Here is a 55727-nt window from a genome sequence, read left to right as displayed (position 1 = left end):
GTTGGTGGAGCGGGCGGTCGCCGCGGTCATCGCCGCCGTCCGGGCCGCGGCCGGTTCGGCCGCCGAGGACATTCCGGTGTCCCGGTTGCGCGCGGGGGACGCCAGTGCGCCCGAGTTGGCGGAGCTGCTCAGCCCGTCGCTGTTCGCGGAGGACCGGGTGATCGTGCTCGAGGCGGCAGCCGAGGCCGGCAAGGACGCGGTGGCCCTCGTGCAGGACGCCGCCGCGGACCTCCCCGAGGGGGTGGTGCTGATCGTGCTCCACTCCGGCGCCGGCCGGGCGAAGGCCATGGCCGGGGTGCTCCAGAAGTCGGGTGCCACCGTGCACCAGTGCGCCAAACTCAAGCAGGGGGAGCGGGCCGGCTTCGTGCGCGGCGAGTTCCAGGCGCTGGGTGTCCGCGTCTCGCCCGAGGTGATCGAGCTGGTCGTGGAATCGGTCGGCTCCGATCTGCGGGAACTGGCCGCCGCCTGTTCGCAGTTGGTGGCCGACACCGGCGGCAAGATCGACGCCGGCGCCGTCCAGCGGTACTACTCCGGTAAGGCCGAGGTGTCCGGCTTCGACGTCGCCGACAAGGCCGTGGCCGGCGACCGGCGTGGCGCGATGGAGGCCCTGCGGTGGGCGATGCATCGCGGTGTCCCGCACGTCCTGCTCGCCGATGCCCTCGCCGATGCCGTGCACACCATCGCGCGGGTCGGTTCGGCCGGCCGCGGCGATCCGTTCCGGATGGCGTCGGAGCTGGGCATGCCGCCGTGGAAGATCAAGAAGGCGCAGGGGCAGGCGCGGGGGTGGGACCCGGCGTCGATCGGCGAGGCGTTGCGGGTGGTCGCCCAGCTCAATGCGGACGTCAAGGGCCAGGCCGCGGACGCCGACTTCGCCGTCGAGTGGGCGGTGCAGCGGGTCGTGGCGCTCCACGGCGGCCACTGAACGTGGACTGACAGGCACCGAAGGCGCCCAGCTAGCGGGACTCGGCGGCACCGGCGTGGCGTCGACCGCCGTCCGCACACGAAGAAAAGCCCCCGATCGATGATCGGGGGCTTTTCTCTACAGAGCTTGCGACGGCGGAACCGTCAGAAACTTGTCAGAGAGAGTTGGCGACCTGCGCGAGCGCCGACTTCTTGTTGGCTGCCTGGTTGGCGTGGATGACGCCGTTGCTGGCTGCCTTGTCGAGCTTGCGGCTGGTGGCGACGAGGAGCTCGTTGGCCTTGTCCTTGTCACCGGCTGCCGCGGCCTCGCGGAAGGAACGGATCGCCGTGCGCAGCGAGGACTTGACCGACTGGTTGCGGAGTCGGTTGCGCTCGTTGGTGCGGATCCGCTTCACCTGGGACTTGATGTTGGCCACGCGTAAAATCCTGTCGTCTTTGCTGGTTACTGTCGAAAAGCTCTGGGCACTTGAATGTACCGACGCACGACACTACCAGCATCCGCGCCGCGATCTCAACCCGGCGGCCGTCCGCCCCGGCGGATCGACGGCGCCGACGGCCGGGTGGGCGGTCCTCGGGCGCTCGGGCATCACTCGGACATATCGATTCGGACGGCGACACGCTCCAGATCGCGCAAACAGACCAACTTGTACGTAAAGTCCCGCCCGACAGCGAAATTCAACATCGGGTTCGAGAGGTGGGTGGGTATGTCGACAGCACAGGAAATTGCGGAAAAGGAAGAGATTTCCGATCTAAAGAAGTACTTGGCGGAAGGTATCGGCACTTTCGTTCTGGTCTTCTCGGCGATCGGCACGGCGGTCTTCGCCGGGGCCAGGGTCGGCCAGCTCGGGATCGCGCTCGCGTTCGGTCTCACACTGATGTTCCTGGTCTACTCGATCGGCCCGATCTCGGGCTGCCATGTGAACCCGGCGGTGACGCTGGGCCATTTCATTCTCGGGCGCATCTCGGGTGCCAAGGCCGGCATCTACGTGTGTGCGCAGGTGGTCGGCGGTCTTGCCGCGGGCCTGGCGGTCTACACGATCGCCCAGAGCCTGCCCACCTACAGCCGTGCCGAGGACGGCCTCGCCGCCAACGGCTGGGGTGTGCACAGTCCTTCGGCGGAGTCCGGCCCGCTGGGCCAGCTGGTGGTGTCGGGCTACGGCATCGGCGCCGCCATGACGGTGGAGATCCTGCTGACCGCGCTGCTGGTCTTCGTGGTGCTGGCGTCGACCGACCAGCTGTCCGACGTTCCGCTGGCGGGTGTCTCGATCGGCTTCACGTTGGCGGTGATCCACCTGATCTCGATTCCGATCGACAACACGTCGGTCAATCCGGCCCGCAGCTTCGCCGTCGCGCCCTTCCAGGACGGGGCGATGGGGCAGGTGTGGTTGTTCATCGTCTTCCCGCTGATCGGTGGTGCGCTCGGTGCGGTCATCTACCGCGCCCTGTTCGGTCGTTTCGACCGGCTCAACGACTGACAGACTGACACGGACAGGCGCGGGGCCCGGTGCACGTTTCGTGCGCCGGGCCCCGCGTCGTGTCGAGGGTGGATCAGCTCCAGCTGTATTCCGCGCGCAGTCGCGCGGCGACGGTCTCGAACCGGGTCCGGTCGAGGACGGCGCCCTCGCGCCGGATGCCCGCTTCCGGGACGTCGAGGACGCGATCGAGCCGCACCCAGCTGGGGCGGTGCTCCGAATCCCAGGTGCCGGCGCCGAGCGCCAGCCAGTTGCGGTCGTCGTCGCGCCCGCTGTTCGACGACAGCATCAGACCCAGCAGGGTGTGGTGGTCGCGCCCCACGACGAGGACCGGACGGTCCTTGCCCTGGCTCGGGTCGTCCTCGTACGCGACCCACGTCCAGACGACCTCGCCCGGATCGGCCCGGCCGTCGAGGTCCGGGGCGTACTCGACCCGGCGGGCCCGGTGCGCGGTGGGCGCCGAGGTGCGTGCGGCGGGGCGGCCGGGTTCGGCCGCCCGGTGCGGGGATCCGCTGATCGCGTCGGTCGCACGTTTGACAGGCGCACTGTTCTGTAGCTGCTTCAGCAGCTTCGGACCCTCGCGTCGTGCGATGCCGCCGAGTTGTCGACCGATCTCTGCCCATCTCGAAGCCATGTCATCAAACTAACGGCGGCGTTCGCGGCGCACCGATCGTCGTGAATAATCCGTGCGCACGGTCCGGCGGACGGCGTCGGCCCGAACACTGGGGGAGGGCGTTTCTGTGGGCGCAGCACTACGCGGGGCCGTGTGGCTGACGACGGCGGTTCTGGCGGTTTCGCTGGCCGGTGGAGGCGCCGCCCACGCGGGCACGCCGGTCGTGCCGGCACCGGCGGCGGAATCGGCACCGGCCCCCGGTGAGGACCTGGTGTTCGTCGCGCTCGGCGACTCGCGCGCGTCCGGGCCGCGGCTGCAGCCCTCGTACCCGGACGACTGCTCGCGGTCGTACGTCAACTACGCCGGCAAGATCGCCGCGGCGCTCGAGGTGGCCGAGTTCACCGACGTCTCCTGCAGTGCGGCCCGGGTCGAGAACATTCTCGACACCCCGCAGATCCTCCCGGGCCGGAATCCGGTGCAGGTCGACTCGGTCCGCCCCGACACCGACCTCGTCACGCTGTCGGTGGGCGGCAACGATTCGAACAACCTGCCGCTCGGGATCCTGTGCGTGGCGCCGGCGCCGGGCATCGACCGCGGTTGCCGCAACGATCCGCTCACCCGGTACGTCGCCGGCTCGGGCATCGAGCGGGCGGCCGTCGGGCTGGACCGGGTGCTGGTGGCCCTGACCGCGCGCGCCCCGCAGGCCCGGATCTACGTGATCGGGCAGGGCGGCACCATCGGCCCGCGAGGCTGCTGGCCCAACATCCCGTTCTCGGACGCCGACGCGGCCTGGTACGCGAGCTACTTCGCCGACTACAACCGGGCGTTCGCGGAGGTGGCCGCCCGGCACGGGGCCCGCGTCGTCGACATCGCGACCCCGGCGCTCGCCGGCGGGCACGACGCGTGCGCCGCCCCCGCGGACCGCTGGTTCGAGGGCATGTTCTCCGAATCTGACGCGCAGCGACTGCACTTCACCCACGCCGGGATGTCCGCGGTGGCCGATCGGGTGGTCGCGGACATCGTCGCGGACCCGATCGGCGCCCGATAGAGCGGCCCCGGCGACCCTGGATGTGTACGCACACCGGTGTTCAAGGGATGATGGGAGGGCGCGGGAGGCAGTCGATGCCGGACCGGGCCGGTACAGGTGCGCGAGTGAGACGAGGGAATAGGGCTTGACCAGGAACTTCGCAGAAAAGACATTCACGGATCCGTCGAAGATCCGGAACTTCTGCATCATCGCGCACATCGACCACGGCAAGTCGACGCTCGCCGACCGGATGCTGCAGCTCACCGGTGTCGTCGAGGAGCGCGCGATGCGCGCCCAGTACCTGGACCGCATGGACATCGAGCGCGAGCGCGGCATCACGATCAAGGCGCAGAACGTGCGGCTGCCGTGGACCGTCGAGCACGAGGACGGCAGCACCGAGGAGATCGTGCTGCACCTGATCGACACGCCCGGTCACGTCGACTTCACGTACGAGGTGTCCCGCGCGCTCGAGGCCTGCGAGGGTGCCGTCCTGCTCGTGGATGCCGCGCAGGGCATCGAGGCGCAGACCCTTGCCAACCTGTACCTGGCGATGGAGAAGGAACTCACCATCATCCCGGTGCTCAACAAGATCGACCTGCCCGCGGCCGACCCGGACCGGTACGCCGCGGAGATCGCGCACATCGTCGGCTGTGAGCCGGGGGACGTGCTGCGGGTCTCCGGTAAGACCGGCATCGGTGTGAAGGAACTGCTCGACGAGGTCGTCAAGCAGGTGCCCGCCCCCGTGGGTGACGCCGACGGCCCGGCCCGCGCGATGATCTTCGACTCGGTGTACGACACCTACCGCGGCGTCGTCACGTATGTGCGTGTGGTGGACGGCAAGATCCGTCCCCGCGAGAAGATCACCATGATGTCGACGGGCACCACCCACGAACTGCTCGAGGTCGGCATCATCTCGCCCGAACCCAAGGCCACCGAGGGACTCGGTGTCGGCGAGGTCGGCTACCTGATCACCGGCGTGAAGGACGTCCGCCAGTCGCGGGTCGGCGATACCGTCACCACCTTCCGCAACGGTGCCACCGAGCCGCTGGTCGGCTACCGGGACCCGAAGCCGATGGTGTACTCCGGCCTGTACCCGATGGACGGCTCGGACTATCCGGTGCTGCGCGACGCCCTCGACAAGCTGCGGCTCAACGACGCGGCCCTGGCCTACGAGCCGGAGACGTCGGTGGCGCTGGGCTTCGGTTTCCGCTGCGGCTTCCTCGGCCTGCTGCACATGGAGATCACCCGCGACCGGCTCGAGCGCGAGTTCGGTCTGGATCTCATCTCCACCGCACCGAACGTGGTGTACCGCGTGACGATGGAGGACGGCACCGAGCACGAGGTGACCAACCCGTCGTACTGGCCCGAGGGCAAGGTGCGGGAGGTGTACGAGCCGATGACCAAGTGCACCGTCATCGCGCCGAGTGAGTACACCGGCGCGATCATGGAACTGTGCCAGTCCCGCCGCGGTGAGCTCGGCGGCATGGACTACCTGTCCGAGACCCGCGTCGAGTTGCGTTACGCGATGCCGATGGGCGAGATCATGTTCGATTTCTTCGACGCCCTCAAGTCGCGGACCAAGGGCTACGCGAGCCTCGACTACGAGGAGTCCGGCGAGCAGCAGGCCGCGCTGGTGAAGGTGGACATCCTGCTGCAGGGTGAGGCCGTCGACGCGTTCAGCGCGATCGTGCACAAGGATGCGGCCTTCGCGTACGGCAACAAGATGACCACCAAGCTGCGTGAGCTGATTCCACGCCAGCAGTTCGAGGTGCCGATCCAGGCCGCGATCGGCTCGAAGATCATTGCGCGCGAGAACATTCGGGCGATCCGCAAGGACGTCCTCGCCAAGTGCTACGGCGGTGACATCTCCCGTAAGCGCAAGCTGCTCGAGAAGCAGAAGGAAGGCAAGAAGCGCATGAAGACCATCGGCCGCGTCGAGGTGCCGCAGGAGGCCTTCGTGGCGGCGCTGTCGAACGAGGCTGTGGCCGACAAGCCGAAGGGCAAGTAGGAGGTTCACACGATGATCGGCACCTGGTTGACCCGCGAACTCGGGTTGGAGGTGCCGATCTTCGGCGCCCCGATGGGTGGCCGCGCCGGCGGCGAACTGGCCGGTGAGGTCACTCGGGCGGGCGGACTCGGTCTGCTCGGCGCGGCGCGCTACGCGACACCGGAATGGATCGCGGCGGAGTCGGCGATCGCCCGCGAGATCGGCGGTGGGCTGCTCGGCATCGGCCTGATGACGTGGTCGCTCGACGTCGACGACTCGTTGCTCGACGCGGCGCTCGCCGAGAGGCCCCGGGTGGTGTCGCTGTCGTTCGGCGATCCGGCGCCGTACGTCGAACGGGTGCACGCGGCCGGCGCGCTGGCCGTCTCACAGGTCAACACCGTCGAGGATCTTCGCGTCGTCGAGCGGGCGGGTGTCGACTTCGTGATTGCGCAGGGCGGCGAGGCCGGCGGGCACACCGGACGGATCGGCACGCTGCCGCTGCTGCAGGAGGTGCTCGACGCGACGAGCCTGCCGGTGCTGGCAGCGGGTGGCATCGGCACCGGTCGCGGACTGGCGGCCGTCATCGCCGCGGGAGCGGAGGGTGCCATGATCGGGACCGCCCTGCTCGCGAGCCCCGAGACGATCGGCCCGGAGTACGCGCGGCAGAAGCTGATCGAGGCCGGCAGCGCCGACACCGTCTACACGTCGATCTTCGATCAGGCCCGCGATCAGCCGTGGCCGGCCCGCTGGGGCGGTCGCGCCCTCGCCAACGACTACACCGCGAAGTGGCACGGACGCGGCGCGGACAACGAAACCCTCTCGGCTGCATACGATCCCGCGGACACCGGCGTCGGCGTGGTGTATGCCGGCGAGGCCGCGGGTCTCGTCACGTCGGAGCGTCCGGCCGGCGACGTCGTGCGCACCATCGCGGCCGACGCGGAGCGGTTGCTCCGCCGGACCTACTGACGACCGAACTACTCGGGGTGGTGACAGACCGCCTCGACGTTGTTGCCGTCGGGGTCGCGGACGAATGCGCCGTAGTAGCCGGGGTGGTACTCCGGCCACTCGCGCGGCGCGTGCAGCACCTCGGCGCCGGCCTCGACTGCGGCGGCGAAGAACGCGTCGACCGCGGCTCGGGTGTCGGCGACGAACGCGATGTGATTCTCCCGGAAGCCGGCGTCGGCGGGCACCAGCGGGCTGATCCAGAAGTCGGGGTGCGGTGGCACACCGTAACCGATGACCTGCCCGTACTCCATGATCCGGACCCCGCCGAGCGGGGCGAGCGCTCTGTCGTAGAACGCCGCGCTCGCCGCGGGGTCGGCACATTGAATTCCCAAGTGATCCAACATGTGTCGATCGTGGCACAGGCCACGTGAGTTCGCGGCGATTCGCGGCGGTCCGCGCGACCGTCAGGAGTGCCCGTGTGCCGGCTGGAACGTTCCGGTGTGGCCGGACTCCTCGGCGCGGATGACGTGCACGACGGCGTTGATCAGTGCCAGGTGGGTGAAGGCCTGGGGGAAGTTGCCCAGGTGCCGGCCCGTCCGAGGGTCGATCTCCTCGCCGTAGAGCTTGAGGGGGCTCGCGAACGCGAGGAGTCGTTCGCACAGGTCCTGGGCGCGCTTCACCTCCCCGATCTCGACGAGCGCGGACACCAGCCAGAACGAGCAGATCGTGAACGTACCCTCCTTCCCGGACAGCCCGTCGTCGGTGGATTCGACCCGATAGCGGAGCACGAGTCCGTCCTCGGTGAGTTCGTCGGCGATCGCCAGCACGGTCGCCTTGACCCGGTGGTCGTCGGCGGGCAGGAACCGCAACAGCGGCGCCAGCAGCAGGGAGGCGTCCAGGGACGGATGACCGTAGCGCTGGGTGAACACCCCGCGGTCGTCGACACCGTGCTCGAGGATGTCGGCCTTGACCTCGTCGGCGATCTCGGTCCACTGCGCCGCGAAGGCCTTCTCGCCGTGCAGGGTGGCGAGTTTGGCGCCGCGGTCGAGCGCCACCCAGCACATGATCTTCGACGACGTGAAGTGCTGCGGTTCGCCGCGCACCTCCCAGATCCCGCGGTCCGGTTCGCGCCAGTGCTCGACGACCTCCTCGATCTGCCGTAGGAGCAGCGGCCACAACGTCTCGGGGACCTGGTCGCGGGACCGGACGTGCAGGTACACCGAGTCGAGCAGGGTGCCCCAGATGTCGTGCTGGTTCTGGTTGTAGGCGCCGTTGCCGATCCGCACGGGCAGGGCCCCGTCGTAGCCCTTCAGGTGCCCCAGTTCCTCCTCGACGAGGGTGTGCTCGCCGCCGACGCCGTACATCACCTGCAGCGGCGCCGGGTCGCCGTTGTCGGACTGGGCCGAGTCGAAGATGAACGAGAAGAAGTCGTTGGCCTCGCGGTCGAGGCCGAGGGTGTACAGACCCCAGAGCGCGAAGGTCGAGTCCCGCACCCAGGCGTACCGGTAGTCCCAGTTACGTTCGCCGCCAGGTGTTTCCGGAAGTGACGTGGTGGGTGCGGCGAGCAGCGCGCCGGTCGGTGCGTAGGTCAGCCCCTTGAGGGTCAGTGCACTGCTCTGCAGGTGGCTCCGCCACGGATGGTCGGGGAAGCGTCCGATCGTCACCCACTGCCGCCAGCACTCAGTGGTCTGCCACATCTTGTCGGCCGCTTCGGCGAAGCTCTTGGGGGCCTGCATCTCCGACCAGGACAGTGCGACGAAAGCGTTGTCGCCCTCCACCATGCGGGAGCGGGCCCGGGCCTCGCGGCCCTCGACCCCGAGACGCAGGTTCGACGTCAGCCGGAGTGTCGGATGCTCGCCGTGGGAGGCGCCGCGGCACGTCGCGGTGGCCTCCTCGTAGACCTTGCCGGTGTACTCCCAGTGCGCCGGGGCGCGGTGGTAGTCGAACGCCGGCTCGCAACTCATCTCCACCTCGACGGTGCCGCTGACGCACTTGACGGTCCGCAGCAGGATGTGTTCGGCGTCCCAGTCGGACGGTGTCCGCCGGCGCGTGGGTGAGCGTTGTTCGTTGGCGTGCCACGGGCCCATCACGAGTGCGTCGCGCACGATCAGCCACCCGGTCTGGGTCTGCCACGTGGTCTCCAGGATCAGCCCGCCCGGAAGGTAGCGGCGCGCGGACGGCACGTTCTGGCCGTACGGTCCGATCCGGAAGTGGCCGGCGCTGCGGTCGAGTATCGCGCCGAACACGCTGGGGGAATCGGGGCGCGGGACGCACATCCACTCGACGGCGCCGTTGCGTGCGACCAGGCAGTTCGTCTCGCAATCGGACAGGAAGGCGTAGTCGTCGATCGGGGGGAAGGCGCTGCGGCGCCTCGGTGCCACCTCGTCGGAATCCGCGATGGGCGTGGTGACGGGCTGTTCGGCCTGAGACGTCATCACCTCATCATCGACCCGGCCGTCCGTCCGCGTCCACCGTTCGCGAGAGCTGCCCTGATTTCATCCCTCGGCATCCGCGCCGACGTCTGCTACGTTCTGCGACGTGCCTGTTGCCACCCCTCATCGCGTCCGCCACGAACTGGCGTTGATTGCCGTCGGCGGGCTTGCAGTTGCGGACGTTCACTGTCGCTGACGCGATCCTCCGCCCGGCCTGCGCCGGGCCGGTTTCGTCCGTCATCCGCAGCACCCGTGAGCCCGATAGGAAGTCATCCCATGAAGCATCGTTCCCGTTCGTTCCTGACCGCCTTCGCCGTGATCGGCGCCGTCGCGCTGACCGCGTGCAGCGGCGGCTCGAGTGACGTCGTCGGCGGCGCCGACGCCGGCGCCGACGGCAGCGGCGGCACGATCAATCTGTTCGCCTACGCGGTCCCCAAGCCGGGATTCGACAAGGTCACCGCCGCCTTCTCCGAGACCGAGGAGGGCAAGGGTGTGAGATTCAACGCGTCCTACGGGGCCTCGGGGGACCAGTCGCGGAAGGTCAAGGACGGCGCGCAGGCCGACTTCGTGAACTTCTCGGTCGAGCCGGACATCACCCGGCTCGTCGATGCCGGCCTGGTCGACGAGAACTGGAACAACGACGCCTACAACGGGATTCCGTTCGGTTCGGTGGTCACGCTCGTGGTCCGGGAGGGCAATCCGGAGAACATCCGGGACTGGGACGACCTGCTCCGGCCTGGTGTCGAGGTGGTGACCCCCAACCCGTTCAGTTCCGGCTCGGCGAAGTGGAACCTGTTGGCCCCCTATGCCGCCAAGAGTGACGGCGGCAAGAATCCACAGGCCGGTCTCGACTACCTCGGCAGGCTGATCGGTGAGCACGTGAAGGTGCAGCCGAAGTCGGGCCGCGAGGCCACCGAGATGTTCCTGCAGGGCACCGGCGACGTGTTGCTGAGCTACGAGAACGAGGCACTGTTCACCGAACGGAACGGCGATCCGGTGGAGCACGTGACGCCGCCGACCACCTTCAAGATCGAGAATCCGGTGGCGGTGATCTCGAACAGCCCGAACGCCCCCCAGGCCATCGCATTCCGCGACTACCTGTACACCTCCGAGGCGCAGAGACTGTGGGCGGAGGCCGGCTTCCGGCCCGTCGATCCGGCTGTCGCAGCGGAGTTCGCGGCAGACTTCCCGCAGCCGCAGCAGTTGTGGACCGTCGCCGATCTCGGTGGCTGGCCGGCCGTCGACGCGGAACTGTTCAAGCAGGGGACGGGCAGCATCGCCGTCATCTACGAGAACGCGACGCAGTAGGGGTCGCGCGGACACCGCGCGGCCACGGGGACCGGACATGGCGACGGCTGCGCCGTGTTCGGTCCCCGTTTCGTCAGCGGCTAGGGTGGTCGCGTGGATCAACTCGCGAGCTGGTGGGACGGTGCAGAACTGTGGGTCGCCGGCCTGCCGTTCATTCCCCAGGTCGTCCTGGTGATCGTGGTGATGATTCCTGCCTGTTTCGGGATCGCCTGGGTGCTCGACCGCGTGTTGTCCGCGCTGTTCGCCGCGTTCGGTCGGGCCGAGCCGGCTGATTCCGACGTCCGCGTGGACGCACACACGAAGGTGGAGGGTTCCTGATGCCGCGCTCACGCGTGACCCTGGCGCTGATCGCGCTGCTCGTCCTGGTCGTCATCGCCTGGTACTTCACCCGCTGACCCCCGCTGACGTTCGTGCGCGAATCGCGTCATTCGGACGTCGGTTCCGTGCTCTGCTAAAGTCTGCCGCGTGTCTGTAGTCGCCGCGCACCAGGTCCGCCATGAACTGGCGTTGATCGCTGTCGGCCGCCTCGCAGTCGCCGACATCGACTGTTGTTGATCTCAGTCTCGGTGTTCGCTCTGTCGTGACACGCGCGTTCGGTCCGAACGCGCTCTTTCCTTCCGCCCCGCTCGGGGGCGACGTGCGCCGCGAACACCCCTCCCCGCATTCAGGTCCCATTTGAACCGACCGACCGTCCGGTCGGGGTTTTTCCGGCGCGCGGGCTCTTCTGCATCCGCCGCCGCTGTAGGAAGGTAGATCCGTATGAAGCATCGGTCCCGCCCGGTCCTGGCTGCGCTCGTCGCGGTCGGAGCTGTCGTTCTCGCCGGGTGCGCCGGCGGCTCGAGCGATGTGATGGGCGGAGGCGACATCGGTGCGGACGGCAGTGGCGGCACGATCAATCTGTTCGCGTACGGGGTCCCGAAGCCCGGCTACGACAAGGTGACTGCGGCGTTCGCCCTGACCGGCGAGGGCGAAGGTGTGAGATTCAACCCGTCGTACGGGGCCTCGGGTGACCAGTCGCGGAAGGTCAAAGACGGGGCCCAGGCGGACCTGGTCAGCTTCTCCGTCGAGCCGGAGATCACCCGGCTCGTCGACGCCGGTCTGGTCGACAGTAGCTGGAACAGCAACGCCTACAACGGTATTCCGTTCGGTTCGGTGGTCACGCTCGTGGTCCGGGAGGGCAATCCGAAGGACATTCGCGACTGGGACGACCTGCTCCGGCCCGGCGTCGAGGTGGTGACCCCCAACCCGTTCAGTTCCGGTTCGGCCAAGTGGAACCTGTTGGCGCCCTACGCGGCCGCGAGTGACGGCGGGGAGAATCCGCAGGCCGGTCTCGATTACCTCGGCAAGCTGATCGGTGAGCATGTGACGGTGCAACCGAAGTCGGGCCGCGAGGCCACCGAGATGTTCCTGCAGGGCACCGGTGACGTGTTGCTGAGCTACGAGAACGAGGCTCTGTTCATCGAACGCAAGGGGGATCCGGTGGAGCACGTGACCCCGCCGGAGACTCTCAAGGTCGAGAATCCGGTGGCGGTGGTCTCGACCGGACCGAACGCGTCCACCGCGGTCACGTTCCGTGAATTCCTCTACACCCTCGAAGCGCAGCGGCAGTGGGCGGAGGCAGGCTTCCGGCCCGTCGACCCGACCGTCCTGGCCGAGTACGCCGCCGATTTCCCGGAGCCGCAGAAGCTGTGGACCGTCGCCGACCTCGGGGGCTGGGACACCGTCGACAAGGATCTGTTCGAGCAGGACTCGGGCCGGATCGCCGCCATCTACGAGAACGCGACCAAGTGATGACCACAGAGACGACTCAGGCGCCGCAACCGACCGCGCAGACGCCGCCACCACGGAAACCGAAGGGGCGCTTCCGGCGCCGGTTCGCCGTCACCGGCGCCGTCGGCCCGTTGGGGATCGGTATCGCGGCGTTGTGGCTCAGCGTCATCGTGTTGCTGCCGCTGGCGGCGCTGACGGTGACGTCGTTCGAGGACGGATGGTCCGGGTTCTGGGACGCGGTCACCGCGCCCGGCGCGCTGGCAGCGTTGCGCGTGACGATCGGGGTGTCGGTGATCGTCGCCCTGATCAACGTGGTGATGGGCACGATGATCGCGTGGGTGCTGGTGCGGGACGAGTTCCCGGGCAAGCGGATCGTCGGCTCCCTCATCGACCTTCCGTTCGCGTTGCCGACGATCGTCGCCAGCATCGTGTTGCTGTCGCTGTACGGGCCGCAGAGTCCGATCGACGTGCACCTCAACGCGACTCAGCCGGGGCTGATCATGGCGCTCGCGTTCGTCACGTTGCCGTTCGTGGTCCGGTCGGTGCAGCCGGTGCTGATGGAGGCCGACCGTGAGGTGGAGCAGGCCGCGGCGTCACTGGGTGCGAGCAACTGGACGATCTTCCGTCGGGTGGTGCTGCCGATACTCACGCCGGCGATCATCAGCGGTGCCGGACTCGCGTTCGCCCGGGCGATCGGTGAGTACGGCTCGGTGGTGCTGATCGGTGGCAACATCCCGCGCGAGACCCAGGTGGCCTCGCAGTACATCCAGCAGCAGATCGAGATCGACCGTCCCGTCAGCGCGGCCGCGGTGTCGGTGGCGTTGCTGGCGATCGCGTTCGCGACGTTGTTCGTGCTGCGCATCTTCGCCGCGCGCAATCTGCGCCGAGAGGAGCAGGCACAGTGAAGATCTCCCCCTGGGCGCGGATCAGTCTCCGCACCATCGTCCTCGGCTACCTGTTCGTGCTCCTGATCGTGCCGATCGGCGTGATCCTCTACCGCACCTTCGAACACGGGTTCGTCGCGTTCTACCACGCGATCAGCACCCCGGCCGCGATCTCGGCGCTGAACTTGTCGCTACTGATCGTCGCGATCGTCGTGCCGATCAACGTCGCCTTCGGCATCATCACCGCACTCGCCTTGGTGCGGGGTCGTTTTCCCGGCCGCGGGCTGCTGCAGTCCGTCGTGGATCTCCCGTTCGCGGTGTCACCCATCGTCGTCGGCGTCTCGCTGATCCTGCTGTGGGGTGCGGGCGGGTGGTTCGGCGGCGTCGAATCTCTCGGCTTCAAGGTGATCTTCGGGTTGCCGGGCATGGTGATCGCCACGATCTTCGTGACGCTGCCGTTCGTGGTGCGCGAGGTGGAACCGGTGCTGCACGAGATCGGGGACGAGCAGGAGCAGGCCGCGGCCACGCTCGGGGCGTCCAAGTGGCAGACGTTCACCCGGATCACGCTTCCGGCGATCCGCTGGGGCCTGACGTACGGCATCGTCCTCACCGTCGCCCGCGCTCTCGGCGAGTTCGGTGCCGTCATCATGGTCTCGTCGGGCATTCCCGGCCAGTCGCAGACGCTGACCCTGCTCGTGCACTCCCGCTACATCGACGACCACAACACCTTCGGGGCCTACGCCGCGGCGACACTGCTGATGTCGATCGCCGTGGTGACACTCCTGCTGATGACCCTGCTCGACCGTAAGAGGAGCACGACATGATCACTGTGACCGGGGCACGCAAGAACTACGGCGACTTCGTCGCGCTCGACGACGTCACCCTCGACATCCCGTCGGGCTCGCTCACCGCACTGCTCGGGCCCAGTGGCTCGGGCAAGTCGACGCTGCTGCGGTCGATCGCCGGTCTCGAGCAGCCGGACTCGGGCACCATCACGATCGCGGGGAAGGACGTCACCGGGGTCCCGCCGCAGAAGCGCGACATCGGTTTCGTGTTCCAGCACTACGCGGCGTTCAAGCACATGACGGTGCGCGACAACGTCGCGTTCGGCCTCACGATCCGCAAGCGCCCCAAGGCCGAGATCGCCAGGAAGGTCGACGACCTGCTCGCGATCGTCGGACTCGACGGCTTCCAGCACCGCTACCCGGCCCAGCTGTCGGGTGGGCAGCGACAGCGCATGGCCCTGGCCCGCGCCCTGGCCGTGGATCCACAGGTACTGCTGCTGGACGAGCCGTTCGGTGCGCTCGACGCGAAGGTGCGCGACGATCTGCGGACGTGGTTGCGGCGGTTGCACGACGAGGTGCACGTGACCACGGTGCTGGTCACCCACGACCAGGAGGAGGCGCTCGACGTCGCCGACCGGATCGCGGTGCTCAACAAGGGGCGGATCGAGCAGGTCGGGACGCCGCAGGAGTTGTACGACACCCCGGCCAACGACTTCGTGATGTCGTTCCTCGGGCCGGTTGCGCGGCTCAACGGACAGTTGGTGCGCCCGCACGATCTGCGGCTCGAGCGCACCCAGATCCCGCAGTCGTTCGCAGCGACGGTCTCGCGCGTGGTGCACCTCGGTTTCGAGGTCCGTGTGGAGTTGCAGCCCAAGACCGGCGCACAGGAACTGTCGGCGCAGATCACCCGCCGCGACGCCGAGACCCTGGGTCTGCGCGAGGGCGAGACGGTGTACGTGCGACCGAGTCACATCATCGCCTGACACCGCGCACGAGGCGGGCCCGGTTCCTCTCGGGGCCGGGCCCTCCTCGTCCGCTGCGGTTCAGGACCCGACGGAACCGAACGGGGACGAACCGCTGCCCGTTTCGGGGGTCGGGAACAGCGGAGCGAGTTCCCGCATCAGGGCGAAAGCTGCCTGATCGGTCGTCGGATCGGCCTGGCCGTCGTCGCGGGTGTGCAGGCCGTTGGCCAGGACGGTGACTCCCCAGCCTTCCGACGGCAGGAGGTAGGTGGCGCTGGTGCTGCCGTTCGAGGCGCCGTTCTTGAAGGCGTAGGGGCGGGTGATCCCGTTCTGTGCGGGATACAGCTGCCATGCCATGCCCATCGTCATGTCGGGCTGATTCGTCGGCGCCACGCCCGCGATGGGTTCGAGCATCGACTGCAGCACGGGTACCAGCGGGCTGTCGCCGTAGCCGAGGGTGCCGGCGACCCATCTCGCCATGTCGGACACTGTGCTGATCAGTCCACCCCCTCCCGCGAGGGCTCCGGTGTTGTTCCAGAGATCGGCTTCGGCTCCGTTCCTGTACGGCTGAGCCAACTCCGGTGTTCGCGTCTCGAGGACGGTCGATGTCATGCCGAGGGGCCCGGTCAGTTCCGCCTCGACGACGTCGGCGAACTGCGGTTCGGGACTACCCGGTGCGAAGGCGTCCGCCATGAGGGTGCCGACCGTGCCGAAACCGAAATCCGAGTAGAGCCAGGTCGATCCCGGGGCGTTCGCGAGTGCGCCCGGTGCCTCGATCCCCTCCCTCAGGAGTGTCCGGTTGTACCGAGCCATTGCGTCCGGGCAGCCGGGGTCGCTGCCCGGGCAGCCCGCATGCAGGTTGCCGGGATCGTCGGTCAATCCGGACCGGTGAGTGACGAGGTCTCCGAGCGTGATGGCTGCTCCGCCCATCGTGGGGAACGTGACGTCCTGCTCGTAGTCCTGCGCGAGATCGGCCAAGTCGGACTGCCCGGCACGGATCCTCTTCGCGAGCAGTGCCGCGGTGAACGTCTTGGTCTCCGAGGCGATCTCGAACTGCGTCTGCGGGCCGACCTTGCGTTGGTTCTCCTTGTCCGCCAGACCGAAATGGTAGGTCGTGGTGATCGACTCGCCGGGCTCGTCTGGGTCGGGCTTGACTATCGCGATGGACATACCCGGTGCGCTGTGGCCGACGACCGTCGCCGCGGTGCGCATGACGGTCTGGAGTTCCCAGCCATCGCCGATCGCGGATCCCGGATTCGGCAGCTGCAGAATCGCGGCGGGTGCCGGCGTGGTGGCAGCCGTGAGTGCGAGCGATGCCGTAGTGGCGAGGGTGAGCGCCGTGGCACCGACCCGCCGACGGGTTCGGCGGGTTCGGCGGACAGTTGGCTGCATGCCCACGAGAATAAATCTGCGGTAGAGGTTGTCGGGCGACAATCGTCGGGCCGACCGAACGAACGACCGATCAGGTGAGGACCGTCCACGGGCTCACGCAGTGGTATTTCCGGTCCTGGTAGACGAGCGGCGCCCCGAGGTTCTCGGGTTCGAGGACGTCCTCGACCGCGGCGGTCAGGACGGTCGCCGGCCCGGCCTGGACCCCCGACAGGGGCGTGCAGCGCAGCACGTGCCCGGTTCCGTGGATCAGGGGTTCGCCGGTCGCCAGAGTCGACCAGGCCATGTCCGGTCCGAAGCGTCGGGTACCGGGCGTGGCGAACAGTCTTGCCAGGGATGCGTTCTCGGCGGTGAGCAGGTGCACGAGGAAGCTGGTGGCGGATCCGATGACGGCGGCCGAGCCCCGATCGGATTGCAGCGAGAACCCGAGGATCGGCGGGTCCGCCGCGATCGACACCACCGACGACGACGTGAGGCCGACGGGGCCCTCGCTGCCCCGGGCGGTGATGATGGCGACACCGGCGGGATGACCGCGAAATGCTCGACGAAAGTCGCCGCTGAGCTGGGATATCGGGGTGGCGGTCGTCAACGGGGATCCTCCGTCAGGTGCATCGGGGTGTCGGCTACAACGCTAGAACCTGAAGTTCACTCGAGGTAAAGCGACTGTGCCGAACGCCACGGCGATCGGCAGGCCCGCCACCCGGGTGCTGCAGCAGGCCGGGAACGCCACACTCGACGCCGTCACTCGGGGTCGAGTGGCATTGTGTCCACAGTCTCGGCGGTCTCCACAGTCTCGGCGGTCTCCGCCAACACCGCGCGCGCGTAGCGGTCGAGATAGTCGCGTTCGAGCTCCTCGGCGTCGGCCTGTCCCGGCCAGCTGTCGGGCAGGGGAGTGCCGTCATGGGTGCAGCGGATGCGGCGTGCGGATCCGAACTCGGGCAGGGTGCCCCTGAAGTCGCACCTGTCGAACGTCGTGAGCGCGGAGAACGTGGTGTCGGCGAATGTGCACTCGGCGAAACGGCCGCCCACGAGCTTCGCGTCGGCCAGATCGGTCCCGTGGAACGTGCACCGCTCGAACACGGTGTTCTCCCCGAGCGCGAGCTTGCGCATCGAGGCATTCGTGAAGTCGCAGTCGATCAATGTCCGTCCGATCCGTGTCCGCGTCAGGCGCGCCGATCTGAAGCTGCACCGAACGAAGAGACGGTCGAGCACGCTGCCCGACGCGGAGATCTTGTCGAACAGGCTGTCGCTCACTTCGGTCTCGAACAGGTGGAGCGCGCCCTGCGCGTGGCTCAGGTCGAGTCGCTCCAGGGTGAGGTACTTGATCGAGAGCGAATGTCCGCGGGCTACTTTCGCCCCACGCAGGTCGACGCGACCTTCGTCGGTCGTCCCGTGTGGGGATGCGATCTCGTGGATGCGGCCGACGAACCGGGCCTGGTCGACGAACCGGCGTGCGATCAGGGCTACGTCCTCGGGGCTCCATCTGCCGCGCAGTGATGCGGCACTCACCATGGTGCGCTTCTCCCTCGTCACCGACCCACTGTAGGTGGCAGGCGGCGTCACGGGCCCAGGTACGGTGGGCGGTTGGGCAGCCGACGGACGTCTGCCCTGCTAGGAGGCGTAGTGGAGAGCGGTCGGATCCGAATCGGGATTGCCGGATACGGCAATCTGGGTCGAGGAGTGGAGTCCGCGGTCGCGGCGAACTCGGACATGACGCTGGTGGGGGTGTTCACCCGGCGTGACCCGGCGACGCTCACCCCGCAGCGTCCGGACACGGCGGTGTTCGGGTGGGACGCACTGGCCGGGCACGAGAACGACATCGACGTACTGATCCTGTGCGGTGGTTCGAAGTCGGATCTGCCGGAGCAGGGCCCGGAGTTGGCGGCGCGATTCAACACCGTCGACAGTTTCGACACGCACGCCCGCATCCCGGAGTACTTCGCCGCGGTGGATGCCCCGGCCCGCGCTGCGGGGCGCACGGCGCTGATCTCGACCGGCTGGGATCCGGGGTTGTTCTCGATCAACCGTGTCTACGGTGAGGCGATCCTGCCGGTGGGCGAGACCTACACCTTCTGGGGGCGCGGGGTCAGCCAGGGGCACTCCGACGCGGTGCGCCGGGTGCCCGGTGTCGCGGGTGCCGTGCAGTACACGCTGCCGTCGGAGGTGGCGATCGCGAAGGTGCGTGGCGGCAGCCGGCCCGAACTGGCGACCCGTGAGAAGCACACCCGCGAATGCTTCGTGGTGCTCGCCGACGGCGCCGACGCGGAGACCGTGCGGCAGGCGATCGTCACGATGCCCGACTACTTCGACCAGTACGACACGGTCGTCCACTTCGTCGACGCGGACACCCTCGCGCGTGACCACGCGGGAATGCCGCACGGTGGCTTCGTGATCCGCAGCGGATCCACCGGCACCGGGAACGTGCAGACCGTCGAGTACAGCCTCGCGCTGGGCAGCAATCCCGAGTTCACCGCGAGCGTCCTGGTGGCATACGCGCGGGCGGTGCACCGGTTGAACGCCGACGGCCGGATCGGCGCCCACACCGTCTACGACGTGGCCCCGGGCCTGCTGTCGCCGAAGTCCCCGGAGCAGTTGCGCGCAGAGTTGCTGTAACGCGGACGGGTCAGGCGGACCGCTCTGCCCGCGCGAGTGCGGGCAGAGCGGACCGGTACCGGTCGAGTGTGACGTCGACGAGGCGGCTGTGTGCGCCGATGGTGTCGGCGAAGATCGCGTCGGGGGCCGCCTCGAGGGCGGCCGTGCCGAGTCGGTCGGTCAGACGTCCGGGTGCCAGGAACCAGGGGGCGATCACGATGCGCTCGGCCCCTCGCGAGCGCAGCATTGAGACCGCCTGTGCGACGGTCGGTTCGGCGGATGTAGCGAAGCAGACGGCGGTTCCCGCCCAGCGGGTGCCCGCGGCGAGTGCGGGTGCGAGGGTGCGGGTGCGATCGTTCGCCCGCGGGTCGGACGAGCCGACCGCGGCGAGGACGACACCGGTGCAGGTGTCGTCGACAGCCACACCGGACTGCGCGATCCGGTCCCGCACGGCGCCGACGAGCCGGTGGTCGTGGCCCAGCACGTCCGACTGGACGAGCGTCAGCCGAGGATGCCGCGCACGGGCGCCGGCGAGAATGCCCGGCAGATCCACGCGCGCGTGGAAGGCGCTGCCGAGCAGCAGCGGGACCACGATTGCCGTGGAATGACCCTCCGCGGCAACAGCGTCGACGACCTGGTCCACGGACGGCGCGTTCAGGTCCAGGAAGCACAGCCGCACGTCGAGATCCGGCCGTCGTGCACGGATCGCCGCCACGGCAGCCGCGACCACCCGAGCGGATCGGGGATCACGGCTGCCGTGCGCGACGGCGATCAGCGGCGCAGTCACAGTGCTAGACCCGCTCACCGAGTTCGACGGCCGCGATCGCGTCGCCGACCAGTCCGGCCGCGAGGGTGTTGCCGCCGGCCGGATCGATCAGCAGGAAGCACCCGGTGTGGCGGTTGACGGTGTAGTCGTCGGCCACGATCGGCTCCGCGACGCGCACCGAGATCTTGCCGATCTCGTTGAGCTCGAGGGTCTCCGGGCTCAACTCGGACGTCAGCTCCTGCTCGTCGAGGCGCTCGACGAGCGCGCCGACGATGGCCTGCGTGGTCCGCGTGCCGTGCTTGAGCAGCAGACGCGCACCGGGACGCAGCGGCTTCTCCGCCAGCCAGCACACGGTGGCGTCGAACTGGCCGATCGGCTCCGGCGCGCCCGACGGCGCCGCGATGGTGTCACCGCGGGAGACGTCGACGTCGTCGGCGAGCACCAGAGTCACGCTGCGGCCCGCGTGGGCGATGTCGAGTTCGCCGTCGGCCGTGTCGATGCGGGCAACTGTGGTCCGGGTGCCGGACGGCAGGATCACCACCTCGTCGCCGGGCACCACGGAACCGGCCGCCACCTGACCGGCGTAGCCGCGGTAGTCCGGGAACTCGGCGGTCCGCGGACGGATCACGTACTGCACCGGGAACCGCAGGCCCACAGCGTGCTTGCCCTCATTGTCGCTGTCCACGGGAACCGACTCGAGATGCTCGATCAGCGTCGGGCCCTCGTAGTAGGGCGTGTTCTCCGACGCCACCGCGACGTTGTCGCCGTGCAGCGCCGACACCGGGATCGCGTGCACGTCCTCGGCGGCCCAGCCGAGCGAGGTGGTCAGCGACCGGAACTCGGCGGAGATGTCGGCGAACACCTGCGCCGGATCCTCGACGAGGTCGATCTTGTTGACCGCCAGCACCAGACGCGGCACCCCGAGCAGCGCCAGGACCGCGGCGTGCTTGCGGGTCTGCGAGATGACGCCCTTGCGTGCGTCCACCAGCAGGATCACCAACTGTGCGGTGGACGCGCCGGAGACCGTGTTGCGGGTGTACTGCACGTGGCCCGGAGTGTCGGCGAGGACGAACGAGCGCCGCGGGGTCGCGAAGTAGCGGTACGCGACGTCGATCGTGATGCCCTGTTCGCGCTCGGCACGCAGGCCGTCGACGAGCAGCGACAGGTCCGGGGTGGACAGGCCCCGGTCGACCGACGCCCGGGTGACGGCGTCGATCTGATCGGCCAGAACGGATTTGGTGTCGTACAACAGGCGGCCCACGAGGGTGGACTTACCGTCGTCGACGCTGCCCGCGGTAGCGAGTCTCAGCAGGTCGCTCATGATCAGAAGTAGCCCTCTCGCTTGCGGTCTTCCATGGCCGCTTCGGAAACTCGGTCGTCGCCGCGGGTGGCGCCGCGTTCGGTCAGTCGGGACGCCGCGACCTCGGCGAGGATCGCCTCGTTGTCGGCGGCCTCGGACAGCACCGCGCCCGTGGTGGAGCCGTCGCCGACGGTGCGGTACCGCACCGAGAGCGTCTGCAACTCCTCGCCCTCGGTCGGCCCGCCCCACACGCCCGGGGTCATCCACATGCCGTCCCGCTGGTACACCGGGCGCTGATGGGCGTAGTAGATGCTTGCCAACTCGACGTCGTCGCGCGCGATGTAGCGCCAGATGTCGAGCTCGGTGAAGTTGCTGAGCGGGAACACCCGGACCTGCTCGCCGGGGGAGTGCCGGCCGTTGTACAGGTTCCACAGCTCGGGACGCTGACGCTTGGGATCCCACTGGCCGAACGCGTTGCGCAGCGAGAAGATCCGCTCCTTGGCGCGGGCCCGCTCCTCGTCGCGGCGCGCACCGCCGAACACGGCGTCGAAACGGTTCTCGGCGATCGCGTCGAGCAGGGGCACGGTCTGCAGCGGATTGCGGATGCCGTCGGGCCGCTCGGTGAGCCGACCGTCGGCGAGATAGTCCTCGACCTTGGCGACATGCAGGCGCAGGTTGTACTTCGCGACCACGTGGTCACGGAAGTCCAGCACCTCCTGCAGGTTGTGGCCCGTGTCCACGTGCAGCAACGCGAACGGCAGCGGCGCCGGCCAGAAGGCCTTGATCGCCAGGTGCAGCAGCACCGTCGAGTCCTTGCCGCCCGAGAACAGGATCACGGGGCGCTCGAACTCGCCGGCCACCTCACGGAAGATGTGGATGGCTTCGGACTCGAGCGCATCGAGGGTGTCGAACTTGTTGCCGTCCAGCGCAAGCCGCGGCTCGGGGAGTGAGATGTCGATTGTCATGACGCGTGCAACCCGCATTCTGTCTTGGCCGAACCGGCCCACCGACCGCTACGCGGATCGGCGCCGGGGAGTGGTTTGACGGTGCATGGAGCGCAACCGATGGACGGATACCCCTCGTCGACGAGCGGATTCACGAGGATCGAATGCGCGTCGATGTACGCCTGCATGTCGTCGTCCGACCACGCGGCGATGGGATTGATCTTCACCAGTCCGAACGCGTCGTCGAACGAGACGAGCGGCGCGTTCGCCCGGGTGGGGGCCTCGACCCGGCGGATGCCGGTGACCCACGCCCGGTAGTTCTTCAGCGTCGCCGTCAGCGGGGCGACCTTGCGCAGCGCGCAGCAGCGGTTGGGCTCGCGGGCGAACAGATCCTTGCCCTCGGCTGCATCCTGCTCGGCGACGGAGGCCTCGGCCTGCGCGTTGATGACGTTGACGCCGTACACCTGCTCCACCGCGTCCCGGGTGCCGATGGTCTCCGGGAAGTGGTAACCGGTTTCCAGGAAAAGAACCGGCAGCACGCCTGATTTATGAACCTGTGCCGCAAGGTGAACCAGGACACCGTCCTGCATGTTCGACGCCACGATGTAGCCGTTGCGATGCCCCGTCGCTTCGCTCGCCCCGGCCCCGAAGGTGTCCTCGGTCCACTGCAGCAGTTCCCCGGCCGACGCTCCGTCGAGTTCGGCCGCACCACGTGCGGCCAGCGCGCGCAGGTCGTCCTCGGTCGCCGTCGTCAGATCCACCGTCATCGCAAATCCCCCTCGTCTGCCCGAACTGCCCACTGCGCGAAGCGTTCACCGTCGGTACGGTGCTTCACGAAATTGCGTACCACGCGGTCGATGTAGTCACCGAGCTCGTCGCTGGTCACCTTGTGCTGGCGCAGCTTCCGGCCGAAGGCACTGTCGAGGCCGAGGCTGCCGCCCAGGTGCACCTGGAAGCCCTCGACCTGCTTGCCGTCGCCGTCGTCGACCAGCTGGCCCTTGAAGCCGATGTCCGCGATCTGCGACCGGCCGCACGAGTTGGGGCAGCCGTTGATGTTGATCGTGATCGGGACGTCGAGCTGCGCGTTGATGTCCGCGAGCCGCTCCTCGAGTTCCGGCGCGAGCACCTGGGAGCGCTTGCGGGTCTCCACGAACGACAGCTTGCAGAACTCGATGCCGCTGCACGCCAGAAGGTTCCGTCGCCAGTGCGACGGCCGCGCATGCAGGCCCAGTGGCTCGAGTTCGGCGATCAGTTCCTCGACCTTGTCGTCGGCGACGTCGAGCACGATCAGCTTCTGGTATGGGGTGAAGCGGATGCGGTCGGAGCCGACCGCCTCGGCCGCGGCCGCGACCTTGGTCAGGATGGTGCCCGACACGCGGCCTGCGATGGGGGAGAACCCGATCGCGTTGAGGCCGTTGCGCAGCTTCTGGACGCCGATGTGGTCGATCGGGCGTTCCGGCTTCGCCGGCGCGGGGCCGTCGATGAGCTTGCGCTTCAGGTACTCCTGTTCGAGAACTTCCCTGAACTTGTCGATGCCCCAGTCCTTGATCAGGAACTTCAGCCGCGCCTTGGCACGCAGGCGGCGGTAGCCGTAGTCGCGGAAGATCGAGACCACGGCCTCCCACACGTCCGGGACCTCGTCGAGCGGCACCCACACGCCGACCCGTTGCGCGAGCATCGGATTCGTCGACAGTCCGCCGCCCACCCACAGGTCCAGGCCCGGGCCGTGCTCGGGATGGTTCACACCCACGAACGCGACGTCGTTGATCTCGTGCACCACGTCCTGCTGCCCCGAGATCGCGGTCTTGAACTTGCGCGGCAGGTTCGAGTACTGCGGATCGCCGATGTAGCGGCGGACGATCTCGTCGATCGCCGGTGTCGGGTCGAGGATTTCGTCGAACGACTCACCGGCCAGGGGCGAACCGAGCACGACGCGGGGGCAGTCGCCGCACGCCTCGGTGGTCTTCAGCCCGACGGCCTCGAGCCGCTGCCAGATCTCGGGGACGTTCTCGATCTCGATCCAGTGGTACTGGACGTTCTCCCGGTCGGAGAGGTCGGCGGTGTCACGGCCGAATTCGGTGGAGAGTTCGCCGATCGTCCGCAGTTGCGCGACGTTCAGTGCGCCGGCGTCGCAGCGCACCCGCATCATGAAGTACTCGGCCTCGAGCAGGTCGATGTTCTCGTCGCCGGTGAAGGTGCCGTCGTAGCCCTCCTCGCGCTGTGTGTACAGGCCCCACCAGCGCATCCGGCCGCGGAGGTCGGCCTTGTCGATGCTGGCGAAACCCTGCTTCGCGTAGATGTTCTCGATCCGGGCACGGACGTTGAGCGGGTTGTCGTCCTTCTTGATCTGCTCGTTCGCGTTGAGCGGTTCGCGGTAGCCGAGGGCCCACTGGCCTTCGGAGACCCGCTTCTTCGGGCGGGGGGTGCGAGCCTGCGCGGGCGGGCTCACGGCGGATTCGGCGTCGGTGGTCGACGTCATGGGTGCTCCTGAATTTCGTGAATCTCACGGTGCACCGGTCGAAGACAGGGGAGGAGGGCTGCTTCCTCGCGGGGATCGTCCTCGGCCGGCCGGGATAAGCGGGCTGAAACGGGGAGACGAACGCAGGCGAGCGCGGACTGCTTTCAGGGCAGGGGGACGCTGGGCTGCTTTACACGCCGCAAGGCAGACAACAACAGCTACAGACACGCTTGAGGTCGACGTGGCGCCTGGCCACCAATCGCACCCCGGTATCTGTCATGGCGGCCATTGTGCCATGGGATTTGCCGTCTGCCGACCACTGGGGAGATATTTCCCCCGAATTTCCGGGAAATAGCCCGATCTCCTGGGGGAACGTGGCGCCGACCGAGGCGGCTGGGACACTGGAGGGGTGAGTGGATCTGCTGCCTCGACCCCTGCCGTCGCCTCGATACCCTTCGAACTTCCCGACTCGGCCCTGGCGGGAGTGGGAACGCGTCCGTTCGGGATCTACGTCCACGTGCCGTTCTGCGCCACGCGCTGTGGCTACTGCGATTTCAACACCTACACCGCAGGAGAGCTGGGCACGTCCGCGTCGCCGCAGTCGTGGCTCGAGGCGTTGAAGCGGGAGCTGGCCCTCGCCGCCGAGATCACCGGTGGGCCCGCCGTCGACACCGTCTTCGTGGGCGGCGGTACGCCCTCACTGCTCGGTGGCGACGGTCTGGCGGAGGTGCTGGGGGCCGTCCGCGGCAGCTTCGGTCTGGCTCCGGGCGCCGAGGTCACCACCGAGTCCAATCCGGAGTCCACGTCCCCCGAGTTCTTCGGCGTGCTGCGCGGCGCCGGCTACACCCGGATCTCGCTCGGGATGCAGTCCGCCGCGCCGCACGTGCTGAAGGTGCTCGACCGCACCCACACGCCGGGACGGGCCGTGGCGGCCGCCCGGGAGGCGCGTGCAGCCGGGTTCGATCACGTCAATCTCGACCTCATCTACGGCACCCCGGGCGAGACGGACGCCGACCTGGACGCCTCGCTCGACGCGGTGCTCAGCGCGGGAGTCGACCACGTGTCCGCGTACGCGCTCATCGTCGAGGACGGCACCGCGCTGGCCCGCAAGGTTCGGCGCGGGGAACTTCCGGCCCCCGACGACGACGTCCTCGCATCCCGCTACGAGCGCATCGATGCACGTCTGGCGGAGGCGGGCCTGCACTGGTACGAGGTGTCGAACTGGGCGTCCGGTGACGATGCCCGCTGCTTCCACAACCTCGGCTACTGGGACGGTGGCGACTGGTGGGGCGCCGGCCCGGGCGCGCACAGCCACATCGGTGGGGTGCGGTGGTGGAACGTGAAGCATCCCGCCCGGTACGCGGACCGTCTGGCGGCGGGCGAGTTGCCGGTCGGCGGCAGCGAGACCCTCAGCGCCGAAGACGTGCACGTCGAGCGGGTGATGCTCACGGTGCGGTTGCGGAGCGGACTGCCGTTGGCGGACCTGTCCGCCGGCGAGCGTGCCGCGGCCGAACGGGTCGTCGCCGACGGCCTCGCGACGATCACCGGCGACCACCTGGTCCTCACCGACCGCGGTCGTCTACTCGCCGACGCCGTCGTCCGCGACGTCCTCGACTGACCGGGCGGGCGCCGGATCAGTCGTCGGCGAGCGCGGCGTCGTAGTCGTACACCCGGGCGTGCAGCACGACGCGATTGCGGAGGGCGGACCGGACCGCGTGGTGGACGCCGTCCTCGAGGTAGATGTTGCCCTCCCACAGCACCGCGTGCGGGAACAGGTCGCCGTAGAACGTGGAATCCTCCGACAGCAGGCGGTCGAGTTCCAGGACTCTGGTGGTGGTGACGATCTCGTCCAAGCGCACCTGACGCGGGGGGATCTGCGCCCAGTCCCGCAGCGTCAGCCCATGCTCCGGATACGGCTTGCCGTCCCTGACACCCTTGAAGATCATCGCTCTTGCCGCCTGAGTTCCTCGTGTGGACCGGATCACCAGCGCCGGTCACCCCGACGGTCACCCTACGGCCTGCGGCGGCTGTTCGGTTCGTACCGAATGCCCGGCGCGGCCTGCGGCGTTCGGAATCCGCGCGGCCATTAGACTGGGTACCGAGGTGGACACGAAGCACGCTGGTGTCCGCGCATCGGGGGCCACCCTGTCGGGCCCCGTTCTCGTGGCGAAGTGGAGGTGGACAGCGGTGTCGAGTACCGATGAACGGAGATTCGAGGTACTCCGGGCGATCGTCGCCGACTATGTCGCCACGCAGGAGCCCATCGGGTCGAAGGCGCTGGTGGAGCGTCACAACCTCGGCGTTTCCAGTGCCACGATCCGCAACGACATGGCGGTGCTCGAGGCGGAGGGCTACATCGCCCAGCCGCACACCAGTTCGGGCCGGGTGCCCACCGACAAGGGGTACCGGCAGTTCGTCGACCGCATCGCCCAGGTGAAGCCGCTGTCGTCGGCCGAGCGGCGTGCCATCCTCGAGTTCCTCGAATCCGGTGTGGACCTGGACGACGTGCTGCGGCGCGGTGTCCGCCTGCTCGCGCAGCTCACCCGCCAGGTTGCCGTCGTGCAGTACCCGACGCTGTCGGCGTCGTCGGTGCGGCACCTCGAGGTGGTGGCACTCACGCCGGCGCGCCTGCTGCTGGTGCTGATCACCGACTCCGGTCGGGTCGACCAGCGGATCGTCGAACTCGGCGACGTGATCGACGAGGAGGATCTGTCGCGGCTGCGGGCCCTGCTCGGCGGGGCGCTCGAGGGCAAACGGCTCGCGGCGGCATCCATCGCGGTGGCCGAACTCGCGGAGGACGCACCGGAGAACCTGCGTGACGCGGTGGTCCGATCGGCGACCGTGCTCGTGGAGACGCTGGTCGAGCATCCGGAGGAACGGTTGGTGCTCGGTGGCACCGCGAACCTCACCCGCAACGCCGCCGACTTCACGATGCAGGCAGGATTGCCGGGGTCGCTGCGCTCCGTGCTCGAGGCGCTCGAAGAGCAGGTGGTGGTTCTCAAGCTGTTGGCCGCCACCCAGGACGCCGGTCGCGTGACCGTGCGGATCGGCGAGGAGACCCAGGTCGCGGAGATGCGCGGCACGTCGGTGGTCTCCACCGGCTACGGGGCCGCCGGCACCGTCCTCGGCGGTGTGGGGGTCCTCGGGCCCACCCGGATGGACTATCCGGGAACAATTGCCTCGGTGGCTGCCGTTGCCAGGTACATCGGTGAGGTACTCGCCGAGCGATAGCGTGCGGCCGGGCACCCGCGCCGGATCCTCCGGCGCCGGCGCTGCTCACCGTGTGATGCGAACGAAGTAGAGAAGGACGAGATACCCAAAGTGGCACGGGATTACTACGGCACGCTCGGCGTCGGGCCGAACGCGACCGATCAGGAAATCAAGCGCGCATACCGCAAGCTCGCCCGCGAGCTGCACCCGGACGTCAACCCCGACGAGTCGGCGCAGGCGCGGTTCCGTGAGGTCTCCACCGCGTACGAGGTGCTCACGGACCCGGAGAAGCGGCGCATCGTCGACCTCGGCGGCGATCCGATGGAGTCCGGTGGCGGCGGTGGCGGTGCCGGCGGATTCGGCGGCGCCGGTTTCGGTGGTCTCGGTGACGTCTTCGAGGCGTTCTTCGGTGGCGGGGCCGGCGGCGGTCGCGGGCCCAAGGGCCGTGTCCAGCCGGGCGCCGACTCGCTGCTGCGCACCAAGCTGACGCTGGACGAGTGCGCCACCGGAGTCACCAAGCACATCACCGTCGACACCGCGATCCTGTGCGACGGCTGCACCGGCTCCGGCACGCACGGCGACTCGCAGCCGATCCGCTGTGAGACGTGCGGCGGCGCCGGCGAGGTCCAGTCCGTGCAGCGGTCGTTCCTCGGCCAGGTCATGACGTCGCGTCCGTGCCCGACGTGCCGCGGCGCCGGCGAGACCATCCCGGACCCCTGCCACAAGTGCGGTGGCGACGGTCGTGTGCGCGCCCGCCGCGACATCTCCGTCAAGGTGCCCGCCGGTGTCAGCAACGGCATGCGGATCCGGCTCGCCGCGCAGGGCGAGGTCGGCCCCGGCGGCGGTCACGCCGGTGACCTCTACGTCGAGGTGATCGAGCAGCCGCACGACGTCTTCGTCCGCGACGGCGACGACCTGCACTGCACCATCCGTGTCCCCATGGTCGACGCGGCCCTGGGCACCACGGTCACCCTCGACACCATCATCGACGGCCCCACCGAGATCACCGTCGAACCCGGCACTCAGCCCGGATCGGTGTCGGTCCTGCGCGGCCACGGCATGCCGAAGCTGCGCTCGGGCGTCCGTGGCGACGTGCACGCCCACCTCGAGGTGGTGGTCCCGTCGCGCCTCGACGGCAAGCAGACCAAGCTGCTGCAGGATTTCAAGAACCACCGCGACCGCGACCAGGCCGAGGTCGTGTCCACCGGTTCGCAGAACAGTGGGGGCCTGTTCTCCCGCCTGCGGGACGCGTTCAGTGGACGCTGATCGGCGCGGGATCCGCTGATGGCCGCCACCGTCTTCTATCTCGATCCTCTGCCCGACGTCGGGCAGCCGGCCGTGCTCGACGGACCCGAGGGCCGTCACGCCGCGACGGTGCGGCGCATCAAGCCGGGGGAACGTCTGCTCCTCGCGGACGGTCGCGGCGGGATCGCCGACGCGACGGTCACCGCCGCCGGGAAGGACCGCCTCGACCTCGAGGTGACGGCGCGCCGCGATCAGCGGCCGCCGTCCCCGGCGGTGACGCTGGTGCAGGCGCTGCCCAAGGCGGAACGCTCCGAGCTGGCCGTCGAACTGGCCACCGAGGCCGGGATCGACGCGGTGGTGCCGTGGCAGTCGTCGCGGTGCGTGGCCCGCTGGGAGGGCGCCAAGACGCAGAAGGGCGTGGTGCGCTGGCGCAACGCCGCCGTGGCGGCGGCCAAGCAGGCCCGACGGTCGTTCGTGCCCGAGGTCGCCGAACTGCATCACACCCAGCAGGTGCTGGGGCTCGTGCGGGACGTCGTGAGCCGTGGTGGTGTGGTGGCGGTGCTGCACGAGTCCGCGCAGTCGCCGCTCGCGTCGCTGCCGCTGCGGGACGCCTCCGAGGTGGTGCTGGTGGTCGGGCCGGAGGGCGGGCTCTCCGACGAAGAGATCGCCGCCCTCACCGACGCCGGGGCGACCGCGGTCCTGCTCGGCCCGACGGTGTTGCGGACATCGACCGCCGCGGCCGTCGCGCTGGGCGCGATCGGTGTGCTGACGGATCGCTGGGGCGGAGCCCCGCTCGACTGAGGCGCCCCGCGCCTCGGTGGTGCAGCCGCCCATTTACACAGGAGTACGGACATGCCCAGGACGCGTATCGCGTACGGACCGGATTCGCAGCAGTTCGGCCACTTCTATGCCCCGGAAGGCGCTGCCGCAGAACCGGTTCCGGTGGTCATGGTGATCCACGGCGGCTACTGGAGCGGCAAGTACCAGCTCAACCTGGGCACGTCGTTCTCGGTCGAGCTGGCCCGTAGTGGCGTCGCGGTCTGGAACATCGAGTACCGGCGGATCGGCGCCGGCGGCCGGTGGCCGGAGATGTCGGCGGACGTGGTCGCGGCCCTCGAGGCGATCGCCGGTCCGGTGGCGGACGCGTCGCCGGTGCCGTTGGACCTGAGCAGGGTTCGGGTCGTCGGGCACTCGGCCGGCGGGCAGCTGGCGGTATGGCTGGCCGGGCAACGCGATACGAGCGTCCGCCCGGAGCTGGTGGTGTCGCAGGCCGGTGCGCTCGACCTGGCGTCCGCCGCGGAGCGGGGTCGTCGGGTCTCCTTCATCGAGGACCTGTTCGGTGTCCCGTTCGAGGACGATCCGGATCTCTACCGGTCGGCGTCGCCGCAGCACCGGGTGCCGACCGGGGTGCCGGTGGTGTGCATCCACGGCACGGAGGACGCGCAGGTACCCGCGAAGGTTGCCGCCCGCTACCACGACGCGGCCCGCGCGGCCGGCGATCCCGTGGAACTGCACCTGATCGAGGGCGAGGACCACTTCGCCTTCCTCGATCCGAATATGCGGTGCTGGAAGCTGTCCCGCGAAGTGCTGCTGGCCGCCGCTCAGGACTGAGCGGCCGAGCGGCCGGGCAGGACGGCCGCGACCACCACCGCGCCGAGCGCGAGTGCGAGCCCGCCCACGAGACTGGCCTGGGAGATGGCCTCGGCGAACGCTGCGGTGGCGGCGTCCATCAGCGGTTGGGCCTGCGCTCGAGCGAGCATGTTCTGTGACATCTCCTCGGCCACGATCGCGGCTCCGCCCACCGACTCGCCGGAGGCTGCCAACCCCTGTGCCACCAGATCGGCCTGCGGCCCCGTGAGTTTCGGGATCGGAAGCGCCGCGAGGAACCCGGAGATGCCGTCCTTGTAGGCGGAGGCCAGGACCGAGCCGAGGATCGCGATGCCGAGCGAGCCGCCGAGTTCGATCGCGGTGTCGTTGAGTCCGCCGGCCGCCCCGAGGTCGTTGTCGGGGAAGCTGCCCATGAGCGCGTCGGTGGCGGGCGAGACCGCCAGCCCGATGCCGATACCGAGCAGCACCAGCGTCGGGACGAAGTCGGCGTACCCGGAGGCGGCGTCGACGCGGACGAGCAGAAGGACGCCGACCGCGGCGATCGCCATGCCGCCGGCGACGGCGGTGCGGGTGCCGAGCCGAGGGGCCAGGCGGGCGCTGGCCGCGGCACCGACCGACACCGCCACGGCGAGCGGCAGCAACCGGACACCGGTCTCGAGCGGACCGAAGCCCAGCACGAACTGGAACTGCTGGGCGACGAAGAACATCGCGCCGAATGCGGCGAGGAACACCAGCATCACCGCGAGCGCCGCGCCGCCGACGGTGCGCTCGCCGAGTTTGCGCACGTTGAGGAGGGGCTGTTCGTGGCGCAGTTCCCAGAACACGAACGCGCCGAGTCCGACGGCGGCGGCGACCGCGGCGGCCACCGCCCGCGAGGTCCAGCCGAAGTGGAACCCGTCGATGATCGAGAACACGAGCGCGCCGATCGTGACGACCGAGAGCAATCCACCGATCCAGTCGATCCGGCCCAGGCCGTGAGCCTTCGACGGCGGCACCAGCACGAGTGCGGCGACGATCGCGACGGCGGCGATCGGCACGTTGATGAGGAACGTGGAGTGCCACGAGTGGCTTTCGAGCAGCCAACCCGCGAGCAGCGGGCCGAGCGCGATCGCCAGCCCCGACGTCGCGGCCCACGCGGCGATCGCCCGGGTGCGCTCGGCGGCGGGGAAGGTCGCGACCAGCAGCGACAGGGTCGCCGGCATGATGATCGCCGCGCCCACGCCCATGATCATGCGGGCCGCGATCACCGACGTCGTGCTGTCGGCGAGGCTGCCGAACACGGCGCCGCCGCCGAAGACGAGCAGGCCGGCGAACAGCGCGCCGCGGCGGCTGTACTTGTCACCGAGGACGCCGAACAGCAGCATCAGCGCCGCGTAGGGGACGGTGTACCCGTCGATGACCCACTGCAGGTCCGAACTCGACAGCTGCAGGTCGCGCGTCATGTCCGGCGCCGCGACGATGAGGGCGGTGTTGGCCATCACCACGATCAGCAGGCTCAGGCAGAGCACGCCGAGGGCAGCCCATCGCCGTCGATACGGCTCCGTCATGCGGTCCACCGGGGTGCTGGCCAGCCCTGGCAATCGTGCCGACAACAGGGTCATCGTCGTTCCCTCCCTACCCCGGGCGTCCTCCGCTCCGGGAACATTGCACACTGATGTGCAAGTTATCTAGTTGCACACCGGTGTGCAAGAAGGGTGTGATGATGGACACTCGCCGGTATCCGGGATTCGATGGACGGACCGGCGGGTGGGGGAGGATGTGTACGTGAGTTCCGAGTCCCCGACACCCCGCGTGCCCCCGTTGCAGCAGCGGCCGCAGGCGCGGGCGAACCGTGCCCGCATCCTCGAGGCGGCGATCTCGGCGTTCGCGGCCGACCCCGACTCGAGCATGGACGACGTGGCCCGCGCGGCGGGGGTGGTGCGCCGGACGGTGTACTCCCACTTCCCGAACCGGGAAGCGTTGATCGAGGGTCTGGTTGCCGAGGCGTCCGCGGCGATCGCGGTGAGTCTGGTCACCGGCCCGCCGTTGCCCGGGCGGCCCGATCTGGCTCTCTCGGTGCTGGCGCTGCGCACGTGGCCGATCGGTGACCGGTTCCGGGTGCTGCTCTCCTTCGCCCGGCGCGAACTGGGGGAGGAGCGGATCCACGACCTGCTCGATCCGCTGCGGGCGATCACGGTCGGCACCGTCGAACGCGGCCAGCGGGAGGGCCTGTTCTCGTCCTACCTGCCCGCCGAGCTTCTGGTGGCGATGGACGAGGGCATGACGTTGACGCTGCTCGAACGCGCCAATCAGGGGGCGATCGACGACCGGGGGGAGACGTTCGCGACCGCGAGCCTGGTGCTGCTCGGGTTGCCTCCCGAGCGGGCGGCCGCCGTCGTGGAGGAGGCGTCGTCCTGGTTGCGGGATCAGGGCGAACCGGACGGTACGGCGGAGGGCTGACCCGGTGGGCGCTACCACCGTCGGGCGCTAGACTTTGGGCACGCACGACAATCCGTCGTGGACGGATCGGACCTGGAAGAAGGCCATAGACCTCACGTGAGTGAACAAGTCGAGAACGGCAGGTCGCGGTACAGCGGCTCCCCGCAGGATCCCACGCAGCCGGCCGAGCGCACCGTGCGTTCGAGCATGGAACTCCCGCCCGAGGTGGTGCCGCCTCTGCTCGGGTCGTCCGATGAGAACCTGACCGCTCTCGAGCAGGTCCTCGACGCCGACATCCACGTCCGTGGCAACGCGGTCACACTCACCGGGACCCCCGCGGACGTCGCGCTCGCGGAGCGGGTGCTCGAACAGCTCGCGGCCATCGTCCGTCGCGGTCAGGCCATCACGCCCGACGCGGTCCGTCGGACCGTCGGCATGCTCACGCAGGGCCTGTCCGAGTCGCCGGCCGACGTGCTGAGCCTGGACATCCTGTCGCGGCGCGGCAAGACCATCCGTCCCAAGACGCTCAACCAGAAGCGCTACGTCGACGCGATCGACGAGAACACCATCGTGTTCGGCGTCGGCCCGGCCGGAACCGGCAAGACGTACCTCGCGATGGCGAAGGCCGTGCAGGCGCTGCAGAGCAAGCAGGTGACGCGGATCATCCTGACCCGTCCGGCCGTCGAAGCCGGTGAGCGACTGGGCTTCCTGCCGGGCACGCTGCACGAGAAGATCGACCCGTACCTGCGGCCGTTGCACGACGCGCTGCACGACATGATGGACCCCGAGGCGATCCCGAAGCTGATGCAGGCCGGCGTCATCGAGGTCGCGCCGCTGGCGTACATGCGTGGCCGGACTCTCAACGACGCGTTCATCATTCTCGACGAGGCGCAGAACACCACGGCCGAGCAGATGAAGATGTTCCTCACCAGGCTCGGGTTCGGCTCCAAGATCGTCGTCACCGGCGACATCACCCAGGTCGACCTGCCCGGTGGGGCGCGTTCGGGCCTGCGTGCGGCCACCGAGATCCTCGACGACATCGACGGAATCCATTTCGCGATCCTCGACAGCAGCGACGTGGTCCGGCACCGTCTGGTCTCCGACATCGTCGACGCGTACGACCGCTTCGAGTCGTCCCGCGCGGAGGACCTGCCGCTGGGAAACCGCGCGCACCGACGAGCGGTCCAGTCGCGTTCGCAGCGGCGGTAGGGTTGTTCCCGCCCCAGCACGGCCACCGCGCGCCCGCGGACGACGAAAGAGCGACGTAAATGAGTATCGAGATCTCCAACGAATCGGGGATGGAAGTCTCCGACGAGGACCTGATCAGCGTCGCGCGTTTCGTGATCGCCCGGATGGACGTCCATCCCGCGGCGGAGCTGTCGATGGTGCTCGTGGATTCGGACACGATGGCCGATCTGCACATGCGCTGGATGGACCTGCCCGGTCCCACCGACGTGATGTCGTTCCCGATGGACGAGCTCGAGCCCGGCGGTCGCCCCGACGCGCCGGAGCCGGGTCCGTCGATGCTCGGTGACATCGTGCTGTGCCCGTCTTTCGCCGCCGACCAGGCGCAGACGGCGGGCCACTCGCTCGATCACGAGCTGGCGCTGCTGACCGTCCACGGCGTCCTGCACCTCCTCGGCTACGACCATGCCGAGCCGGAGGAGGAGAAGGAGATGTTCGGGCTGCAGAACCAGCTGCTGGCCGAATGGTACGAGGATCTGCGCCGGGCCGAACGCGAGGCCGAGCTCGCGGCCCGCGACCAGCGGTTGCTGGGCAAGGCCGGGTTCTTCGATGGCCCCGAGCAGTGATGTCCGGCCGGCGGTGATCGGCCGGTGAGTGACGCCGTCGTCCTGATCGTTCTCGCGGTCGTCCTGGTGCCGCTCGGTGGGCTGTTCGCGGCTGTCGATGCGGCACTGAACACGCTGTCCCCGGCGCGGGTCGACGAGTTGGCCAAGGACGACCGCCCCGGCGCCGCGCGTCTGGTGCGGATCGTCTCGGACCGGCCCCGCTACGTCAATCTCATGGTCCTGCTGCGGATCCTCTGCGAGATCGCGGCCGCGGTCCTCCTCGCGGGTGCGCTGATCGATCTCCTCGGCGCGGTGTGGGGCATGGTCGTCACGATCGTGGTGATGGTGCTCGTCGACTACGTGGCCATCGGCGTCGGCCCCCGCACCCTGGGCCGGCAGCGCGCGTACCCGCTGGCCCTGGCATCGGCGGTTCCGCTGGTCGCGTTGGGCGCCTTGCTCAGCCCGGTCAGCAGGCTGCTGATCCTCGTCGGCAACGCGCTCACCCCAGGCAAGGGTTTCCGTGCGGGCCCGTTCGCGTCGGAGATCGAACTGCGTGAGCTGGTCGATCTGGCGCAGGAACGCGGCGTGGTGGCCGACGAGGAACGCCGGATGATCCAGTCCGTTTTCGAACTCGGGGACACCTCCGCCCGTGAGGTGATGGTGCCGAGGACCGAGATGGTGTGGATCGAGGCGGACAAGACCGCCGGGCAGGCGACGTCGCTCGCGGTGCGCTCCGGGCACTCGCGGATCCCCGTCATCGGCGAGAACGTCGACGACGTGCTCGGTGTGGTGTATCTCAAGGATCTGGTGCAGCAGACCTACTACTCGTCCGACGGTGGCCGCAGCGTCACGGTCGCGCAGGTGATGCGTCCGGCGGTGTTCGTGCCGGACTCGAAGGCGCTGGACAGTCTGCTCGCCGAGATGCAGCGCGACCGCAACCACATGGCGATCCTCGTCGACGAGTACGGCGGCATCGCGGGCCTGGTCACCATCGAGGACGTGATCGAGGAGATCGTCGGTGAGATCGCCGACGAGTACGACACCGACGAGACCCCGCCCGTCGAGGACCTCGGCGACGGCACCTACCGGGTGTCGGCGCGGCTGCCGGTGGAGGACCTGGGCGAGCTGTTCGGCATCGAGATCGAGAACGACGAGGTCGAGACGGTCGGTGGACTGCTCGGCTACGAACTCGGCCGGGTGCCCCTGCCGGGTTCCCAGGTCGTGACCGCGGGCCTGCGACTGCGCGGCGAGGGCGGGGCCGACGTGCGCGGACGGGTGCGGATCAGCACCATCTACGTCGAGCGCGTGGCGTCCGACGAACATACCGAGAACGACCACGTGGACGGCGACGGACACGTGAGCCAGGAGTGACACATGACCGATAACGAATTCCGTTCCGGCTTCGTCTGTTTCGTCGGACGGCCCAACACGGGCAAGTCGACGCTGACGAACGCGCTGGTGGGCAGCAAGATCGCGATCACCTCTTCGCGGCCGCAGACCACCCGGCACACGATCCGCGGCATCGTGCACCGCGATTTCGCCCAGTTGATCCTGGTCGACACCCCGGGTCTGCACCGGCCGCGGACGCTGCTGGGGCAGCGCCTCAACGACCTGGTGCGCGACACGTACTCCGAGGTCGACGTCATCTGCCTGTGCATCCCGGCGGACGAGAAGATCGGTCCCGGTGACCGGTGGATCCTCGACCAGGTCCGGCAGATGGCGCCGAAGACCAAGCTGGTCGGCATCGTCACCAAGATCGACAAGGTGAGCAAGGACGCCGTCGCCGCGCAGTTGCTGGCGCTGTCGAAGATCCTCGGACCGCAGACCGAGGTGATCCCGGTGTCGGCGCAGTCCGGTGAGCAGGTGGAGCTGCTCGTCAAGGTTCTCGCCGAGCAGATGGAGCCGGGCCCCGCGTTCTACCCGGACGGCGAGATCACCGACGAGCCCGAGGAAACCCTGATGGCGGAGCTGATCCGCGAGGCGGCTCTCGAGGGTCTCGGCGACGAACTGCCGCACTCGCTGGCGGTGGTCATCGAAGAGGTCATCCCGCGCGAGGGTCGCACCGAGAAGCAGGGCGAACTGCTGGACGTGCACGCGCTGCTGTACGTCGAGCGGCCCAGCCAGAAGGGCATCGTCATCGGCAAGGGCGGCGCGCGGCTGCGTGAGGTCGGCACCAACGCCCGCAAGCAGATCGAGAAGCTGCTCGGCACGAAGATCTTCCTGGAACTGCACGTGAAGGTCGCCAAGGACTGGCAGCGCGACCCCAAGCAGTTGGGCCGTCTGGGCTTCTAAGCGAACGGCCGGCGGCCCTTCCCGGTCACCACCAGCGGGCGGGGCGGGCCTCCTGCCAGCGCTGGACCGACTCGAGTTGTGCCGCAAGGGAAACCAGTAGTGGTTCGGTGTTGTCGTGACCCATCAGCTGGACGCCGATCGGGAGCCCGGTGGTGGTGAAGCCCGCGGGGACGTTCACACTGGGCCAGCCCAGGATGTTCCACGGCCAGGTGTACGGGCACGCCGCGGTGATCACCTTGTCGGTCTCGACGCCACCGATCGCATCCAGCCCCTCCACCCGCGGCGGGGGAGTCGCGGTGGTGGGGGCCAGGACCACGTCGTAGTCGTCGAAGATCTCGCCGAGCCGACGTCGCATCCGGGGCTCGGCGGCCCGCGCCGCGCGCAGCGGCAACCCGGACAGCAGACGTCCGGTGCGGGCGTTGGCGCGGGTGCGTGCGTCGACCAGCGACGGGTCCGGGAGTTGGGCGAGCCACGCGTCCACGCCGGCGAGGGACCGGGGCAGGAAGTTGAGGCCCAACAGGATGCCGTACTCCGGGTCGTCGACGGTGACGTCGTGTCCGAGCCGGCGCAGCGCATGCGCCGTCCGGCCGACCGCGGCCCGGATCTCGGGGTGCAGCGCGGTGGGTGTCGCGGTGAACGGAATGCGCAGCGACAGGGCGATCTTCAGTCGTCCGGGCTCGCGGCCGACGGCGTCACGGACCGTCACCGGCGGCGGCTTGTGCAGATCTCCGTCGTGGTTGCCGGCGACGACGTCGAACAGCAGGGCGGCGTCGGCGACGGTGCGTGCGAGCGGACCGTTGACGGTGATGCCGTGGAACGCCTCGGGCTCGGGCCACGTCGAGATCCGGCCGCGTTGCGGTTTGATCCCGACCAGGTGGGTCCACGCGGCGGGGATGCGGACCGAACCGGCGCCGTCGGAGCCGATCGCGGCCGCCACCAGGCCCGCCGCCACCGCAGCGGCGCTGCCCCCCGAGGACCCGCCCGGCGTGTGTCCGCGGCCCCAGGGGTTGCGGGTGTAGCCGAACGCGCTGCCCCCGGTGAACGGCCACTGCCCGAGTTCGGGGCTGTTGGTCTTGCCGACGATCACGGCACCCGCGGCGCGCAGGCGCCGGACCACCTCGGAGTCGGCGGTCTTCGCGGGGAAGGTACCCGGACATCCGAACGCGGTGGGTTCGCCGGTGACGTCGACGTCGTCCTTGACGGCGATCGGGACGCCGAGCAGGGGCAGGCGCTCGCCGGCCGCGAGACGACGATCGGCGTCGGCGGCCTCCTCCATCGCGGCGGCCCGGCGGACGATGCGGAACGCGTTGAGCGTGCCCTGGGTGGCGTCGATCCGATCGAGGGCCGCGGTGGTGGCCGCGACGGCCGAGGTGCGTCCGGCCGCCAGGGCCGCGACCTGCTCCTCGAGGCCCGGAGCCTGCTGTTCGACATCGTGTTCGTGCAGTTCAGTACTCATTTTCGCCCCGTCGTGCCGACTGTTGATCCCGGCGAACAGTAACGTGTTCCAGTTTTCGCCGTGGGGCTTTGCCGTACGCGCTTGTCGGGACTCGTCGGTGCGGCGTGGGAGACTGGCCGTGTGAGGTTGTCGTGAGGTTGTACCGGGACTACGCGGTGGTGTTGCGCCAGCACAAGCTGGGCGAGGCCGATCGCATCGTGACCCTGTTGACCCGGCAGCACGGTCTGGTCCGGGCGGTCGCCAAGGGCGTGCGTCGTACCAAGTCCAAGTTCGGTGCCCGGCTCGAGCCGTTCGCGCACATCGACGTGCAGTTGTATCCCGGCCGCAGCCTGGACGTCGTCACCCAGGTCCACACGGTCGACGCGTTCGGCGCGGACATCGTCGACGACTACGGTCGCTACACCACGGCCTGCGCGATCCTCGAGACCGCCGAACGGCTGGCCGGTGAGGAGCGGGCGCCGGCCCCGCGGCTGCACAGTCTCACCGTCGGGGCGTTGCGGGCGATCGGCGAGCAGGCGCGGCCCGTCGAACTGGTTCTCGACGCCTATCTGCTGCGGGCGATGGGCTACGCCGGGTGGGCGCCGGCACTGAACGAGTGCGCGCGGTGCGCGGCCCCGGGACCGCACCGCGCCTTCCACGTCGCGGCCGGTGGCGCGGTGTGTGTGCACTGCCGCCCGCCCGGTGCGGCCACGCCGTCACCGGGTGTCCTGGACTTCATGGACGCCCTGGTGCACGGTCAGTGGCAGGACACCGAGGCCGCGACCGCGTCGATGCGCAGTCAGGCCAGCGGGCTCGTCGCCGCGCACCTGCAGTGGCATCTCGAGCGGCAGTTGCGCACGCTGCCGCTGATCGAGCGTTCGAGTCCGCATGCGGCGGTCGGTGACCCGGACCCGGTCAGGCAGGATGGGGAGCGTGATTCGACGACGCGAACCGCAAGCTCGGCCTGACCGCGAGATCCGCCCGCCCTCTCCGCACCCCTCGGGTGCCCGTCCGCCGATTCTGCAGCCCGAGTTGATTCCCAACCATGTGGCGCTGGTGATGGACGGCAACGGCCGCTGGGCGCAGGATCAGGGGCTGCCGCGGACCGCGGGCCACGAGCGCGGCGAGGCGGTCCTGATGGACACCCTCGAGGGCTGCATCGAGATCGGCGTGAAGTGGCTGTCCGCGTACGCGTTCTCCACCGAGAACTGGAAGCGCAGCCCGGACGAGGTCAAGTTCCTCATGGGCTTCAACCGCGACGTCATCCGCCGCCGCCGCGACGAGATGCACGAGATGGGCGTCCGGGTGCGCTGGGCCGGGCGCCGACCGCGGCTGTGGCGCAGCGTGATCAAGGAACTCGAGATCGCCGAGGAACTGACCAAGGACAACACCGTCATGACGCTGACGATGTGCGTCAACTACGGCGGCCGCGCCGAGATCGCCGACGCGGCACGGGAGATCGCGCGCCGGGTCGCCGCCGGTGAGATCGACCCGGAGAAGATCACCGAGACCACCTTCGCGAAGTACCTCGACGAGCCGGACATGCCCGACGTCGACCTGTTCCTGCGCCCGTCGGGCGAGCAGCGGACGTCGAACTTCCTGATCTGGCAGGCGGCCTACGCGGAACTGGTGTTCCAGGAGAAGCTGTTTCCCGATTTCGACCGCCGCGACCTGTGGGCGGCGTGCGTCGAGTACGCGTCGCGGGACCGACGGTTCGGTGGGGTGAAGTACCAGTGAGTGGCGGGATCGATTCCGCGGAGGCGCTGCAGGCGCGGGTGCGTGAGGCGCTCGGCGGATTCGTCACCGTCGACGCGGACGACGACGGTTCGCTGCGGTTCGAGTACGGCGGCGCGCTGTGCTCGCTGCGGGCGGTCACTCTCGCCGACGGCCTGGACGTGCTGTCGCTGACCGGGGTGCTGGCCTGGGACCGGACCGCCAAACCGGCGCTGCACAAGCGGGCGGCCGAGCGGAATGCGCAACTGCAGTTCGGGTCGATCAACGTGATCACCCGCGGCAAGTTCGCGGATGTGGTGCTGCGCTACACGTTCCCCGCGACGGGGCTGGCGGACGCGCCGCTCACCACGATGCTGTTGCTGGTGCTGTCCGGTGCCGAGGAGGCCCGGAAGGGGCTGCTGGCGTAGCCGGCGAGCCACGTGGTCGCCGTGACTACGACGCCTGGGCGCAGTCCCGGCAGGTGCCGAAGATCTCGAGGGTGTGGCTGACGTCGGTGAAGCCGTTGCTGTCGGCGATGGTCTGTGACCACTGCTCGACGGCGGGTCCGTCGACCTCGACGGTGAATCCGCAGCCGCGGCAGACGAGGTGGTGGTGATGGCCGCTCGAGCATCGGCGGTACACCGATTCGCCGGAGTCGGTGCGGAGCACGTCGACGGTGCCGGCGTCGGCCAGGGTCTGCAGCGTCCGATACACGGTGGTGAGGCCGATGCCTTCGCCGCGCTTGCGGAGTTCGTCGTGCAGTTCCTGGGCGGAGCGGAACTCGGTGATCTCGTCGAGCAGTGCGGAGATCGCGCTGCGCTGCTTGGTCGAGCGCACGCCGACGGTGGGGCGTCGGCGGCTGTCGGTTCCGTCCGTCACGTTCTCGGTCATCCTTCTTCCTCTGCGTGGGCCACGGCGTCGACGACGATGTGGGCGAGGTGGTCGTCCACCAGTCGGTACATGACTTCGCGGCCGTTGCGTTCGCCGTGCACGACACCGGCCGACTTGAGGACCCGTAGGTGCTGGCTGATCAGGGGCTGGGTGACTCCTAGCGCGCCGACCAGTTCGTGAACGCAGCGCTGCGATTCGTGCAGTTGGAGCACGATCGCGATGCGGACCGGGGCGGCGAGGGCCCGCAGGATCTCGCCCGCCGAGGCGAGTGTCTCCTTGGAGGGCACGGGTGCCGCCGGGGTGTCGGCGCAGGGCCCGTGGTCGTGCGCGTCGGCTCGCAGGTCTCCCGCGTCGGCAACGCTCACGGTGCAACTCCTCGTCTGGGGTCGGGCAGGGTCGAACTCGCCACCTTATTGCAAATCATATCCATTTTGATATGCACGAATGTGCATGTCAACCGGGGTGCGTGGACGCCGCCGCGGGTACCGATAGGCTGGACAGGCGAAAACCGCACGTGAACCACGCATCTATTACCCAGATGGAGAGCACCCAAGTGGCACCCAAGTCCAAGATCGATACCGTCGCCAACCTCGCCAAGCGCCGTGGGCTCGTCTACCCGTGTGGTGAGATCTACGGTGGCACCAAGTCGGCCTGGGACTACGGTCCGCTCGGCGTCGAGCTCAAGGAGAACATCAAGAAGCAGTGGTGGCGCAACATGGTCACCGGCCGTGAGGACGTCGTCGGCCTCGACTCGTCGGTGATCCTGCCCCGCCAGGTGTGGGAGGCCTCCGGCCACGTCGACGTGTTCACCGACCCGCTCGTCGAGTGCCTCAACTGCCACAAGCGCCACCGCCAGGACCACCTGCAGGAGGCGTACGCGGAGAAGCACAAGCTCGACGATCCGGACGCCGTGGCGATGACCGAGATCGTGTGCCCGGACTGCGGCACCAAGGGTCAGTGGACCGAGCCGAAGGCGTTCTCCGGCCTGCTCAAGACGTACCTCGGCCCCGTCGACAGCGAGACCGGCCTGCACTACCTGCGTCCGGAGACCGCGCAGGGCATCTTCGTGAACTTCGCGAACGTGCTCACCACGTCGCGCAAGAAGCCGCCGTTCGGCATCGGCCAGATCGGCAAGAGCTTCCGCAACGAGATCACCCCCGGCAACTTCATCTTCCGCACCCGCGAGTTCGAGCAGATGGAGATGGAGTTCTTCGTCAAGCCCGGCGAGGACGAAGAGTGGCACCAGTACTGGATCGACTACCGCATGGACTGGTACACCGGCCTGGGCATCAACAAGGACAACCTGCGCCTGTACGAGCACGCGCAGGAGAAGCTGTCGCACTACTCCAAGCGCACCGTCGACATCGAGTACCGCTTCCACTTCCAGGGCAGCGAGTGGGGCGAGCTCGAGGGCATCGCGAACCGCACCGACTACGACCTCGCCACGCACTCCAAGGCGTCGGGCACGGATCTGAACTACTTCGATCAGACCAGCGGTGAGCGCTACACGCCGTACGTCATCGAGCCGGCAGCGGGTCTGACCCGTTCGGTCATGGCGTTCCTCGTCGACGCGTACACCGAGGACGAGGCACCCAACGCCAAGGGCGGCGTCGACACCCGCACGGTGCTGCGTCTGGACCGTCGCCTGGCCCCGGTCAAGGCCGCGGTGCTGCCGCTGAGCCGCAACGCCGACCTCACCCCGAAGGCCAAGGACCTCGCGACCACGCTGCGTCAGCACTGGAACGTCGAGTTCGACGACGCCGGCGCCATCGGTCGCCGCTACCGCCGCCAGGACGAGATCGGCACGCCGTTCTGCATCACCGTCGACTTCGACACGCTCGACGACCACGCGGTCACCGTCCGTGAGCGCGACACCATGGCGCAGGAGCGCGTCTCGCTCGACCAGGTCGAGGGCTACCTCGCGCAGCGCCTGATCGGCGCCTGATTTCCCTGCCGAATGTCACATGCGTTCAGTTCGACTGAACGCATGTGACATTCGGCCGTTCGGGGTCTAGAAGCGGCCACCGCCGCCACGGCCGATCCGGCCCGAACTGCTGGGCCCGCCGAACGATCCGGGGCCGGGTCCGCCCCACCCTCCGCTGCCGCGGCCGCCCCAGTTGCCGCCGCCGCGGCTCCCGCGCAGCATGCTGTCGATGAGGATGCCGCCGAGGATCGCGCCGGCCGCGTTGCCGCCGCCCCCCGACACGCCGCCGCTCGGCGGGCGCTGGTTGCGCTGATCGTCCTGATACCGGTTCACGTCCGCCTGCGCCGCCCACAGTGCCCGGGACCCCAGTTCGGTGGCGGACTGCGCGTGCTGCAGCGCCGTCGACGGATCCGTGTCGGCGAGCTGCTGTGCGGCCTGCAGGTGCCGCTGCGCCTCCGACAACCGGGTGCGGGCCTCCGCGCCGACGGCGCCGCGCCGGGTGGAGATGAAGTCCGCCGCAGCACTGACCTGGGCTGCCGCAGCGGTGAGGTCCTGGTCGAGGCGCTGCCGGGCGCGATCGGCTTGCTGCCGGGCCTCCTGTGCCTCGGCGAGCACGGCGTCGAGCTTCGCGTCCGCGTCGACGACCTGGGTGAAGCTGCCCAGCGGATCGGTGTCCTTCGCGGCCTGCGCATTCCGCAGTGCCGCCTCGGCGGCGGCCTTCGCTTCGGCGAGTTTCGGCCCACCCTGCTGGGCGAGGGCTGAGGCCGCGGAGATGCCTTCCTGCACGTCGGCCATCGCCGCCGGCAGGGTCGCGATGGCGTGCCGGATGTCGGTGTCGGCCCGCGCGACCGCATCGAGTAGTTGCCGGGCCTGGTTCAGCGCACCCTCCGCCGCGCGGATCGCGACCACCGCCGGACCCTGCTTGCCGGCCGGCAGTGTCGTCGCCTCGCGCCCGGCCGCGATGTTCTGCTCCGCGAACGCGATCCGTTCACGCGCCATGTCGGGGTTCTTCTCGACGGTCGCCAGCACCGAGGCCGGGAACTCGCCTCGCAGTGACGCGAGCGCAGTTTCCGCCGACGGAACGCGGACGGTGAGCGCGACGACCTCCTGGGTGAGCGCATCCAGGCGCGAGGGGGCGTCGATCAGCAGGTCGCGCATCGCGTCGAATTCCGCGACCCGGGCGTTCAGTTCGCGGTCGGCGCGTCCGCAGGTGGTGATGAGTTCGGTGAGCATCTCGCGCTGCTGCTGCGGCGTCTCGGGAATGTCGTCGTCGAGCCGCTGGCGGATCGTGAACGCGGCCGCCAGTGTCCCGCGGGCCTGCTCGAAGGCCGCCGTGAACGGTGCGGTGGCGTCGGCGCCGAACTCGCCGACGGCCAGGTTCAGCTCCTCCTCGCTGGTGCGGAGGGCGTTGTCCATCTCGACGAGGGCGTCCTTCGCGAGTGCGTCGAGAGCCGGAACGGGCAGCGCGGCAAGAGCTTCGGGATCGGTGGGATCGACCTGGCGGGCCGCGGCGACGGCGGCGTCGAGCCGGTCGCCCCGCTTCTTGCGGGAGTAGAGGTAGACGCCGCCACCCGCGACCGCCACGACGCCGAACCCGACGCCGAGAATCGTCCACGACGCGCCCGAGGCGGTCATCGCGTCCCCGAGCCCGCCCGCCGCGGCGATCGCGGCACCGGGCCAGTCCCGCTCGCGCAGTGCAGGTTCCACGGAGTCGGTGCGGATCGACGCGATCTCTGCATTGGTGACGTCCGAAAGCGCTTCGGGGACATCGAAGTAGTACGAACGGTCCGTCGTGGCGACGGCGAGCAGTGCGTCCTTGTTGCCGAGGCTGCTCAGCTTCGCGGTCTGCTCCGTCCACGCCTCCTCGGAGAGTCCGTCGAAGTCGGCGACGTACACCACCCACAGCGAGACCTTGTGCTCGTCGAAGAGCGTGTCGAGTGCGTCCTGGACGTCCGAGCGTTGACCGGAGTCGAGCACCCCCGACAGGTCGGTGATGTGGTCGGGTAGCCGTAGCGGGGCCTCCGCCGTGGCCGTTGCGGGCGCGAACAGGAGGGTGCCCAGGACGAGCAACGCGGCGACGGCCGTCGCGGCCACCGATCGGTGCGGCGTGAACTGGCGAGCGAGTGAACGCGACGGTGCGTGTGCCATACGAGGAATCTATCCGGTGCTGCGCGTCGTCATCGGCGACCCGGGCGGGCGACTGGCAGAATCGGGGCGTGAGTACCGCCCCCAGTTACGACCCCCCGGGACTGTCGCCCCGGCCCGTGCCGCGCCGTTCGTTCGGTGCCGCGGTGGCCCGCTGGACCGGGCGGGTCGTGCTCGGGACCGTGCTGATCGGCCTCGTTCTGGTCGGCGGCACGGCCTTCCGGGTGTGGCAGGTCGCGCGGATCACCGACACCACGCCCGCCGATGCGATCGTCGTGCTCGGCGCCGCGCAGTACGCGGGCACCCCGTCGTCGGTGTTCGAGGCCCGGCTGGACCAGGCCCGCAAGCTCTACGAACAGGGTGTGGCCCCGGCCATCGTCACCGTCGGCGGAAAGCAGGAGGGTGACCAGTACACCGAGGCCGCGTCCGGGAAGAACTTCCTGATCGACGAGGGCGTGCCCGCCGACGCGATTCTCGCCGTCGAGGAAGGCTCCGACACCCTGCTCAGCGTCGAGGCGGTCAGTCGCGAGATGGGGCAACGGGGCATGCACTCGGCGGTGCTGGTGAGCGATCCGTGGCATTCGCTGCGCACCCGCACCATGGCCCGCGACGCGGGCCTCGAGGCGTGGACCGCACCCACCCGTCAGGGGCCCGCGGTGATCACCAGGGAATCGCAGTTGCACGGAATCACGAGGGAGACAGGCGCTCTGCTGTGGTACCAGCTCACCCACTTCTCGGCGGACTTCCAGTACACGGCGGGCCAGTGACCGATCCCGCAACGCACGCGGCCTACACCGCGCACGATCTGGACCGGCGCGTGGCCGAGGCCCCCAAGACCGCGGGACTGGCGCCGACGGTGGAGTCGTCGCAGCATCGCTCGGCGTTCTCCCGTGACCGTGCCCGCGTCCAGCATTCGGCGGCACTGCGCCGACTCGCGGACAAGACCCAGGTGGTCGGTCCGCGGGACGGCGACACCCCGCGTACCCGGCTGACGCATTCGATCGAGGTGGCGCAGATCGGTCGTGGCATCGCCGACGGGCTGGGGCTCGATCCCGACCTCGTCGACCTGGCCGGCCTGGCCCACGACATCGGGCATCCGCCGTACGGGCACAACGGCGAGAAGGCCCTCGACGAGGTCGCCGCGAGCTGCGGCGGCTTCGAGGGCAACGCGCAGAACCTGCGGATCCTCACCAGCCTCGAGCCGAAGATCCTCGACCCGGACGGGCGCAGCGTCGGGCTCAACCTCACCCGGGCGTCACTCGATGCCGCGATCAAGTACCCGTGGACCCGGCCGCGGCCCGGCGCGAAGTTCGGTGCCTACGACGACGACGCGGCGGTGCTGGCGTGGGTGCGCGAGGGCGCGCCCGAGGGCCGGCAGTGCATGGAAGCGCAGGTGATGGACTGGGCCGACGACGTCGCCTACTCGGTGCACGACGTCGAGGACGGGGTGATCGCCGGCCGCATCGACCTGCGGGTGCTGGGCGACGCGGTGGAGGTGCGCGCGCTGGCCGAAGTGGGGGCCAGGCAGTTCCCGGGCCTGGTCGTCGACGAGCTGGCGGAGGCGGCCGAACGGCTGTCGCGGCTGCCGGTGGTGGCCTCGGTCGGCGACTACGACGGGACCCTCGCCAGTTCGGTGGCGCTGAAGAACCTCACGAGCGAACTGGTGGGTCGGTTCGCGTCGGCGGCCGTCGGCGGCACCCGGGCGGCCGTCGGCCCCGGCCCGCACACACGGTATCGGGCCGACCTCGTGGTGCCTCCGGTCGTGGCGGCCGAGGTGGCGCTGCTCAAGACGGTCGCGCTGCACTATGTGATGTCCGACGCCGGTCACAGGAATCGTCAGGACCGGCAGCGCGACCGCGTGCACCGGGTCGCGGAGTGGCTGCTGCGCACCGCACCGTCCGGTCTGGATCCGTTGTTCCTGCCCGCGTGGCACGCCGCCGCCGACGACGCCGCGCGGGTGCGGGTGATCGTCGACCAGATCGCCTCGTGCACCGAGAGCCGGTTGGAACGGATCGACAAGCAGAGCCTGGGTGCCCAGGCGAGCTGGGGGTAGGCAGCGGGCGCGGAGCGCCTAGACTGCCTTCGTGGCCGGCCGAATTCCTGACAGAGACATCGCGGCCGTTCGTGAACGCACTCGGATCGAGGACATCGTCGGCGAGTTCGTCTCGCTGAAGCGCGCGGGCGGCGATTCGATGAAGGGGCTGTGCCCCTTCCACGACGAGAAGTCCCCGTCGTTCCACGTCCGGCCCAATCACGGGCACTTCCACTGCTTCGGCTGCGGCGAGGGCGGTGACGTCTACTCGTTCCTGCAGAAGATCGAGCACGTCAGCTTCGTGGAGGCCGTCGAGCAGCTCGCCGATCGGATCGGCTACCAGATCTCGTACGAGGGCGGCGGCCCGTCGGTGCAGCGCGACCGGGGGACCCGGGCGCGCCTGGTCGCGGCCAACGCGGCGGCGCAGGAGTTCTACGCGGAGCGGCTGAAGGGACCCGACGCCCAGGCGGCCCGTGACTACCTCACCGAACGGAACTTCGACGCCGCTGCCGCCGCACAGTTCGGCTGCGGCTACGCCCCGGACGGCTGGGACACCCTGACGAAGCATCTGATGGCGAAGGGGTTCGAGGCGAAGGAACTCGAGGCCGCGGGCCTGTCCAAGGAGGGGCGCCGCGGACCGATCGACCGGTTCCATCGCCGACTGCTGTGGCCGATCCGCAGCCTCGCGGGCGACGTCATCGGGTTCGGTGCCCGGAAGCTGTTCGACGACGACACCATGCCCGGCAAGTACGTCAACACCCCCGAGACGATCCTCTACAAGAAGTCGAACGTGCTGTTCGGTCTGGACCTGGCCAAGCGGGACATCGCGAAGGGCCACCAGGCGGTGGTCGTCGAGGGCTACACCGACGTGATGGCGATGCACCTGGCCGGGGTGAAGACCGCGGTCGCGTCGTGCGGCACCGCGTTCGGTGACGAACATCTCGCGATGCTGCGCCGACTCCTCATGGACGACAGTTATTTCCGCGGTGAGGTGATCTACACGTTCGACGGCGACGCCGCCGGGCAGGCCGCCGCGATGAAGGCGTTCGAGGGCGACCAGAAGATGGCCGGGCAGACGTTCGTCGCGATCGCGCCGGACGGGATGGATCCGTGCGAGTTGCGTCAGCAGTCGGGCGACGCGGCGGTCCGTGATCTGGTCGCGCGTCGTACCCCGATGTTCGAGTTCGTCGTCAAATCCCTTCTCTCCGAACATGATCTGGACACCGCGGAGGGGCGGGTGGAGGCGTTGCGCCGCACCGTGCCGGTGGTCGCGCGGATCAAGGAGCCGACGCTGCGTGACGGGTACGCCGTGCAGTTGTCCGGCTGGGTCGGGTGGGACGACATTCCCGCCGTGCGGCGTCGGGTGCGGGACGAGGCGCGCAAGTTCGCGCGCGGCGGTGGGGTCGCACCGACCAAGCGGCGTCCCGTCGCCGACGTCCCGGCGGCCGCTCCGGCGGCCGGGGTGCCCCGACCGCGGCCCAACGATCCGGCGCTGTGGCCCCAGCGCGACGCCCTCAAGGCGGCACTGCAGTACCCGGCCGTCGCGGGCACGGTCTTCGATTCGCTGCCGGGGGAGACGTTCACCCATCCGGCCTATGCGGCGGTGCGGGAGGCGGTCGCCGCGGCAGGCGGGACCTCCGCCGGCCTCGGCGGGGGCGAGTGGGTGGACGCGGTCGGACGCAATGCCGACGACCTCGTCGTGCAGTCGATCGTGATGGAACTCGCAGTCGAGCCACTACCTACCGACGACGACACCGCACCCCGCTACATCCGCGGCGTGCTGGCACGTCTGCAGGAGGTCTGGGTCGGCGAGCAGGTCGCGGAGCTCAAATCCAAACTGCAGCGGGTCTCACCGACCACCGACTCCGACGAGTTCCATTCGCTGCTCGGCGATCTGGTGGCTCTCGAGCAGTATCGGCGCAGCCTGTTGGATCAGGCGATCGGCGACACCAGCGGCGAAGGTATCGCCTGACCGTCGGTGCCGCCGGCGTCGAGTCGGGGTGCCGCTAGTTCTTCCTCAGCTGGTCGTGGGGGACCAGGATCGTGGTCCGCTCGTCGATCGGCTTCATCGGTTCGAGCTTGGGCTGCGTGCTGAGCGAGTCCGACAGCTTCTGCCGGCCCGTCTCGATGACCTTCTTGGTGGCGGGGCTGGTTGCCACGGCCTTCGCGGCCTTGCTGATCTGTTCGTATCGGGCGCGCCCCGCTCGGGTGCCCAGCACGTAACCCGCCGCAACGCCTACCAACAACCGCAACATTTCCGGATTCCTCCCGTCGAACTGCCTGGATACATCCTGCCTGATCCGCCTCTGTTCAGGCGATTTGGTACTTGGGTGGGGGTATGGGCTACAGTTTTCCAGGCACCGCGGGAAACGGCAGTGCCGCCAAGGTAATCCCCTGTAGCTCAATTGGCAGAGCATTCGACTGTTAATCGAACGGTTGCTGGTTCGAGTCCAGCCGGGGGAGCCGAACAGAAGGTCCCTCACCCTAACGGGTGGGGGACCTTCTGCGTTTCGCAGATGTCGATCGGTCTCAGCGCCCCGTTGCCAGAACAAGCGCCGCGGCGGTGATGCCCACGATGAGGATCGGCAGCCCCCACCTCATCCGGTACCGCTGGTAGTCCCACCACGCGCGCACCAGTTCACCGATGCCCATTCCCTGCCACGACAGTCGCGCCATGAACCCTCCCCGGTCCGTGTGTGCTGATTCACGGCATCATCGCAGACCGGGGAGGGCGGGTCCCTGGGTCGTCAGGCGGCGATCCGGATCGGCCAGTGCTCGTCGACGTCCGACGCATCGCGACCTTCGCGGCGCAGGTACTCGGCGAAGTCGCGCTGGCGCTCGGCGTGCCAACCGGCCTGGCTCGTCATCACATCGTCGAGCGTGGCGAGCTCGGGGAATCGCAGCGGCAGGATCCGCGCCAGTTCCGCAGCGGCGAGGGCATCGGACTCCGCCTCGTGCGCCGCCCCCGGTTCGACCCCGTAGTGCTCGCACAGCGCCCCCAGCGTGCGCTTGCCGCGGCGGTAGCGATCGACCTCCCGATCGATCACGTACGGATCGACGACTAGCCCGTAGTCGTCCATCGGGGGCAGGCCCAGGCGTCGGCCCTCGGCGTCCATCACGGTGAGGTCGTACGAGGCGTTGAACGCGACGACGGCGTAGCCGGCCGCCCACGCGTCGGTGAGGGCCCGGCGGACCTCCCGGTACCCGAACTCGTAATCGAGGCCGTGCTCGCGCGCATGGGCCGTCGAAATGCCGTGGATCGCGCTGGCATCCTCGGGGATGTCGACACCCGGATCGACGATCCAGTTGCGGGTGCGGGGCCGCCCGTCCTCCACCGTCACCACACACGCGGTGACGATGCGTGCCGAGAGTGGGTCCCGGCCAGTAGTTTCCAGATCGAACGCGCAGATCGGTCGAGTGGTCCAGTTCTTCAATTCGGGGTCCTTCGGGTGTCGCGGGATCGTGCCGTTCGATCGTGTCGCTGCCCAGTCTGCGGGCAGGCACCGACACGCCCTGGCGGGCACGCGACATGCGCCACCCCGCACACGAGAACCGTCGGGGGTGGGCGGTAACATTCGGCGAGCCGCAACGCATCGCCGCGGCAAGGGGCGGTAGCTCAGTCGGTTAGAGCCGTGGACTCATAATCCATTGGTCGCGGGTTCGAGCCCCGCCCGCCCCACGTCGATGCCCCTTACTCGAGGTCGAGGAAGGGGCATTCGTTGTTCTTCGCCACTGGTCCCGACACGTCGACACGTGCTGGCGCTCAGGGTGATCGGCGCGACCGGTGACCGTGGGTCCGTCGTCGGGGACGTGCGTGCCGCGGCGTCCCTAGAGCCCGAGGCTGTCGTATTCGTACAGCTGCCGTCCGGGCTGATCCGGGGGCAGGGGGTCGGCGACTCGCCGGAACCGTCTCGTGCCGGCCAGGCGCCATGTGCGGATGATCAAGGTCCGTAGTCCGCTGTTCATGGTTCCTCGCTTCATCGTGACGTCGGTGGATCGGGTTCGATCCAGCTTGGCCGATCGGAGCCGTCGAGGACGCCGCACTTCTACCTGTTCGTATACCTGTTCCGGTGTTCGGGCGGCGATGTCCGCGGTGCGATTTCGGAATGACCGAGGGAGCGGTGACCTGGGAATTTCTCCCACTCAGCGGGCCGGTTCACTACTCGACACCTAGAACGTGTTCCAATTTGGAGGATTTGTGGCTATCGTCACAGCCATCGGTAGTCAGGTACGGAAGGCGGTTGGAATGAAGACCAAGGGCGCACTGCTGTGGGGCGTGAACGAGAAGTGGTCGGTCGAGGAGATCGAGCTCGGTGACCCGGTTGCCGGTGAAGTGCAGATCCGCATGGAAGCTGCGGGTATGTGCCACTCCGACCAGCACATCGTCACCGGTGCGACGCCGATGCCGTCCTACCCCGCGATGGGTGGTCACGAGGGCTCCGGTGTGATCGTCAAGGTCGGCGAGGGTGTCACGGGCGTCGAGGTGGGCGACCACGTCGTGCTGTCGTTCATCCCGGCGTGTGGACGCTGTCCGTCGTGTTCGGAGGGGCATTCCAACCTGTGTGACCTCGGCATGGGGCTGCTGAGCGGTCAGGCCATCGCCGACGGCACCTACCGCATCCAGGCACGCGGCGAGAACGTCATCCCGATGTGCCTGCTCGGCACGTTCGCTCCCTACATGACGGTGCACGAGTCCTCGGTCGTGAAGATCGAGAAGGACATCCCGTTCGAGCTCGCGGCGCTCGTCGGCTGCGGCGTCCCGACCGGATGGGGCTCGGCCACGAACATCGCCGAGGTCAAGCCGGGCGAGTCGGTCGCCATCATCGGTGTCGGCGGTGTCGGCATGAGTGCCCTGCAGGGCGCCGTCGCGTCGGGCGCACGCTTCGTGTTCGCGATCGATCCGTCGCCCTTCAAGCGGGAGCAGGCGCTCAAGTTCGGTGCCACGCACGCCTTCCCGTCGATGGAAGAGGCGATCGTGCCGATCATGGAGATCACCTGGGGCCGCATGTGCCACAGTACGATCATCACCGTGGGCGAGATGAAGGGCGAGTACATCGATCCCGCCATGACGCTCACCGCGAAGAACGGCCGCTGCGTCGTCACCGCGATGGGCCACATGGCCGACATGGACGTCAAGCTCAACACGTTCCTGATGTCGATGCTGCAGAAGGACCTCAAGGGCAACATCTTCGGTGGCTGCAACGCCCGCGTCGACATCCCGAACCTGCTCAACCTGTACCGGGCGGGCCTGCTCAACCTCGAGGACATGGTCACCAACACCTACTCGCTCGAGCAGGTCAACGAGGGCTACCAGGACATGCTCGACAACAAGAACATCCGCGGCGTCATCCGCTACACCGAAGCGGACTGGTGAATCACTGATCGGATGCCCCTCGTAGTCTGATCGGGTGCAGACTCTCGATTGGATCGGGCAATGGCCGGTGGACAATGCCTCGGCTGCCGTCGTCGACGACGGCAGCCGAGGCATTGCGCATTTCGGTGACCAGAAGCGGGTGTATCCACTCGCGTCCGTCACGAAGCTGTTGTGTGCGTATGCCGCTCTCGTCGCCGTCGAGGAGGGCGCGATCGAGCTCGACCAGCCCGCCGGCCCGCCGGGGGCGACGGTGCGGCACCTGCTCGCGCACACCTCGGGTCTGGCGTTCGGCGAACACAAGGTGCAGGCGGAGCCGGGCACCAAGCGCATCTACTCCAGCGCCGGATTCGAGGTGCTCGCGGACTTCGTCGAAGCCGAGACCGGCATCGGATTCGCCGACTACCTCGCCGAGGCGGTGTTCGCGCCGCTCGGGATGGCGGACTCCGCGCTCGTCGGCCCCGCGGGACACGGGGGACAGGCCAGTGCCGGCGACCTCGCCCGGTTCGCCGCCGAACTGCTGCGTCCCACCCTGATCTCGCCGCAGACCCATGCCGAGGCCACCACCGTGCAGTTCCCCGGGCTGGCGGGCCTGCTGCCCGGCTACGGCTCGCAGCGCCCCAACGACTGGGGACTCGGCTTCGAGATCCGGGACGGTAAGAGCCCGCACTGGACCGGCTCGGGCAACTCCCCGGCCACCTACGGGCACTTCGGCCAGTCCGGGACCTTCCTCTGGGTGGATCCGGCCGTCGGCGCGGCGTGTGTCGTGCTGACGGATCGGGCGTTCGGGGACTGGGCCAAGCCGCTGTGGCCGGAACTGAGCGACGGTGTCGTCGCCGAACTGCGGCCCTCTCGCTAGATCAATTTACTGCTATCACTGGCGTAACAGTGGCATCACAGGGCACACTGGTCGACGTTGTGTCGCATAGTGAAGGTCGCGATTGCGACACAGCCGGCTCCACTTGCCGAGGTCGTTGGGGAAGACGTCCCTCGTCGATGCTGGAGGTGTAGCAGTGCGCTCGTTGAACCAGTTCGCAGATGCGACGACCGGAGTGATCTACGTCCACTCGTCGCCCGCCGCCGTCTGTCCCCACATCGAGTGGGCGCTCACCTCGTTACTCGGTGCCCGTGCCAACCTGCGCTGGACGGCGCAGCCCGCCCCCGGCGGCACACTGCGGGCTACCTGCGACTGGGCCGGCCCCGTCGGCACCGGATCCCGGCTCGCGGCCGCCCTCCGGGCCTGGCCCCTGCTGTACTTCGAGATCACCGAGAACGCGAGTGACGGCGTGGACGGTGAACGGTTCAGCCACGTACCGGGCCTCGGACTGTGGCGCGGATCGACGAGCGCGAACGGGGACGTCGTCGTCGGCGAGATGCGGCTGCGGGCACTGCTCGCGAAAGGCGCCGACGGCTTCGCCGCCGCCGTCGAGCACGCCCTCGGCACGCCGTGGGACGAGGTGCTCGAGCCGTACCGCAGCGGGGGAGAGGGCGCCGAGGTGACCTGGCTGCGCCGCGACGTCGGCTAGCCCCAGCCCCTGCGTACTCGTCTGCTCCCACGGCATAGGCGCGCAGAAGCGAAGAGGCCCCGCAAGTGCGGGGCCTCTTTGCTCAGCGGTGACGTGTCACAGCGGGATGTTCTTGTGCTGTCCGCGGGCTGCCGGCGCCGCGGCCAGTGCCGCGGTGATGACGCTGCGCGTCTTGGCCGGGTCGATCGTCTCGTCGACGACGCCGATGGAGATTGCGCGGCCGACGCCACCGGCGATGGCCTCGTGTTCGGCGGCGAGGCGATCGTGCAGGGCCTCGCGCTCCTCCTCCGGTGCGGCGGCCAGGGCACGCTTGTGCAGGATGCCGACGGCAGCCTTGGCGCCCATGACCGCAACCTCGGACTCGGGCCACGCGTACACCGCGGTGGCGCCGAGGGCGCGCGAGTTCATTGCGATGTAGGCGCCGCCGTAGATCTTCCGGGTGACCAACGTGACGCGGGGGACCGTGGCCTCGGCGAACGCGTGCAGCAGCTTCGCGCCACGGCGCACGACGCCCTCCCATTCCTGGCTGACGCCGGGAAGGTATCCGGGGACGTCCACGATGACGACCAGCGGAATGCCGAATGCGTTGCACAGGCGGACGAAGCGGGCGGACTTCTCGGCGCTCTCCGAGTTGAGGCAGCCACCCAGGCGCAGCGGGTTGTTCGCGATCACGCCGACGGTGCGGCCACCGAGGCGGCCCACGCCGGTGACGATGCTCCGCGCCCAATTGCCCTGCAGCTCTTCGAAGCTCGATTCGCCCTCGACGTTGTCGAGGAACTCGTGCACGATCGGGCGGACGTCGTAGGCACGCTTGGCCGACTCGGGCATGAGCGCCCGCAGGTCGGTGTCGCCGTGCTCGGCGGCGGCGAGATCGAACTCGCCCTGCTCGCAGAACATCGACACCAGACGACGGGCACGGTGGTAGGCGTCGTCCTCGTCGTTCGCGGCGATGTGCGCGACGCCGGACTTCTTGGTGTGCGTGTCGGGACCACCGAGCGTGGCCATGTCGACCTGCTCGCCGGTCACGCTCTTGACGACGTCCGGTCCGGTGACGAACACGCGGCCCTCGGGGGCCATGATCACGACGTCGGTGAGGGCGGGGCCGTAGGCCGCGCCGCCGGCCGCGAAGCCGAGCACGACGGAGATCTGCGGGACGAGACCGGACGCCCGGACCATGGCCTCGAAGACCAGGCCGACGGCATGCAGTGCCTCGACGCCTTCGGCCAGTCGCGCGCCGCCGGAATGCCACAGCCCGATGACGGGCGCCTCCTCGGCGATGGCGGTGTCGATGGCCGCAACGATGTGCTTGCAGCCCTCGATGCCCATCGCGCCGCCCATCACGGTGGCGTCGGAGCAGTAGGCGATGGTGCGAACGCCGTCGATCTCACCGGAGGCGGCGAGCACTCCGGACTTGTCGCGGGTATGTAGGGGTACGACGGTACCGGCATCGAACAGCTTTGCGAGACGCGCGAGCGGATCGCGCGGATCGGTTGATGCTTCGGTGTTCGTCGCGGGGGCCATGACAGTCATCGTGTCCTCCTTGAGCGAGCCCATATGGGGCGGTGGTTCGGG

At 69.0% G+C, this 55727-nt stretch carries 57 protein-coding genes and 2 tRNA genes (1 of these 59 running past the window's edge); 36 read left to right on the top strand and 23 right to left on the bottom strand.

From position 1 onward, the window contains the following. A protein-coding gene (gene holA, locus IJ15_RS0110545) for a DNA polymerase III subunit delta (protein WP_031938301.1) crosses the window boundary here: on the top strand, window positions 1-922 show its 3' portion. Its footprint begins 56 nt before the window's first position; only the last 922 of its 978 coding nucleotides appear in the window; its start codon lies off the left edge, out of view; it ends in the stop codon at window positions 920-922. A gap of 154 nt (window positions 923-1076) precedes the next feature. Here the strand turns inward: holA and rpsT are convergent, their stop codons facing one another. Next, window positions 1077-1337, bottom strand: a complete 261-nt coding sequence (gene rpsT / locus IJ15_RS0110540) for a 30S ribosomal protein S20 (RefSeq protein ID WP_031938300.1) — start codon at window positions 1335-1337, stop codon at window positions 1077-1079. 288 nt (window positions 1338-1625) lie between these two features. On the opposite strand from rpsT, the gene IJ15_RS0110530 reads away from it, so the two are divergent. Further along, on the top strand, window positions 1626-2396 hold the full coding sequence (locus IJ15_RS0110530) for an aquaporin (protein ID WP_031938299.1): 771 nt from the start codon (window positions 1626-1628) through the stop codon (window positions 2394-2396). A gap of 73 nt (window positions 2397-2469) precedes the next feature. Here the strand turns inward: IJ15_RS0110530 and IJ15_RS0110525 are convergent, their stop codons facing one another. Next, window positions 2470-3027, bottom strand: coding sequence for a type II toxin-antitoxin system PemK/MazF family toxin (locus tag IJ15_RS0110525; protein WP_031938298.1), 558 nt, complete (start codon window positions 3025-3027; stop codon window positions 2470-2472). Window positions 3028-3133: 106 nt separating this feature from the next. Here IJ15_RS0110525 and IJ15_RS0110520 point away from each other — a divergent pair, with 106 nt between their 5' ends. The 3 genes from IJ15_RS0110520 to IJ15_RS0110510 all read left to right on the top strand — a co-directional run bounded on the left by IJ15_RS0110520 (window position 3134) and on the right by IJ15_RS0110510 (window position 6986). After that, window positions 3134-4054, top strand: a complete 921-nt coding sequence (locus tag IJ15_RS0110520) for an SGNH/GDSL hydrolase family protein (protein WP_231569492.1) — start codon at window positions 3134-3136, stop codon at window positions 4052-4054. Window positions 4055-4178: 124 nt separating this feature from the next. Continuing rightward, window positions 4179-6041, top strand: coding sequence for a translation elongation factor 4 (gene lepA, locus IJ15_RS0110515; protein ID WP_031938296.1), 1863 nt, complete (start codon window positions 4179-4181; stop codon window positions 6039-6041). Between the two features lie 12 nt (window positions 6042-6053). Beyond that, complete coding sequence (locus IJ15_RS0110510) at window positions 6054-6986, top strand: NAD(P)H-dependent flavin oxidoreductase (protein ID WP_031938295.1); 933 nt, start codon at window positions 6054-6056, stop codon at window positions 6984-6986. Between the two features lie 8 nt (window positions 6987-6994). Here IJ15_RS0110510 and IJ15_RS0110505 read toward each other — a convergent pair whose 3' ends face one another. Both IJ15_RS0110505 and IJ15_RS0110500 read right to left on the bottom strand, forming a co-directional pair. Next, entirely contained in the window at window positions 6995-7369 is a 375-nt protein-coding gene (locus IJ15_RS0110505; protein WP_031938294.1) for a VOC family protein, read from the bottom strand. Window positions 7370-7429: 60 nt separating this feature from the next. Then, complete coding sequence (locus tag IJ15_RS0110500; RefSeq protein ID WP_031938293.1) at window positions 7430-9400, bottom strand: glycoside hydrolase family 15 protein; 1971 nt, start codon at window positions 9398-9400, stop codon at window positions 7430-7432. Between the two features lie 103 nt (window positions 9401-9503). Between IJ15_RS0110500 and IJ15_RS27060 the strand changes: the two genes are divergently transcribed. The 8 genes from IJ15_RS27060 (at window position 9504) to IJ15_RS0110470 (ending at window position 15127) form a co-directional block, all read left to right on the top strand. Next, window positions 9504-9593: an Ms4533A family Cys-rich leader peptide gene (locus tag IJ15_RS27060; protein WP_407984082.1), complete on the top strand. Its 90-nt coding sequence runs from the start codon at window positions 9504-9506 to the stop codon at window positions 9591-9593. Between the two features lie 80 nt (window positions 9594-9673). Then, complete coding sequence (locus IJ15_RS0110495) at window positions 9674-10705, top strand: sulfate ABC transporter substrate-binding protein (protein ID WP_031938292.1); 1032 nt, start codon at window positions 9674-9676, stop codon at window positions 10703-10705. A 93-nt stretch (window positions 10706-10798) separates the two neighbouring features. Further along, window positions 10799-11023 carry a hypothetical protein gene (locus tag IJ15_RS0110490; protein WP_031938291.1) on the top strand — a complete coding sequence of 75 codons (225 nt, stop codon included), beginning with the start codon at window positions 10799-10801 and terminating at the stop codon, window positions 11021-11023. A 147-nt stretch (window positions 11024-11170) separates the two neighbouring features. After that, complete coding sequence (locus IJ15_RS26980) at window positions 11171-11260, top strand: Ms4533A family Cys-rich leader peptide (RefSeq protein ID WP_331281023.1); 90 nt, start codon at window positions 11171-11173, stop codon at window positions 11258-11260. A gap of 204 nt (window positions 11261-11464) precedes the next feature. Next, window positions 11465-12496, top strand: a complete 1032-nt coding sequence (locus IJ15_RS0110485; RefSeq protein WP_031938290.1) for a sulfate ABC transporter substrate-binding protein — start codon at window positions 11465-11467, stop codon at window positions 12494-12496. After that, the gene (gene cysT, locus IJ15_RS0110480) at window positions 12496-13380 is read left to right on the top strand and encodes a sulfate ABC transporter permease subunit CysT (protein WP_051918746.1); all 885 of its coding nucleotides are present in this window, start codon (window positions 12496-12498) and stop codon (window positions 13378-13380) included. The genes IJ15_RS0110485 and cysT overlap by 1 nt, the downstream gene beginning before the upstream one ends. After that, complete coding sequence (cysW, locus tag IJ15_RS0110475; RefSeq protein ID WP_031938288.1) at window positions 13377-14183, top strand: sulfate ABC transporter permease subunit CysW; 807 nt, start codon at window positions 13377-13379, stop codon at window positions 14181-14183. The genes cysT and cysW overlap by 4 nt, the downstream gene beginning before the upstream one ends. After that, window positions 14180-15127 (top strand): sulfate/molybdate ABC transporter ATP-binding protein, encoded by a 948-nt coding sequence (locus IJ15_RS0110470; protein ID WP_031938287.1) that lies wholly within the window; start codon window positions 14180-14182, stop codon window positions 15125-15127. Before cysW ends, IJ15_RS0110470 begins: the two co-directional genes overlap by 4 nt. Before the next feature lie 60 nt (window positions 15128-15187). Here the strand turns inward: IJ15_RS0110470 and IJ15_RS0110465 are convergent, their stop codons facing one another. The 3 genes from IJ15_RS0110465 to IJ15_RS0110455 all read right to left on the bottom strand — a co-directional run bounded on the left by IJ15_RS0110465 (window position 15188) and on the right by IJ15_RS0110455 (window position 18028). After that, on the bottom strand, window positions 15188-16498 hold the full coding sequence (locus IJ15_RS0110465) for a serine hydrolase domain-containing protein (RefSeq protein WP_031938286.1): 1311 nt from the start codon (window positions 16496-16498) through the stop codon (window positions 15188-15190). 70 nt (window positions 16499-16568) lie between these two features. Further along, the gene (locus tag IJ15_RS0110460) at window positions 16569-17084 is read right to left on the bottom strand and encodes a flavin reductase family protein (protein ID WP_031938285.1); all 516 of its coding nucleotides are present in this window, start codon (window positions 17082-17084) and stop codon (window positions 16569-16571) included. Between the two features lie 152 nt (window positions 17085-17236). Further along, on the bottom strand, window positions 17237-18028 hold the full coding sequence (locus IJ15_RS0110455) for a pentapeptide repeat-containing protein (protein WP_031938284.1): 792 nt from the start codon (window positions 18026-18028) through the stop codon (window positions 17237-17239). A 90-nt stretch (window positions 18029-18118) separates the two neighbouring features. Between IJ15_RS0110455 and IJ15_RS0110450 the strand changes: the two genes are divergently transcribed. Continuing rightward, on the top strand, window positions 18119-19108 hold the full coding sequence (locus tag IJ15_RS0110450; RefSeq protein ID WP_031938283.1) for a diaminopimelate dehydrogenase: 990 nt from the start codon (window positions 18119-18121) through the stop codon (window positions 19106-19108). Between the two features lie 10 nt (window positions 19109-19118). Here the strand turns inward: IJ15_RS0110450 and IJ15_RS0110445 are convergent, their stop codons facing one another. The 6 genes from IJ15_RS0110445 to IJ15_RS27055 form a co-directional block, all read right to left on the bottom strand. Further along, window positions 19119-19874, bottom strand: a complete 756-nt coding sequence (locus IJ15_RS0110445; RefSeq protein WP_031938282.1) for a sirohydrochlorin chelatase — start codon at window positions 19872-19874, stop codon at window positions 19119-19121. 4 nt (window positions 19875-19878) lie between these two features. Next, window positions 19879-21174 (bottom strand): sulfate adenylyltransferase subunit 1, encoded by a 1296-nt coding sequence (locus IJ15_RS0110440; protein ID WP_031938281.1) that lies wholly within the window; start codon window positions 21172-21174, stop codon window positions 19879-19881. 2 nt (window positions 21175-21176) lie between these two features. After that, window positions 21177-22118 carry a sulfate adenylyltransferase subunit CysD gene (gene cysD / locus IJ15_RS0110435; protein ID WP_031938280.1) on the bottom strand — a complete coding sequence of 314 codons (942 nt, stop codon included), beginning with the start codon at window positions 22116-22118 and terminating at the stop codon, window positions 21177-21179. Beyond that, the gene (locus IJ15_RS0110430) at window positions 22115-22864 is read right to left on the bottom strand and encodes a phosphoadenylyl-sulfate reductase (protein ID WP_031938279.1); all 750 of its coding nucleotides are present in this window, start codon (window positions 22862-22864) and stop codon (window positions 22115-22117) included. The genes cysD and IJ15_RS0110430 overlap by 4 nt, the downstream gene beginning before the upstream one ends. Continuing rightward, window positions 22861-24576: a nitrite/sulfite reductase gene (locus IJ15_RS0110425; RefSeq protein ID WP_031938278.1), complete on the bottom strand. Its 1716-nt coding sequence runs from the start codon at window positions 24574-24576 to the stop codon at window positions 22861-22863. The genes IJ15_RS0110430 and IJ15_RS0110425 overlap by 4 nt, the downstream gene beginning before the upstream one ends. Before the next feature lie 169 nt (window positions 24577-24745). After that, window positions 24746-24835, bottom strand: a complete 90-nt coding sequence (locus IJ15_RS27055; RefSeq protein WP_368076962.1) for an Ms4527A family Cys-rich leader peptide — start codon at window positions 24833-24835, stop codon at window positions 24746-24748. 129 nt (window positions 24836-24964) lie between these two features. On the opposite strand from IJ15_RS27055, the gene hemW reads away from it, so the two are divergent. Continuing rightward, the gene (gene hemW / locus IJ15_RS0110415) at window positions 24965-26173 is read left to right on the top strand and encodes a radical SAM family heme chaperone HemW (RefSeq protein WP_051918744.1); all 1209 of its coding nucleotides are present in this window, start codon (window positions 24965-24967) and stop codon (window positions 26171-26173) included. Between the two features lie 16 nt (window positions 26174-26189). Here the strand turns inward: hemW and IJ15_RS0110410 are convergent, their stop codons facing one another. After that, window positions 26190-26501, bottom strand: a complete 312-nt coding sequence (locus IJ15_RS0110410; protein WP_031938276.1) for a type II toxin-antitoxin system VapB family antitoxin — start codon at window positions 26499-26501, stop codon at window positions 26190-26192. A 241-nt stretch (window positions 26502-26742) separates the two neighbouring features. Here IJ15_RS0110410 and hrcA point away from each other — a divergent pair, with 241 nt between their 5' ends. The 4 genes from hrcA (at window position 26743) to IJ15_RS0110390 (ending at window position 30621) form a co-directional block, all read left to right on the top strand. Continuing rightward, window positions 26743-27786: a heat-inducible transcriptional repressor HrcA gene (hrcA, locus tag IJ15_RS0110405; protein WP_031938275.1), complete on the top strand. Its 1044-nt coding sequence runs from the start codon at window positions 26743-26745 to the stop codon at window positions 27784-27786. 90 nt (window positions 27787-27876) lie between these two features. Beyond that, complete coding sequence (gene dnaJ / locus IJ15_RS0110400; RefSeq protein WP_031938274.1) at window positions 27877-29031, top strand: molecular chaperone DnaJ; 1155 nt, start codon at window positions 27877-27879, stop codon at window positions 29029-29031. Window positions 29032-29049: 18 nt separating this feature from the next. Continuing rightward, window positions 29050-29811, top strand: coding sequence for a 16S rRNA (uracil(1498)-N(3))-methyltransferase (locus IJ15_RS0110395; protein WP_031938273.1), 762 nt, complete (start codon window positions 29050-29052; stop codon window positions 29809-29811). Window positions 29812-29862: 51 nt separating this feature from the next. Further along, window positions 29863-30621 carry an alpha/beta hydrolase family protein gene (locus IJ15_RS0110390; protein ID WP_031938272.1) on the top strand — a complete coding sequence of 253 codons (759 nt, stop codon included), beginning with the start codon at window positions 29863-29865 and terminating at the stop codon, window positions 30619-30621. Here the strand turns inward: IJ15_RS0110390 and IJ15_RS0110385 are convergent. Next, window positions 30612-32219: an MFS transporter gene (locus IJ15_RS0110385; protein WP_051918742.1), complete on the bottom strand. Its 1608-nt coding sequence runs from the start codon at window positions 32217-32219 to the stop codon at window positions 30612-30614. The genes IJ15_RS0110390 and IJ15_RS0110385 overlap by 10 nt on opposite strands. A gap of 163 nt (window positions 32220-32382) precedes the next feature. Between IJ15_RS0110385 and IJ15_RS0110380 the strand changes: the two genes are divergently transcribed. The 5 genes from IJ15_RS0110380 to era all read left to right on the top strand — a co-directional run bounded on the left by IJ15_RS0110380 (window position 32383) and on the right by era (window position 37118). Beyond that, complete coding sequence (locus tag IJ15_RS0110380; protein WP_031938270.1) at window positions 32383-33057, top strand: TetR/AcrR family transcriptional regulator; 675 nt, start codon at window positions 32383-32385, stop codon at window positions 33055-33057. 96 nt (window positions 33058-33153) lie between these two features. Further along, window positions 33154-34245: a PhoH family protein gene (locus IJ15_RS0110375; RefSeq protein WP_031938269.1), complete on the top strand. Its 1092-nt coding sequence runs from the start codon at window positions 33154-33156 to the stop codon at window positions 34243-34245. Window positions 34246-34304: 59 nt separating this feature from the next. Beyond that, window positions 34305-34847 (top strand): rRNA maturation RNase YbeY, encoded by a 543-nt coding sequence (ybeY, locus tag IJ15_RS0110370; protein WP_031938268.1) that lies wholly within the window; start codon window positions 34305-34307, stop codon window positions 34845-34847. 24 nt (window positions 34848-34871) lie between these two features. Beyond that, the gene (locus IJ15_RS0110365; RefSeq protein ID WP_031938267.1) at window positions 34872-36197 is read left to right on the top strand and encodes a hemolysin family protein; all 1326 of its coding nucleotides are present in this window, start codon (window positions 34872-34874) and stop codon (window positions 36195-36197) included. 3 nt (window positions 36198-36200) lie between these two features. Continuing rightward, on the top strand, window positions 36201-37118 hold the full coding sequence (era, locus tag IJ15_RS0110360; protein ID WP_031938266.1) for a GTPase Era: 918 nt from the start codon (window positions 36201-36203) through the stop codon (window positions 37116-37118). A 25-nt stretch (window positions 37119-37143) separates the two neighbouring features. Here era and IJ15_RS0110355 read toward each other — a convergent pair whose 3' ends face one another. Then, window positions 37144-38574, bottom strand: coding sequence for an amidase (locus tag IJ15_RS0110355; protein WP_031938265.1), 1431 nt, complete (start codon window positions 38572-38574; stop codon window positions 37144-37146). A 131-nt stretch (window positions 38575-38705) separates the two neighbouring features. Here IJ15_RS0110355 and recO point away from each other — a divergent pair, with 131 nt between their 5' ends. Genes recO through IJ15_RS0110340 form a run of 3 tightly spaced genes read left to right on the top strand, consistent with a single transcriptional unit; the run spans window position 38706 to window position 40694 of the window. Continuing rightward, window positions 38706-39521 carry a DNA repair protein RecO gene (gene recO, locus IJ15_RS0110350; protein ID WP_081880681.1) on the top strand — a complete coding sequence of 272 codons (816 nt, stop codon included), beginning with the start codon at window positions 38706-38708 and terminating at the stop codon, window positions 39519-39521. Then, on the top strand, window positions 39478-40290 hold the full coding sequence (locus IJ15_RS0110345) for an isoprenyl transferase (protein ID WP_031938263.1): 813 nt from the start codon (window positions 39478-39480) through the stop codon (window positions 40288-40290). Before recO ends, IJ15_RS0110345 begins: the two co-directional genes overlap by 44 nt. Beyond that, window positions 40287-40694 (top strand): hypothetical protein, encoded by a 408-nt coding sequence (locus IJ15_RS0110340; RefSeq protein WP_231569491.1) that lies wholly within the window; start codon window positions 40287-40289, stop codon window positions 40692-40694. Before IJ15_RS0110345 ends, IJ15_RS0110340 begins: the two co-directional genes overlap by 4 nt. Window positions 40695-40719: 25 nt before the next feature. On the opposite strand, the gene IJ15_RS0110335 is transcribed toward IJ15_RS0110340, so the two are convergent. Together IJ15_RS0110335 and IJ15_RS0110330 are read right to left on the bottom strand one after the other, a co-directional pair. Then, entirely contained in the window at window positions 40720-41157 is a 438-nt protein-coding gene (locus IJ15_RS0110335) for a Fur family transcriptional regulator (RefSeq protein WP_031938261.1), read from the bottom strand. Beyond that, window positions 41154-41522: an ArsR/SmtB family transcription factor gene (locus IJ15_RS0110330; RefSeq protein WP_031938260.1), complete on the bottom strand. Its 369-nt coding sequence runs from the start codon at window positions 41520-41522 to the stop codon at window positions 41154-41156. The genes IJ15_RS0110335 and IJ15_RS0110330 overlap by 4 nt, the downstream gene beginning before the upstream one ends. 188 nt (window positions 41523-41710) lie before the next feature. Here IJ15_RS0110330 and IJ15_RS0110325 point away from each other — a divergent pair, with 188 nt between their 5' ends. Then, window positions 41711-43102, top strand: coding sequence for a glycine--tRNA ligase (locus IJ15_RS0110325; protein ID WP_031938259.1), 1392 nt, complete (start codon window positions 41711-41713; stop codon window positions 43100-43102). Window positions 43103-43168: 66 nt separating this feature from the next. Here the strand turns inward: IJ15_RS0110325 and IJ15_RS0110320 are convergent, their stop codons facing one another. Next, the gene (locus tag IJ15_RS0110320; protein WP_031938258.1) at window positions 43169-45229 is read right to left on the bottom strand and encodes a TPM domain-containing protein; all 2061 of its coding nucleotides are present in this window, start codon (window positions 45227-45229) and stop codon (window positions 43169-43171) included. 68 nt (window positions 45230-45297) lie between these two features. On the opposite strand from IJ15_RS0110320, the gene IJ15_RS0110315 reads away from it, so the two are divergent. From IJ15_RS0110315 to dnaG, 3 genes are read left to right on the top strand one after another with little or no spacing between them, the layout of a single operon-like run. Then, window positions 45298-45993: a YdcF family protein gene (locus tag IJ15_RS0110315; protein ID WP_031938257.1), complete on the top strand. Its 696-nt coding sequence runs from the start codon at window positions 45298-45300 to the stop codon at window positions 45991-45993. Then, window positions 45990-47279 (top strand): deoxyguanosinetriphosphate triphosphohydrolase, encoded by a 1290-nt coding sequence (locus IJ15_RS0110310; protein WP_031938256.1) that lies wholly within the window; start codon window positions 45990-45992, stop codon window positions 47277-47279. Before IJ15_RS0110315 ends, IJ15_RS0110310 begins: the two co-directional genes overlap by 4 nt. Window positions 47280-47310: 31 nt before the next feature. After that, window positions 47311-49230 (top strand): DNA primase, encoded by a 1920-nt coding sequence (gene dnaG, locus IJ15_RS0110305; RefSeq protein ID WP_031938255.1) that lies wholly within the window; start codon window positions 47311-47313, stop codon window positions 49228-49230. Window positions 49231-49264: 34 nt separating this feature from the next. Here dnaG and IJ15_RS0110300 read toward each other — a convergent pair whose 3' ends face one another. Beyond that, the gene (locus IJ15_RS0110300; RefSeq protein ID WP_031938254.1) at window positions 49265-49513 is read right to left on the bottom strand and encodes a hypothetical protein; all 249 of its coding nucleotides are present in this window, start codon (window positions 49511-49513) and stop codon (window positions 49265-49267) included. A 135-nt stretch (window positions 49514-49648) separates the two neighbouring features. On the opposite strand from IJ15_RS0110300, the gene IJ15_RS0110295 reads away from it, so the two are divergent. Next, a tRNA-Asn gene (locus IJ15_RS0110295) sits at window positions 49649-49721 on the top strand. Between the two features lie 66 nt (window positions 49722-49787). On the opposite strand, the gene IJ15_RS26030 is transcribed toward IJ15_RS0110295, so the two are convergent. Both IJ15_RS26030 and IJ15_RS0110285 read right to left on the bottom strand, forming a co-directional pair. Further along, window positions 49788-49934, bottom strand: a complete 147-nt coding sequence (locus IJ15_RS26030) for a hypothetical protein (RefSeq protein ID WP_156112077.1) — start codon at window positions 49932-49934, stop codon at window positions 49788-49790. A 71-nt stretch (window positions 49935-50005) separates the two neighbouring features. After that, a complete protein-coding gene (locus IJ15_RS0110285; RefSeq protein ID WP_031938253.1) occupies window positions 50006-50692 on the bottom strand; it encodes a 3'-5' exonuclease in 687 nt (228 codons plus the stop codon). A gap of 171 nt (window positions 50693-50863) precedes the next feature. Here IJ15_RS0110285 and IJ15_RS0110280 point away from each other — a divergent pair. The 4 genes from IJ15_RS0110280 to IJ15_RS0110255 all read left to right on the top strand — a co-directional run bounded on the left by IJ15_RS0110280 (window position 50864) and on the right by IJ15_RS0110255 (window position 54155). After that, window positions 50864-50937: transfer RNA gene (locus IJ15_RS0110280), tRNA-Ile, on the top strand. A 567-nt stretch (window positions 50938-51504) separates the two neighbouring features. Then, the gene (locus tag IJ15_RS0110270) at window positions 51505-52632 is read left to right on the top strand and encodes an NDMA-dependent alcohol dehydrogenase (protein WP_031938252.1); all 1128 of its coding nucleotides are present in this window, start codon (window positions 51505-51507) and stop codon (window positions 52630-52632) included. A 34-nt stretch (window positions 52633-52666) separates the two neighbouring features. Continuing rightward, window positions 52667-53488: a serine hydrolase domain-containing protein gene (locus IJ15_RS0110265; protein ID WP_031938251.1), complete on the top strand. Its 822-nt coding sequence runs from the start codon at window positions 52667-52669 to the stop codon at window positions 53486-53488. 154 nt (window positions 53489-53642) lie between these two features. Continuing rightward, window positions 53643-54155, top strand: coding sequence for a DUF3145 domain-containing protein (locus IJ15_RS0110255; protein ID WP_031938250.1), 513 nt, complete (start codon window positions 53643-53645; stop codon window positions 54153-54155). A 96-nt stretch (window positions 54156-54251) separates the two neighbouring features. Here the strand turns inward: IJ15_RS0110255 and IJ15_RS0110250 are convergent, their stop codons facing one another. Continuing rightward, on the bottom strand, window positions 54252-55685 hold the full coding sequence (locus tag IJ15_RS0110250) for an acyl-CoA carboxylase subunit beta (protein ID WP_031938249.1): 1434 nt from the start codon (window positions 55683-55685) through the stop codon (window positions 54252-54254). Window positions 55686-55727: the final 42 nt, after the last annotated feature.

Origin of the sequence: Prescottella defluvii, from assembly GCF_000738775.1 — a bacterium.
Classification (GTDB): Bacteria; Actinomycetota; Actinomycetes; order Mycobacteriales; family Mycobacteriaceae; genus Prescottella; species Prescottella defluvii.
The sequence above is the reverse complement of the archived record's forward strand: the minus strand, read 5'-3'. Positions and strand labels throughout refer to the sequence as shown.

Excerpts from the sequence above, each read along its gene's own strand:
- IJ15_RS26030 (WP_156112077.1), bottom strand. The coding sequence starts at position 49,934 with ATGGCGCGACTGTCGTGGCAGGGAATGGGCATCGGTGAACTGGTGCGC.
- era (WP_031938266.1), top strand. The coding sequence starts at position 36,201 with ATGACCGATAACGAATTCCGTTCCGGCTTCGTCTGTTTCGTCGGACGG.
- IJ15_RS0110385 (WP_051918742.1), bottom strand. The coding sequence starts at position 32,219 with ATGACCCTGTTGTCGGCACGATTGCCAGGGCTGGCCAGCACCCCGGTG.
- IJ15_RS0110335 (WP_031938261.1), bottom strand. The coding sequence starts at position 41,157 with ATGACCGAGAACGTGACGGACGGAACCGACAGCCGCCGACGCCCCACC.
- IJ15_RS0110510 (WP_031938295.1), top strand. The coding sequence starts at position 6,054 with ATGATCGGCACCTGGTTGACCCGCGAACTCGGGTTGGAGGTGCCGATC.
- IJ15_RS0110465 (WP_031938286.1), bottom strand. The coding sequence starts at position 16,498 with ATGCAGCCAACTGTCCGCCGAACCCGCCGAACCCGTCGGCGGGTCGGT.
- IJ15_RS0110425 (WP_031938278.1), bottom strand. The coding sequence starts at position 24,576 with ATGACGTCGACCACCGACGCCGAATCCGCCGTGAGCCCGCCCGCGCAG.
- cysD (WP_031938280.1), bottom strand. The coding sequence starts at position 22,118 with ATGACAATCGACATCTCACTCCCCGAGCCGCGGCTTGCGCTGGACGGC.
- IJ15_RS0110525 (WP_031938298.1), bottom strand. The coding sequence starts at position 3,027 with ATGGCTTCGAGATGGGCAGAGATCGGTCGACAACTCGGCGGCATCGCA.
- IJ15_RS0110495 (WP_031938292.1), top strand. The coding sequence starts at position 9,674 with ATGAAGCATCGTTCCCGTTCGTTCCTGACCGCCTTCGCCGTGATCGGC.
- IJ15_RS0110395 (WP_031938273.1), top strand. The coding sequence starts at position 29,050 with ATGGCCGCCACCGTCTTCTATCTCGATCCTCTGCCCGACGTCGGGCAG.
- IJ15_RS0110470 (WP_031938287.1), top strand. The coding sequence starts at position 14,180 with ATGATCACTGTGACCGGGGCACGCAAGAACTACGGCGACTTCGTCGCG.
- ybeY (WP_031938268.1), top strand. The coding sequence starts at position 34,305 with ATGAGTATCGAGATCTCCAACGAATCGGGGATGGAAGTCTCCGACGAG.
- IJ15_RS27055 (WP_368076962.1), bottom strand. The coding sequence starts at position 24,835 with ATGACAGATACCGGGGTGCGATTGGTGGCCAGGCGCCACGTCGACCTC.
- IJ15_RS0110440 (WP_031938281.1), bottom strand. The coding sequence starts at position 21,174 with ATGAGCGACCTGCTGAGACTCGCTACCGCGGGCAGCGTCGACGACGGT.
- IJ15_RS0110505 (WP_031938294.1), bottom strand. The coding sequence starts at position 7,369 with ATGTTGGATCACTTGGGAATTCAATGTGCCGACCCCGCGGCGAGCGCG.
- IJ15_RS0110390 (WP_031938272.1), top strand. The coding sequence starts at position 29,863 with ATGCCCAGGACGCGTATCGCGTACGGACCGGATTCGCAGCAGTTCGGC.
- IJ15_RS0110500 (WP_031938293.1), bottom strand. The coding sequence starts at position 9,400 with ATGACGTCTCAGGCCGAACAGCCCGTCACCACGCCCATCGCGGATTCC.
- IJ15_RS0110410 (WP_031938276.1), bottom strand. The coding sequence starts at position 26,501 with ATGATCTTCAAGGGTGTCAGGGACGGCAAGCCGTATCCGGAGCATGGG.
- cysT (WP_051918746.1), top strand. The coding sequence starts at position 12,496 with ATGACCACAGAGACGACTCAGGCGCCGCAACCGACCGCGCAGACGCCG.
- IJ15_RS0110300 (WP_031938254.1), bottom strand. The coding sequence starts at position 49,513 with ATGTTGCGGTTGTTGGTAGGCGTTGCGGCGGGTTACGTGCTGGGCACC.
- IJ15_RS0110270 (WP_031938252.1), top strand. The coding sequence starts at position 51,505 with ATGAAGACCAAGGGCGCACTGCTGTGGGGCGTGAACGAGAAGTGGTCG.
- IJ15_RS0110430 (WP_031938279.1), bottom strand. The coding sequence starts at position 22,864 with ATGACGGTGGATCTGACGACGGCGACCGAGGACGACCTGCGCGCGCTG.
- IJ15_RS0110320 (WP_031938258.1), bottom strand. The coding sequence starts at position 45,229 with ATGGCACACGCACCGTCGCGTTCACTCGCTCGCCAGTTCACGCCGCAC.
- IJ15_RS0110530 (WP_031938299.1), top strand. The coding sequence starts at position 1,626 with ATGTCGACAGCACAGGAAATTGCGGAAAAGGAAGAGATTTCCGATCTA.
- IJ15_RS0110485 (WP_031938290.1), top strand. The coding sequence starts at position 11,465 with ATGAAGCATCGGTCCCGCCCGGTCCTGGCTGCGCTCGTCGCGGTCGGA.
- IJ15_RS0110250 (WP_031938249.1), bottom strand. The coding sequence starts at position 55,685 with ATGACTGTCATGGCCCCCGCGACGAACACCGAAGCATCAACCGATCCG.
- IJ15_RS0110345 (WP_031938263.1), top strand. The coding sequence starts at position 39,478 with ATGGGGAGCGTGATTCGACGACGCGAACCGCAAGCTCGGCCTGACCGC.
- IJ15_RS0110355 (WP_031938265.1), bottom strand. The coding sequence starts at position 38,574 with ATGAGTACTGAACTGCACGAACACGATGTCGAACAGCAGGCTCCGGGC.